General features: G+C 45.6%; 46 protein-coding genes (1 of these 46 running past the window's edge). 21 read left to right on the top strand and 25 right to left on the bottom strand.

Going from position 1 to position 57671, the window contains the following annotated elements:
* Positions 1 to 447 carry the 3' end of a tetratricopeptide repeat protein gene (locus QT987_RS12110; RefSeq protein WP_333240107.1) on the top strand. 777 nt of this gene lie to the left of the window's left edge, so 447 of the gene's 1224 nt are visible here — the last part of the coding sequence; its start codon lies beyond the left edge, outside the window; the stop codon is at positions 445 to 447.
* Between the two features lie 89 nt (positions 448 to 536).
* On the opposite strand, the gene QT987_RS12105 is transcribed toward QT987_RS12110, so the two are convergent.
* A complete protein-coding gene (locus QT987_RS12105; RefSeq protein WP_333240105.1) occupies positions 537 to 1619 on the bottom strand; it encodes an HNH endonuclease in 1083 nt (360 codons plus the stop codon).
* Between the two features lie 436 nt (positions 1620 to 2055).
* Positions 2056 to 2928 (bottom strand): S-methyl-5'-thioadenosine phosphorylase, encoded by an 873-nt coding sequence (locus tag QT987_RS12100; protein ID WP_333240103.1) that lies wholly within the window; start codon positions 2926 to 2928, stop codon positions 2056 to 2058.
* Positions 2929 to 3137: 209 nt separating this feature from the next.
* Here QT987_RS12100 and QT987_RS12095 point away from each other — a divergent pair, with 209 nt between their 5' ends.
* Positions 3138 to 3344: a hypothetical protein gene (locus tag QT987_RS12095; RefSeq protein ID WP_333240101.1), complete on the top strand. Its 207-nt coding sequence runs from the start codon at positions 3138 to 3140 to the stop codon at positions 3342 to 3344.
* Between the two features lie 148 nt (positions 3345 to 3492).
* Here the strand turns inward: QT987_RS12095 and QT987_RS12090 are convergent, their stop codons facing one another.
* The 4 genes from QT987_RS12090 to QT987_RS12075 form a co-directional block, all read right to left on the bottom strand.
* Complete coding sequence (locus QT987_RS12090; protein WP_333240098.1) at positions 3493 to 4332, bottom strand: Tab2/Atab2 family RNA-binding protein; 840 nt, start codon at positions 4330 to 4332, stop codon at positions 3493 to 3495.
* Between the two features lie 353 nt (positions 4333 to 4685).
* On the bottom strand, positions 4686 to 5906 hold the full coding sequence (locus tag QT987_RS12085) for an adenylate/guanylate cyclase domain-containing protein (protein WP_333240096.1): 1221 nt from the start codon (positions 5904 to 5906) through the stop codon (positions 4686 to 4688).
* 6 nt (positions 5907 to 5912) lie between these two features.
* On the bottom strand, positions 5913 to 6455 hold the full coding sequence (locus tag QT987_RS12080; protein ID WP_333240093.1) for a peroxidase-related enzyme: 543 nt from the start codon (positions 6453 to 6455) through the stop codon (positions 5913 to 5915).
* 77 nt (positions 6456 to 6532) lie between these two features.
* The gene (locus tag QT987_RS12075; protein ID WP_333240091.1) at positions 6533 to 6778 is read right to left on the bottom strand and encodes a hypothetical protein; all 246 of its coding nucleotides are present in this window, start codon (positions 6776 to 6778) and stop codon (positions 6533 to 6535) included.
* A 387-nt stretch (positions 6779 to 7165) separates the two neighbouring features.
* On the opposite strand from QT987_RS12075, the gene QT987_RS12070 reads away from it, so the two are divergent.
* On the top strand, positions 7166 to 8542 hold the full coding sequence (locus QT987_RS12070) for a valine--pyruvate transaminase (RefSeq protein WP_333240089.1): 1377 nt from the start codon (positions 7166 to 7168) through the stop codon (positions 8540 to 8542).
* Positions 8543 to 8789: 247 nt separating this feature from the next.
* Here the strand turns inward: QT987_RS12070 and QT987_RS12065 are convergent, their stop codons facing one another.
* From QT987_RS12065 to QT987_RS12045, 5 genes are all read right to left on the bottom strand, one after another.
* The gene (locus QT987_RS12065; RefSeq protein ID WP_333240087.1) at positions 8790 to 10964 is read right to left on the bottom strand and encodes a caspase family protein; all 2175 of its coding nucleotides are present in this window, start codon (positions 10962 to 10964) and stop codon (positions 8790 to 8792) included.
* 207 nt (positions 10965 to 11171) lie between these two features.
* Positions 11172 to 12353: a sulfate adenylyltransferase gene (sat, locus tag QT987_RS12060; RefSeq protein ID WP_333240085.1), complete on the bottom strand. Its 1182-nt coding sequence runs from the start codon at positions 12351 to 12353 to the stop codon at positions 11172 to 11174.
* A gap of 510 nt (positions 12354 to 12863) precedes the next feature.
* Positions 12864 to 13904 carry a DUF6745 domain-containing protein gene (locus QT987_RS12055; protein ID WP_333240082.1) on the bottom strand — a complete coding sequence of 347 codons (1041 nt, stop codon included), beginning with the start codon at positions 13902 to 13904 and terminating at the stop codon, positions 12864 to 12866.
* 453 nt (positions 13905 to 14357) lie between these two features.
* Positions 14358 to 14957, bottom strand: coding sequence for a hypothetical protein (locus QT987_RS12050; protein WP_333240080.1), 600 nt, complete (start codon positions 14955 to 14957; stop codon positions 14358 to 14360).
* A 202-nt stretch (positions 14958 to 15159) separates the two neighbouring features.
* Positions 15160 to 16632: a site-2 protease family protein gene (locus QT987_RS12045; protein ID WP_333240078.1), complete on the bottom strand. Its 1473-nt coding sequence runs from the start codon at positions 16630 to 16632 to the stop codon at positions 15160 to 15162.
* A gap of 33 nt (positions 16633 to 16665) precedes the next feature.
* On the opposite strand from QT987_RS12045, the gene QT987_RS12040 reads away from it, so the two are divergent.
* The 4 genes from QT987_RS12040 to QT987_RS12025 all read left to right on the top strand — a co-directional run bounded on the left by QT987_RS12040 (position 16666) and on the right by QT987_RS12025 (position 21914).
* Positions 16666 to 17340, top strand: coding sequence for an MBL fold metallo-hydrolase (locus QT987_RS12040; RefSeq protein ID WP_333240076.1), 675 nt, complete (start codon positions 16666 to 16668; stop codon positions 17338 to 17340).
* A 257-nt stretch (positions 17341 to 17597) separates the two neighbouring features.
* A complete protein-coding gene (locus QT987_RS12035) occupies positions 17598 to 18158 on the top strand; it encodes a sugar O-acetyltransferase (protein ID WP_333240075.1) in 561 nt (186 codons plus the stop codon).
* Positions 18159 to 18347: 189 nt separating this feature from the next.
* Positions 18348 to 18812, top strand: coding sequence for a hypothetical protein (locus QT987_RS12030; protein WP_333053853.1), 465 nt, complete (start codon positions 18348 to 18350; stop codon positions 18810 to 18812).
* A gap of 837 nt (positions 18813 to 19649) precedes the next feature.
* Positions 19650 to 21914 carry a cache domain-containing protein gene (locus QT987_RS12025; protein WP_333240073.1) on the top strand — a complete coding sequence of 755 codons (2265 nt, stop codon included), beginning with the start codon at positions 19650 to 19652 and terminating at the stop codon, positions 21912 to 21914.
* A gap of 406 nt (positions 21915 to 22320) precedes the next feature.
* On the opposite strand, the gene QT987_RS12020 is transcribed toward QT987_RS12025, so the two are convergent.
* Positions 22321 to 22920, bottom strand: coding sequence for a cytochrome b/b6 domain-containing protein (locus tag QT987_RS12020; protein ID WP_333053851.1), 600 nt, complete (start codon positions 22918 to 22920; stop codon positions 22321 to 22323).
* 197 nt (positions 22921 to 23117) lie between these two features.
* Between QT987_RS12020 and QT987_RS12015 the strand changes: the two genes are divergently transcribed.
* Positions 23118 to 23699 carry a manganese efflux pump MntP family protein gene (locus QT987_RS12015; RefSeq protein WP_333240070.1) on the top strand — a complete coding sequence of 194 codons (582 nt, stop codon included), beginning with the start codon at positions 23118 to 23120 and terminating at the stop codon, positions 23697 to 23699.
* A 120-nt stretch (positions 23700 to 23819) separates the two neighbouring features.
* Positions 23820 to 24374, top strand: a complete 555-nt coding sequence (locus tag QT987_RS12010; RefSeq protein ID WP_333240148.1) for a glutathione S-transferase family protein — start codon at positions 23820 to 23822, stop codon at positions 24372 to 24374.
* Positions 24375 to 24547: 173 nt separating this feature from the next.
* On the opposite strand, the gene QT987_RS12005 is transcribed toward QT987_RS12010, so the two are convergent.
* The 3 genes from QT987_RS12005 to QT987_RS11995 form a co-directional block, all read right to left on the bottom strand.
* Positions 24548 to 24685, bottom strand: a complete 138-nt coding sequence (locus QT987_RS12005) for a photosystem II reaction center protein K (protein WP_006634808.1) — start codon at positions 24683 to 24685, stop codon at positions 24548 to 24550.
* 635 nt (positions 24686 to 25320) lie between these two features.
* Positions 25321 to 26451: a tRNA guanosine(34) transglycosylase Tgt gene (gene tgt, locus QT987_RS12000; RefSeq protein ID WP_333240068.1), complete on the bottom strand. Its 1131-nt coding sequence runs from the start codon at positions 26449 to 26451 to the stop codon at positions 25321 to 25323.
* Between the two features lie 360 nt (positions 26452 to 26811).
* Positions 26812 to 27261: a hypothetical protein gene (locus QT987_RS11995; RefSeq protein ID WP_333053847.1), complete on the bottom strand. Its 450-nt coding sequence runs from the start codon at positions 27259 to 27261 to the stop codon at positions 26812 to 26814.
* A 259-nt stretch (positions 27262 to 27520) separates the two neighbouring features.
* On the opposite strand from QT987_RS11995, the gene cobS reads away from it, so the two are divergent.
* Complete coding sequence (gene cobS / locus QT987_RS11990) at positions 27521 to 28318, top strand: adenosylcobinamide-GDP ribazoletransferase (RefSeq protein WP_333240066.1); 798 nt, start codon at positions 27521 to 27523, stop codon at positions 28316 to 28318.
* Here the strand turns inward: cobS and QT987_RS11985 are convergent.
* Together QT987_RS11985 and QT987_RS11980 are read right to left on the bottom strand one after the other, a co-directional pair.
* A complete protein-coding gene (locus QT987_RS11985) occupies positions 28315 to 28941 on the bottom strand; it encodes a hypothetical protein (protein ID WP_333240064.1) in 627 nt (208 codons plus the stop codon). The genes cobS and QT987_RS11985 overlap by 4 nt on opposite strands.
* A gap of 590 nt (positions 28942 to 29531) precedes the next feature.
* On the bottom strand, positions 29532 to 31283 hold the full coding sequence (locus QT987_RS11980; RefSeq protein WP_333240062.1) for a hypothetical protein: 1752 nt from the start codon (positions 31281 to 31283) through the stop codon (positions 29532 to 29534).
* A 642-nt stretch (positions 31284 to 31925) separates the two neighbouring features.
* On the opposite strand from QT987_RS11980, the gene QT987_RS11975 reads away from it, so the two are divergent.
* Together QT987_RS11975 and QT987_RS11970 are read left to right on the top strand one after the other, a co-directional pair.
* Complete coding sequence (locus QT987_RS11975; RefSeq protein WP_242723336.1) at positions 31926 to 32156, top strand: hypothetical protein; 231 nt, start codon at positions 31926 to 31928, stop codon at positions 32154 to 32156.
* 50 nt (positions 32157 to 32206) lie between these two features.
* Complete coding sequence (locus QT987_RS11970; protein ID WP_333240060.1) at positions 32207 to 32419, top strand: hypothetical protein; 213 nt, start codon at positions 32207 to 32209, stop codon at positions 32417 to 32419.
* Between the two features lie 1041 nt (positions 32420 to 33460).
* On the opposite strand, the gene QT987_RS11965 is transcribed toward QT987_RS11970, so the two are convergent.
* From QT987_RS11965 to QT987_RS11950, 4 genes are all read right to left on the bottom strand, one after another.
* Positions 33461 to 33862 carry an MgtC/SapB family protein gene (locus tag QT987_RS11965; protein ID WP_333240058.1) on the bottom strand — a complete coding sequence of 134 codons (402 nt, stop codon included), beginning with the start codon at positions 33860 to 33862 and terminating at the stop codon, positions 33461 to 33463.
* Between the two features lie 104 nt (positions 33863 to 33966).
* Positions 33967 to 34623 carry a hypothetical protein gene (locus tag QT987_RS11960; protein ID WP_333053838.1) on the bottom strand — a complete coding sequence of 219 codons (657 nt, stop codon included), beginning with the start codon at positions 34621 to 34623 and terminating at the stop codon, positions 33967 to 33969.
* 397 nt (positions 34624 to 35020) lie between these two features.
* Entirely contained in the window at positions 35021 to 35986 is a 966-nt protein-coding gene (locus QT987_RS11955; protein WP_333240056.1) for a BadF/BadG/BcrA/BcrD ATPase family protein, read from the bottom strand.
* Positions 35987 to 36189: 203 nt separating this feature from the next.
* Positions 36190 to 36546: a zinc ribbon domain-containing protein gene (locus QT987_RS11950; RefSeq protein ID WP_333240054.1), complete on the bottom strand. Its 357-nt coding sequence runs from the start codon at positions 36544 to 36546 to the stop codon at positions 36190 to 36192.
* A 216-nt stretch (positions 36547 to 36762) separates the two neighbouring features.
* On the opposite strand from QT987_RS11950, the gene QT987_RS11945 reads away from it, so the two are divergent.
* Together QT987_RS11945 and QT987_RS11940 are read left to right on the top strand one after the other, a co-directional pair.
* Positions 36763 to 37089 carry a phasin family protein gene (locus QT987_RS11945; RefSeq protein WP_333053835.1) on the top strand — a complete coding sequence of 109 codons (327 nt, stop codon included), beginning with the start codon at positions 36763 to 36765 and terminating at the stop codon, positions 37087 to 37089.
* Between the two features lie 279 nt (positions 37090 to 37368).
* A complete protein-coding gene (locus QT987_RS11940) occupies positions 37369 to 37974 on the top strand; it encodes an FKBP-type peptidyl-prolyl cis-trans isomerase (RefSeq protein ID WP_333053834.1) in 606 nt (201 codons plus the stop codon).
* 92 nt (positions 37975 to 38066) lie between these two features.
* Here the strand turns inward: QT987_RS11940 and dnaB are convergent, their stop codons facing one another.
* The 3 genes from dnaB to QT987_RS11925 form a co-directional block, all read right to left on the bottom strand.
* A complete protein-coding gene (gene dnaB / locus QT987_RS11935) occupies positions 38067 to 40877 on the bottom strand; it encodes a replicative DNA helicase (protein WP_333240052.1) in 2811 nt (936 codons plus the stop codon).
* A 137-nt stretch (positions 40878 to 41014) separates the two neighbouring features.
* A complete protein-coding gene (gene rplI / locus QT987_RS11930; RefSeq protein ID WP_333053831.1) occupies positions 41015 to 41473 on the bottom strand; it encodes a 50S ribosomal protein L9 in 459 nt (152 codons plus the stop codon).
* 269 nt (positions 41474 to 41742) lie between these two features.
* Positions 41743 to 46911, bottom strand: a complete 5169-nt coding sequence (locus QT987_RS11925) for a PAS domain-containing protein (RefSeq protein WP_333240050.1) — start codon at positions 46909 to 46911, stop codon at positions 41743 to 41745.
* 641 nt (positions 46912 to 47552) lie between these two features.
* Here QT987_RS11925 and QT987_RS11920 point away from each other — a divergent pair.
* On the top strand, positions 47553 to 48392 hold the full coding sequence (locus QT987_RS11920) for a glycosyltransferase (protein WP_333240048.1): 840 nt from the start codon (positions 47553 to 47555) through the stop codon (positions 48390 to 48392).
* A gap of 97 nt (positions 48393 to 48489) precedes the next feature.
* Here the strand turns inward: QT987_RS11920 and gloB are convergent, their stop codons facing one another.
* Positions 48490 to 49263, bottom strand: a complete 774-nt coding sequence (gene gloB / locus QT987_RS11915; RefSeq protein WP_333240046.1) for a hydroxyacylglutathione hydrolase — start codon at positions 49261 to 49263, stop codon at positions 48490 to 48492.
* 640 nt (positions 49264 to 49903) lie between these two features.
* On the opposite strand from gloB, the gene galE reads away from it, so the two are divergent.
* The 6 genes from galE (at position 49904) to QT987_RS11885 (ending at position 57636) form a co-directional block, all read left to right on the top strand.
* Positions 49904 to 50905: a UDP-glucose 4-epimerase GalE gene (gene galE, locus QT987_RS11910; protein ID WP_333240044.1), complete on the top strand. Its 1002-nt coding sequence runs from the start codon at positions 49904 to 49906 to the stop codon at positions 50903 to 50905.
* A 101-nt stretch (positions 50906 to 51006) separates the two neighbouring features.
* The gene (locus QT987_RS11905; protein WP_333240042.1) at positions 51007 to 51930 is read left to right on the top strand and encodes an alpha-1,2-fucosyltransferase; all 924 of its coding nucleotides are present in this window, start codon (positions 51007 to 51009) and stop codon (positions 51928 to 51930) included.
* A 29-nt stretch (positions 51931 to 51959) separates the two neighbouring features.
* On the top strand, positions 51960 to 52796 hold the full coding sequence (locus tag QT987_RS11900) for a hypothetical protein (RefSeq protein WP_333240040.1): 837 nt from the start codon (positions 51960 to 51962) through the stop codon (positions 52794 to 52796).
* Between the two features lie 279 nt (positions 52797 to 53075).
* On the top strand, positions 53076 to 54227 hold the full coding sequence (locus QT987_RS11895) for a glycosyltransferase family 4 protein (RefSeq protein WP_333240038.1): 1152 nt from the start codon (positions 53076 to 53078) through the stop codon (positions 54225 to 54227).
* Between the two features lie 92 nt (positions 54228 to 54319).
* Positions 54320 to 56323 (top strand): ABC transporter ATP-binding protein, encoded by a 2004-nt coding sequence (locus QT987_RS11890; protein ID WP_333240036.1) that lies wholly within the window; start codon positions 54320 to 54322, stop codon positions 56321 to 56323.
* Positions 56324 to 56391: 68 nt separating this feature from the next.
* On the top strand, positions 56392 to 57636 hold the full coding sequence (locus tag QT987_RS11885; protein WP_333240034.1) for a glycosyltransferase family 4 protein: 1245 nt from the start codon (positions 56392 to 56394) through the stop codon (positions 57634 to 57636).
* Positions 57637 to 57671: the final 35 nt, after the last annotated feature.

Here is a 57671-nt window from a genome sequence, read left to right as displayed (position 1 = left end):
TTGCAGAAGTACCAGGAGGCGATCGGCTGTTACGAACAAGCAATTCAAGCCAAACCCGATTACGCCGATGCTTGGAACAACCGAGGCGTTGCTTTTTCCAAAATGCAGGAGTACGAACAAGCAGTAATTTCTTACAATCAAGCCCTACAAATTAAAAATGATTATACTGACGCTTGGAACAATCGAGGCGTTGCACTCTCCAAATTGCAACAATACGAAGCGGCGATCGCTTCCTACGACAATGCTGCTAAAATCCGACCTGATTTTTACAGAATTTGGTACAACAAAGCCCGATGTTATGCGCTACAAGGTAAAATTGAATTAGCAATTGAAAATTTAAAGCGGGCCCTCAATCTCAATCCGAATGTGTGTAAAGAGTTGGCAAAAAGTGAAGCTGATTTGGAGAAGATTCGCGAACACGACGCATTCAAGCAGTTGATAAGTTAATAGCTGTAATTCTAGGCTGCGTGACCACAAATTATTTCAAATTTATCACTGATGACTAATAAAAGTCACGCGCCGAAAAATTACGCTATCTACATTCGATCTATCAATTCATCAGAAGTCACACAAAGTCTTGTGCTGTCTCGATTACTTTTGCCAATATTACACTTTTTGCAAAGAGTTTGTAGATTACTCATATCGTTAGAACCACCTTTTGAGCGGGGGATAATGTGGTCAACTTCCAATAAAACTCCATCTTCCCGTGCCGATCTACCACAGCTAAGACATTTCCATTTATCTCTAGCAAGTACAGCCCACCATTTACCTGCTCTCACAAAAGAATAACTGTCTAGTTCAGGCATTTTTGAAGAATCGAAATCTTCTTCCTCGCTTTCTTCTGTTTCTATGTCATTTTCGGTATTTTTAAAAGCGAGATAAAATTCTTTGAATTGCTCAAGCCTATTTTCAAGCTGAGGTGCTCGTCCTTCACCAATACAAATAAATGATTCTGCTAAAGCATATAAGAGGATGAATGCAATAATTAGTTCAGACAATCCTCGCCCTGGACTAACAGGAAAGTAGTATTTTGGTGATATCAACCTTATAGCTTCTGACCCTACTTCTTCAGGCACAATTGCCTGATGAAGAGGCAGAACTTCAAATTCAGGATTATACGTCGTATGTGAAATACGTGCTACCGATAATAGTGGCATTAAAACCTCGCTATACTTAGCGACGAGTTGGGAAATTCTTGCCACGTAAGCATCATCTACGCCTTGACGAAATGGCATTAGCTCAGCATGAATTGTTCCACTAGGAAATACCTTAAACGTCAGATAAGTGGGATGAAGAAAGAATGGCTGTCCATTTCTCTTGAGAATTTTGAGCGGTTTGTCACCCCGTTTTGCAATAATTCCAATATGAACAAAGCCATAGTCTTTGTTCTCCTTTGCTTTATCTCGATGACTTGGAGAGTAGGCAAAAGTCATTCTCTCGTATGGATTCACATCGTAGACTTGCGCCACAACATCAAGGGTATAACGCAGTAACTTTTCTAGCCGAGGGAAAAAATAATTTTGCAGTGTTGAAAGCCTGGTTTTAGTGTCAGGGATATTGAAAATTTGAGTATCCCTCTCTACAAAAATTACTTCATTAATATTGTGACTATCTGGCACGTTTTTGACTCCATGTATTTCACGAGCTATTCAATCACACCGATCGATATCTGGCTAGTTTGCTGTATTCCTAACTTGTGGTGTGAAATCCAATGTGACTTTTCCTTCGTACCTAAAATTGATAGAGATTGCTGTTTTCTTAGACTAAGCAAGCCAAATATTTATTATAGCGAAATTTTTCGTATAGTCAACTCCTAAGTCACAAAAAGCCGAAACTTAGAATTAGATTTACAAGTTGATACAGTACGGCCCAAAAGAAGTCGTTCTATGCCAACTGTTCTCACACGAGAGGAAGTTATAGCAATTATTCATCATTTATCGGGGTCATTAACTGCTCGTAAAATTACTTTCACGATTAGATAGTTGACATGACCCCGACGGATAGTATGCGCTAGCTCAAGATTGTGGCATTTACTGGCGCGAAACGGATGACTAACTACAAATACTTCTGCAACAACAAACCCATTTTCTCCTTAGTTGCGGCCGGCACTTGATCCAGCCGAGTCAGAATTGCATATTTCAAAGCAGAATGTGCATCAGAAACAGGTGGATTTTCTGTTAGTCTACGGACTGTTTCTTGAATGACTTTTTGAGCATTCTCTGCATTTCGGTGCAAATTGGCTATTACCATTTCTACTGTTACGCTGTCGTGTTCGGTATGCCAGCAGTCGTAGTCTGTGACTAATGCTAAAGTTGCGTAGGCAATCTCAGCTTCTCTGGCTAATTTTGCTTCCGGCAAATTGGTCATCCCAATGACTGTGGCATCCCAACTGCGGTAAAGGTTTGATTCTGCTTTTGTGGAAAATGCGGGGCCTTCCATGCAGACGTAAGTGCCGCCCCGGTGGAGGTTAACGTCGGGGAGGTTCAAGGATTCGATCGCACTTGCTAACACTTTAGCCAATTCGCCGCAAACCGGATCGCCGAAAGTGATGTGACCGACTATTCCTTCTCCAAAAAAGGTAGAAACTCGATTTTTTGTACGATCGATAAACTGATCGGGCACTACCATATCTAAAGGTTTAGCCTCAGCTTTCAGAGAACCAACCGCCGACGCTGAGATTAAATACTCAACTCCCAAACTCTTCATTGCATAAATATTTGCGCGATATGGCACTTCTGAGGGCAAAAAAGTGTGGTTGCGGCCGTGTCTAGCCAGAAATGCTACCGGCGTACCGTCCAATGTTCCCACAATTGCGGCATCCGATGGCGCTCCAAAAGGTGTATCAATTTTCACCTCTTCAATATCCTTGAGGGCCTCCATTTTATACAAACCGCTGCCGCCGATAATTCCGATTTTTGCTTGTGCCATTTTTACCCTCTGCTTGAGTTTTACCACAGTGATTCTATCGGGCCATCGTTAAGTTGGCGTAAAGATAATTGAAGATTTCGTGACAACAGTCACCCTGCATACACTATTTTGTCACTAAATATATGTGATTATAATCACAAAGTAGCTTCACAAAATCTTTAAAAATAAAGGTACATAGTTCTGTTACTTATTTTTAGCGTGTTAAGGCCATGACAGTCAGCTCTGCTAACCTCCCCAAAATCTCGATCGAGGCGATCGTCCAGCGCATCTTTGCTTTTCGTCAAATTACTCCCCTTGACAGACGGCTGCTGAAATCAGCCATGCTAGCCCAGAAAGGTTTGAACGAAAAAGACCAGTGTCAAATCAACCGAGTGTGTCAGGGCATCCAAAACGGCTTGATTTTAGTTGTAGAATAACTTGGCAGCACAATCTCTTGCTAACTCAAGAAGCTGTTTTAAAATTTATGCTTGAGTCTGTATCGGCGGGAACTGAGTTCCGGCGGTGTTTTACTATTTTTAGGTGCGCGAACCCTTGACATCACAAATAATATTATTTACATCTTAATTATCGCTCAAAATTCAACAGCCAAAAGCCTGTATAAGTCATGCCACTATCATCGGGCTGCACTAAAAAAAAATGTAATCCTTTACTTAATTGCTTGCGCTGTTGGTAAATTTGGGCCGCGGCTTTCACCTCGCTATCTTCAAAAGTAGCCACAACCCACCTATCTACTAACCCAGCTTCCAATATCAATCCGTCTGGTTCTCCAGCAATATAATTCAAAGCAAAAGGTTTGGCATCCTGAAGCCATCTAGCCAACCGCATAGACTGGCGTCCGCCGTCAATTACAACTCCCGGTACGGGTACTGTTGAGGCCAAGCCTAAATTCAGCGGTAACAGCAATTCTGGCATTTCCAAGATGGGCACGGGACGCCCTTGGAAAGCCTCTTCAATGTCGCCGGCGGGTAGGGAAGCAAAACGCCAGCCATCGCCCCAGAGGTTTTCGGGTAAGGGTACGGGCGGCGGCGAGTCGAGGGCGATCGCGCTGTAAGTTTCACCTGTATAATTAGGCATACTCAAATATTCTTTGGCGCGTTGTTGCAGCAGCAATTTCAGAGCCGCAGTGCGCCGAGTCGCTTCTACCCTGACACCCAACACTTTGCCCGCAGCTTCGATTAAGCCGAGAGACTGAGGTCTAAATACTTGAATCAAGTCGGGCAAATTCTGAGTTTGAGCTTGCTGCTGCAACTGCGAGGCTAGCCAATTAGAATTTGCGGCCTCCTGGCGGCAAACAGCGCTAAATTGAAAACTGCCTTCCGAGTCGCAAATTAAGAGTTCCCACAGTAGTTTGCCAGTTTCGTCTTGGAGAGGGCGGCGGTAAAAATCTGCTTGCCAAATACGCATAAATAATTAAAAAATAAAATCTACAACTCGATAATTTTAATATAGCTTGGTGACAATCCGATACAATACCGAACTTTGAAAAAAACTTCGAGCGATATAGCCATCCTCGCATCATTTGTGAATTTCTTACTCCCTCCCCTTTATAAGGGGAGGGTTGGGGTGGGGTAAAAAATTTACGACTCCTGCAAGGATTGCAATATCTAACACCCGTTAAAAAAACGGCAACTGTAGACCAGCGTTCCAAACCGTGATAGTAATCAGTAATTCCCAATTCTAAAATCTAAAATCTAAAATCTAAAATGGTATAAAGGCTCGCTTAGCCATTTTCCCTTAGCAATTAGCCAGTCCCAAATTTATTTAAGATAGCGAACCAAATACATATCCAACTCGCCCTTATTTTTAGCATAAATTTTTCCTCGGTATTCGCATTCAAAAAAATCTCTAACTAATTCAAACGTGTCGTGAGAGATATTGATATTTCCAGGTACGCCGGAAGATTCCATGCGAGATGCAGTATTAACTGTATCTCCCCAGACATCATAGGAAAACTTTTTATGGCCAATTACCCCAGCCAGTATTGGGCCTGAATGAATGCCAATGCGGATATCCCAATAAGGGATATTTTCTTGAGCTTTCTGTATTTTTCGCAAATCCATGAACTGTCGAATTTCTATGGCAGCAAGTACAGCGTCAAAAGCGTGTGTTGCGCGAGGCGTAGGAATTCCTGCGGCGCACATATAGCTGTCGCCAATAGTCTTCAATTTTTCCATAGAGTATTTATCCATCACGCGATCGAAATAAGAAAAACAATAGTCTAGTTCGTCAACTAACTCTCGCGGCGTCATTTTTTCAGATAACTGAGTAAAGCCTTTAAAGTCAGTAAATAAAACCGATACGTTATCATAATAAAGTGGTTCCACTTTGCCGTTATTTTTGAGTTCCTCGGCAATTTCAACCGGGAGCACATTCAACAGTAGCCGATCGGATTTGTGCTTTTCGGCATCGAGTTCGGAATACAGCCTATTTATTTCTTTAAAACGTTCAGCATTGCGGATGGCTGAGGATAGTTGCAAAGCCAAAAGATAGCCAATCCGCAAGTCTTCTTGAGTGTAAGCTCGCGGCTTGGTTGTGGCAAAATTAATGGTTCCTAAAACCTTACCTTCGCTTTCCAAAGGAAGGATTATTTGCGAAGCGTAGGGGGATAAAATAGCAGTAGCCTCTGCTTCTTGAATTAATTGAGGTTGACGTGTGTTGAAGGCCTTGTGAATAGGGCCGCCCTCTGGGAGGGCTGCAATATCTACAGGAATATGTGGGCCAAATAAAGTCATGCAAGCATTAGTGCTGTGCAGGCAAACGCTACAGTGTTCAAAGTCGAGCAACCATTTGGCTTGCTTGCCTACTACCCGCAAAATCTGGCCCAGATCGAGGGTGCGGTTAATGGCTGTGGCAACTTCGTTAACGGCGGAAATGCGGATGGAAAGCGCTTGAGCTTCTGCTAACAAACGGCGGGCTGTCAACAGAAGTTCTTCTCGATCTTGATCTTCTAGCCGATCGCCCATAATAGGGGTATACAATATAGATTACAAAGCATCTATTTCCAGGGCTATTGCATCCGTATATCGGTTGACAAAGCTAAACAAGTCTGCTGTCGCAATAATCTCAAATATTTCAGAATCATCTAGCCCTAAATCCCGCAGGTTTTGGTAATCATTTTCTGTCACTTCCAGGGGTTTTGTAGCAGCCAGCAAGCCAAAGGTAATTACGGCTTTATCACGTTTTGGCAAAGGGCAGTTGGCAAAGTCAGAAACTAGGGTTCGCAGTAGTTCTTCGCTCATCCCCAAGGCTGACAATCCGTGTAGGTGAACTTGGAGAGCGTACTCGCTATTATTTGATTGGGAAATAGCGACGCCGACCATTTCTTTAAGCGTGCGGGGTAAGTCTCCTTGCAGGATTGTTCCCCGGAATTTTTTCCAATTTGCTTCTAATATGTCAGGGTTGATTGCCATTGACTTGAACAGGTTGGGGACGATGCCAAACCCCAAGTCTGTCAAGATTTCTTCGTACACTGCTTTGGCTTTAGGATCTGTAAGTTGCTCGTATTCTATAAGTGGAAAGTGTGTCATTGTTTTATTGAATTTTACGGCAATTAATTGGGTGAAAATTTACGTTTTTGTTATGTAATGCCACTCAAAGGTCGATCTTACGACAGATATTGGCTTGAGTCGGATTGATAATAAAATGCACCGCTGTCAAAAAACCGCGAATCATGAAAATGAGCTAGCAACAAATCGGATTTTTGAGGCTGGATTAAACCTGTAATTATAGCAGTAACAGGCTCCCATAAAATTCTGTTGCGATCGGGTTTTACGACTAATTTTAGATTCTCCCAATGGTTGTTGTCAAGGAGCGGCAATTCATCGGGCGCGACGGCGTGAAATCTTACCACAACTCTTGAATTAGAGATGGCTGTTCGGTTCGCTAATTTTTAGGTAAAAAACACTGTTCGATCTCACATCTTGCACCATTGTCAAGAACAGGCTTTTCGGCCTGTTCCACAAAGAGTGAATTTTCTTGTGGAACAGGCCGAAAAGCCTGTTCCTAAAAAGCTTATTGAGAATGGTGCAACATCTCAGTTCGATCGAACTCCACAAATGGCCACAATCTTATACTCCGGCGGGCGCACAGGGGAAGAAATAAAACGCTGTGCATCGAGTTTATTGAATTAATCAGATGCTCGATCGACAACCCATGCCCCAGATCAGCTAGGCTAACGCCGGCGACTGGAGTTATCATGGGTAAACTGTAAACTTCTATCATTGTCGCTGCATTTGCTATGAACCCTGCCCTGACTCAATTTGGCGCTCAGATGTCCCACCTCACGGGAGTTCGGGCAATTATGAAAGATATTATTGAAACTCTCAGAGCCGGCAGCGGGCAGGAGTTTATCAATTTGAGCGCCGGAAACCCGGTGATTTTGCCGGAAGTCGAGCAGTTGTGGCGCGACTGCACTGCGGAACTTTTGGCGGGCCCGGAATACGGCGAGGTGGTTTGTCGCTACGGTTCCAGTCAAGGTTATCAGCCGTTTATCAATGCGGTTTTGGCGGATTTTAATCAGCGTTACGGACTGAATTTGACCGATCGCAATATTCTAATTACTCCCGGAAGTCAATCAATTTACTTCTACGCAGCCAACGCTTTCGGCGGCTACACCGCACCCCCCCCATCCCCCCCTTACCAAGGGGGGGCAACGGCCAATCAATCGCCCCCTTACCAAGGGGGGGCAACGGCCAATCAATCCCCCCCTTACCAAGGGGGGGCTAGGGGGGGTAGCCTTAAAAATATCGTGCTACCGCTGAGCCCAGACTACACCGGTTACGGCGGCGTGAGCTTGATTCCCGAAGCGGTAGTCGCCTGCAAACCTACCCTCGATATTGATGCGGCCGCCCACAGGTTCAAATATCGCCCGGATTTCAGCCAATTGTCGATCGACCAAACCACCGGTTGCGTCATTTTTTCCCGTCCCTGCAACCCCACCGGCAACGTTCTCAGCGACGACGAAGTGAAGAAAATTGCCGATTTAGCGGCCGCTTTTGACGCACCGGTGTTCGTGGATTCTGCCTACGGCCCTCCGTTCCCGTCCTTGAATTTTACCGAAATGACGCCGATTTTTGGTGGCAATATCGTGCACTGTATGAGTTTGTCGAAAGCCGGATTGCCGGGTGAAAGAATCGGAATTGCGATCGGCGATGAAAAAATCATTCAAATATTAGAATGTTTTCAGACCAATATGTGCATTCATTCGCCAAGATACGGACAGGCGATCGCAACTCGTGCCATTGCTTCCGGCGCTCTTGCCGATATCTCCATCAACGTAATTCGCCCGTACTATCAAAGCAAATTTGCGATCGTAGAAAGCACTCTAGAACAAGCAATGCCGAAAGATTTGCCGTGGTTTTTGCACCGGGGCGAAGGAGCAATTTTCGCGTGGTTGTGGCTGAAAGATTTGCCAATGACTGATTGGGAACTGTATCAAGAGTTGAAAAAAGTCGGCGTAATTGTGGTGCCAGGAAGTTCTTTTTTCCCCGGTTTGCGGGAAGATTGGCAGCACAAACATGAGTGTATACGCATCAGTTTGACTGCAACAAATGATGAGATTGAAACTGCTATGAAACGCTTGGCTCAAATGGTAGAAAAGCTTTATCAGTCTTGATTTCTGATACCAAATCCGGCGAAATCCACCCCCTTTATGATGCGGCGGTTGAAACCGCTGTCGAGAGTCAAACAAAGTCCGAGTCCGATCGAGTGACCGCGATTAAAAGGGCGGGTTTTTGAGATTGTCAATTATTGACAGATATTTTTTTTTCGTGAACCCGCCCCTACCGTATTAGGGGTAATCGACCGGACATAATATCAAAAGCGATTTCAATCGCCGACTCTGATCGAGGAGTTTTTAACAATTAAACCACCCGATAAACATAACTCAGAGTTGCCCAAACATTCACATCCAAAGCCAAATCGTCCGTCGATATCCCCGCTTTCTGCACCCCCGGAATGCTAGCAGCGTGCAAATCTTCGATCACCGCCCGCGCCACATTTAAAGGATTCAACAGCACTCGAATTGGCAAGGAAGCCCTCGTTTGCTGGATCTCGGCTTCTATTGCAGCTAGAGTTTGATCGAAGCGACTCTCACTAAATATAATGAAAGTTTCCGCAAGTCCGATCGGCAAGGATACCGCCCATCCGCTCCCCCCAGCCGCCGGTACAATCAAATTCTCCCCCGGAGCGATCGGCCGCGACATCCCCCCCACACCGTCTTTGCCCTCATAGCCTAGCACTGACAGCCGTCCCGCGCTGCCCGAGTCAAACACCGCAAAGTAAACCGGGCGATCGCTGTCGTTATACAATCTGCACTGAATTCGGCTGCTGTTGCTCACACTTAATATATGAGCACTGGCGGATTTCTCACTTTCTCCGCTCAGCGGTTCCAGCCGATAATCACCGCCGGCCCGCACCGGCTCTCGCTGCGCCACAGCCCGCGCTTGCGGTGCGGTAGTTGCCAGAACCGCCCGCACCTTCAGGCGCGAAGACCCCTCATTGGCTGTCAGCCGCAGCAACTTCCCAGCGTGCAGCGCTTTCAACTGCGGAGTCAAGCGCTGCACCGCCACCTTAACTGCTTCTCCCCCGTCGCCCTCAGTATCGGGAATCAGCGTTTGAGCCAAAGAAAACAAACCGTAACGGCTGGGATACAAAGCAGGCTCGTGAGCCGAAGAAGTTTCGGCTAAAGTCGTTTCCGGGACTCTGCCGAACCGACAGTCAGCCAATTGCTCGCTGCCTACCGCCGAAACTTGCGGCACAGTCGCAAAAGCGCTGGTAGCGTCCACCCGCTCGATGCGTTCCAAACCCGAGTCCAAAGCTACTGTCAAACCGATGTTTCGCGGCAATACCCGAATTTCTTCCCTCACCAATTCGCCGACTGTTAATTGGCCGTCTGTTTGAGCAGACCCATCTAAAACTTGGGCTTTAGCAGAAAGGCCCGTGCGTCCCCGCAGCAAAAGCCTCGCGCCCTCGGAGGAATCCACAGCAAACACAGAACCCTCGGAGAACTCCAAAACCGAGGGCGACAACCCCCCCAGCCACAACTGCACAGTTTTGCCCCCCTCTTCCACCGCCGTCACAGCGCCGTCAGATGCAGGGGAATTCAACATTAAATTTGAAAAATTCACCGCCGGCGCGATTGTTAAATCGTGATTGAGAATTTGCGGTTGCTGCGATAACCCCGCCAGCTTGCTGTAAACATTGCCCGCAGCACGACTGAAACTGACGCTGAAGCTGCTAGCGGGAGTTGCCCACCACAAAGTTTGGGTGAGGGCGTAGGTAAACAAACCTGCGGTAAATCCGTCCCACTCTTGTTCGGCGGCGAGTTGGGAATCCGCACCTGCGGCAAGTACGGCGGCTGCAGGACGGAGATTTTTGCGGGTTCGGAGGCCTTGGGCAAACGTTAATTCTGCAAGGCGAGGCTCGCCGATGGTGGGGCGGGGGCGGGAGCGAATGCGAAAATTGCCGTTGGTGGGGAAACCCCGATAGTGGTAGCTGGTGTCGAGGATGGCGATCGCATTTTCTGTCGCGAGCGATCGCATCAACAGCAACAGCGTTTCCTCTAAAATATCGTTCACCGCCCGGTTGGCTAACAACGGCAAAACATCATCCGCCGGCACCAAACTGTTTTGGATTTTTCCGGGAGACTCGCCCAAACTGACTCGGCTACCGCAGCCACTAAAGTGAAAAACTACCACGTCACCGGGTTTTGCTTGTTGAGTCAAGTGAGTCACAAAAGCCGTCTCGATATTCTCCCTCGTAGCTTGAGCGTCAGTCAAAGTCAAAATGTCCGACGGCACAAACCCAAACCGATATATCAGCAGTTCCCGCTGCATTTCCACATCCGTGACGCAGCCGTGCAGGGGCGAGTCTGGATATTTGTCAACGCCCACCAACAAAGCCAATTTCCTGGCTGTCGGTTGCGCTAAGGCTTGGAGGTAGCGATCGCCCAACGGCAGCCACAGGGCCTCGCCGATTCCGATGGCGGCCAGCACCCGGCCAGCTTGCTGCAAAAATTCCCGCCGCTTGAGTCCCATTTTTAAATAGCTTTGAATTTTAAGTTGTGACTTTTTAGTTAAATTCCCCGCAATAATTTTAGGGAATTTAATTAAGTTGTGAGTGTTTAGTATTAAGATAAGTTTTAAGTTTTAAGTTTTGAGCTTTAAGTTTAAAATTATAAAATTTTAACTCAAAACTCAAAATTCAAAACTCTTCAGAATGTCGCCCCCACCAAAGTTCAAGATTTAAATCTCGTAACTAAAAATATTCATTGCCTTGGCTAATTCAGCAGCGACTTCCGGCCGGGAAAACTGGGGCGGCGGCAATTTTCCAGCGCGCAGCATTTCCCGAACTTTGGTTCCCGACAAATGCACCCGTTGTTCGGGAGTGCTGGGGCTTGTTTTAGTTGTAGCCATTTGTTCCGTCAGTGTGCAATAGAAAGCGTGCTCGAATTTCATCGGCACAATTCCCAATTCTCCCGGCTCAAATTCATCAAAAATATGTTGGGCATCGTAAGTGCCGTAATAATCGCCAACTCCAGCGTGATCGCGCCCCACGATAAAGTGAGTGCAGCCGTAGTTTTTGCGAATTAAAGCATGAAAAATTGCTTCTCGCGGCCCGGCGTAGCGCATCGCCGCCGGATTAATTGCCAAAATTACGCGATCTTTTGGATAGTATTTTTCTAGCAGAATTTCGTAGCAGCGCATCCGCACATCAGCCGGGATGTCGTCTTCTTTTGTCGTCCCGACTAGCGGGTGCAAGAACAAGCCGTCTACTGTTTCTAAGGCGCATTTTTGAATGTATTCGTGGGCCCGGTGGATGGGGTTTCGGGTTTGGAAACCGACTATGGTTTTCCATCCTTTTTCTGTGAACAGCATTCTCGATTTCGCCGGGTCAATTTGGTATTGGGGGAAGCGAACATCTAGTTCGCGTTCCAGCAGCCAAATGTCGCCTGCGAGGTTAACGGGCCCGGATTGGTCTACTACTTGGACACCTGGGTGTTTGATGTCGTCGGTGCGGTAGACGTTGATGGCTTCTTCTTCTTTACTGTAGTGATATTTTTCTGCAAGTTCCAAGATGCCGACAAACTCGCCCGCCTGGGTGTCGAGGCGCACTAAAGTTCCTGCTTTCAGGGGGGCGGCGACTTCTTCTGTTACCGAGAGGGTGATGGGAACCGACCACGGAAGGCCGTTGGAGAGGCGCATTTGTTTAACGACCGATCGATAATCAGCTTCGTTCATGAACCCTTTGAGGGGACTCAGGGCGCCGATGGCGATCATTTGCAGGTCGGAGATCGATCGATCTGAAAGCTGAACTCGCGGCAGGGACTCTGCTTTGTCGAAAAATTCTTGTCTTTGGTCTAGTGTGGCAATGCGGTTGACCAGGATGCCGCCGTGAGGGGCAATGCGGTCTGAATGCTGGCTCATCAGAAAAATGGGTAGAAACCCCGTGCTTTTAGCACGGCTTTACATTAATTTAAATCCCCTCGCGGGGTGGAGGGGTATCGTTGCCCCTCCGATGAGGTATGGTTGCCTCAAACTCCCATTTCTGGGGTAAAGTTAGCTTCGCCAAGGTTTTCTGAGCTTGTTAGGCTAGCAGCACTACTTCAGTGACCTTAAAGTTGTTTAACTACTAGCGACAGAGCAGGGGACTAGCTTCGCATCCGCCCGGTGTCGTGACTCAAAAAACGTAGTCAGTTAAGACTTAGGCCCGTCAGGATGGCTTGTTAGATTTCTCTTTCAAGCCTCATGCCGTCAGGGCTGAGGTTCCTGACGTCGATTTGAAGTTGTGGGTTTTAGCTGCCAGAGTACATAGTATCAAGCGGTGGCTGCAATTCTACATTTTTTAATTGTTCTGGACTTGTGCAGAACGCTGCTTTTGTGGCGCTGTAATTCTTTAACTGTCAACTCGCGCCCTCAAAACTCTCAACTTTCCCCTCAAGTCTGGACTTGAAATTCTTCGGGATCTATTCCCCAATTTACCCAGCTAATCGCTTCTTTAGCCGTTAGCACTTTGGGCGGCACTCGCAAAGCATGAAGGTGTCCCGTACTCGGACAAGTCATCTTTAACAAATAAATTGGCTCTATGTCAATATTATTCTCAATTTTCAACAAAGTATATTCTTGGTAGGGGTAGCCCCCCGTGGCTACCCACTTATCCAATTCGGTTGCTTGCAATTCTTGACAAATTTTCGGATAGCCGATCGCCTGAATCAAAACTCGCCGCACTTCGGCATTCTGTTCTGTTAATAGCCATGAAGCTTGCCAAGATTGGGGCGGAACTTGACCGATTATTTCCGGCAGTCGCACGCCACGATAAGAGTATACACTGAACTTGTCAGCAAATTCAACCGCTGGTTGACATAAAGCGTGGAGCAAATATTCGCTATCAAAATGAAGTTGGATCGGGCGATCGCACACAAAGCACATTTTCTCAAACGGGTAAATCCAGCCGCAGTTTTCCACCAATGATTTAAAGGCTGAGTATAAAGGGCGATCGAACTCCAAATTTAACACTGAAATGCAAAAATCAACCCAACTGCCGTTAAAAGCGGACAATTCTGAAACTATGCAGTTATGGTTGTAAAATTGGCGGTTCAGGATGCTGTCCCAATCGCTACTATCTAATTCGCCGATAAATCTGTTTAGAAGTTCATCTTTAATTTGACTGTGCAATTGATATATCGGGTCGTACAGCCGGTTGTAAAGTTGGCTGTAAAGTTGGTTTTGCAGTTCGCTGCCGAGTTGATACCTCAATTGATTGTACAATTCAATGTGAATTTTCTCGCGAATTTCCCTGCCCAACTCGCTGCCCAAATCGCCTTCTATTAGCGGTTTAAAAGCTTGCAAAGCAGCGTCATGGCTGTCACAGAAAATAATTTCCGGTTCAAGATAGCGGATGATGTTGTAGGCGGTGTTGATGGCCGCTGTCGCTTGGGGCGATCGATCGGTGCGATCGAAAGTCCAATTGCTCGCCACTGCTCGCGATAAATCGGAATTAGCGCTGTTTTTTCTGGAGTCATTGCGATTATTGGTACAGCTATATTAAATGAATTCCGGTTGTATTGGAATGATTAAACCGCAGAGGGCGCAGAGAATACAGAGAAACGGAAGAGACAGGTGAATCATTCCGATGCCAAGGGATTTGATATTACAGCATATTCGGTGGTTCATGAAGTACAGGAGCAGCTATATTATGTGGTGTTAGTCCGTAGGGTGCGTCGCTCCTTCATCTTTGATAAAGATTGCAGATTGACGGGTGGCGACGCACCTTACTCGCGTCTCTCTTCTTGTGTGTACCACATATACATGGAATATGCTGTATTTGATTTTCGGTAATTTTTTTCGCTCTTGCCTCTGGTAAAAAAAGATTATTAAGTTGGTAATAACCAGGGATTTTTCCTATAAACCTATTTTATTATAGTCGTCAAACTATTGGTATAAATTAACAATTGTTTGCAAAACACCTAAAATCATAGGAACATTATCTAGACAATAAACATCAACATCAATAATTAAATTCTTTCCTTCTAATTTAAGAAACCGCCAGACAACGCCAGTAGTTACGCAGCCATATATTGCAGGTATGGAATTGTGTTCGCGTTCGTTAAATAGCTGAGCAGCTACCATTTGTGCTGCACACTGTGGCAGACAAGATTCTATTTCTCCGCCTTTGGTTTCTCTCAATACAAAAACCGGAACTTTTATTTCAAAATCAAACGGCACGGAAGACAATAGAAAGTCGCATTCCCCATTCAATCCCAGCTCAGCATCTACATCAAATGACCAACCAGAAAAAATAGAAAATTGTCGGTTATTCCTTTCTCTAAATTCTAACAGAATAGGAGAAATAATCCGTTCCGAACGTTCTTTTACAGTTGTAACAGCAGTGTTAGAACTAATTTCGATTGCTCTCCAAAGCCATTCGGAGGGTTCTACTGGAACCACCTTGGCACTCAAAAGAGGACTGAGTGATAGCTCCAATCCAAATCGCTCTTCTAATTGTTGGAAAGTAAAGGATTTGTAAGACATATTTCTCTAATCAGTCGGTGAAAATAAAGATTACTTCGAGATAGAAAGCGAGTGGATAAATTCTAAACTCGCTTGTATAGCAACCCTTGCAGGATTTTGTCAACCTCTCTTTTCTTCCTTCCTCTCTATTACCTCGAACTTCGACATCGATCCGTTAGTTAAATCCGTCGAGCGAATCCGTTGCCGAACTTCCCTCTTCCTGCTAAACATTTAACCACTCAAGGAGTACCCTGGGCGCCGGCAACAAAATCATTAACAAAAGCCCGATCGCCATTAGCCCCAAAAAATCCCGCCGATCGTCCAATTCACTGACATCATTCAACGCCGGTTCGTCGTTTAGCGGCGTGAAAAACAAAATAATCGCCCACAGCAGCAAACCCTGTTCCAAAAAAGAAAGCAGCAGCATACAAAGTCTAGCAACTTGCCCGATCGCCATACTCGCTCGCTGGCCGAACATCGCGTGTACAATGTGCCCGCCGTCGAGTTGTCCCACCGGCATCAAATTAAACGCCGTCACGATCAAACCCAAATAACCCGCCACCGCTACCGGATGCAAATCGATCGCAGTTTCCGCATTGAAAGCACCACCCAAGGTTAACTTGCTCAACAAAGTCATCAGCAGCGAAAAACTGGGTTTGAAAGAGTCAAAATTTAACATTCCCGACTTTTCAGACAGCGGTACAATAGTCGAATGATTCAAACCCCAAATCAATAATGGCACTGCCGCAACTAAACCGGCAAGGGGCCCGGCAATACTAACATCAAATAAAGCTCGGCGGTTGGGAATGGGACTCCGTATTTGAATGAAGGCGCCAAAAGTTCCCAAGAAAAAAGGAATCGGAATAAAATAAGGCAAAGTCGTGCGAATTTTGTAAAATCGGGCCGCTAAATAGTGGCCGGATTCGTGAATTCCCAAAAATGTAATTAGAGCCAGCGAGTAAGCCAAACCCTGCAGCAACATTGATGGGTTAGACTGCAAAGCTTGTTCACTAACTCCGGCAAGTCGCGTCCCGACAAGTGTAGTCGTAAACACCGTGATCAGCAGCAAAGCTAATGCAAAAAATGGCCTGGTTACAGATTCGGTTTTGACAGGAGTTTCGCCTGATTGGTGGCTGGGATTGGGAACTATAGCAAAAAAAGGTTGACCGCTCAAGCTGTTTTGAAATACTACTAAAAAGCGATCGCCAAAAAGCCTCTCCACATTCTCCCGAATTGCCTGATAAGCCGCCTCCGGGTTGGTTCGCAACTGTCCGCGACAAATTACAGCCTGTGGTCGAAATTCCAAATCTCGCAAAAAGTAAATTGACCAAGGAAAACAATCGCGCAAACTCGCTTCTTCTGCTGCATTGATCGGGCGCACGGGCGGTTTTGGCTTTGCAGGTTCTGTCTCCGAGTCTGGTAACTGCTGTGCAGTTTCGGCGGTAATTTTCTTGCGCCCCAACTGTACCAAAAACCAATATAAAAAAGGGCAAACCAGAAAAGGTATAATTACCAACTCCGGCGGTACAGTTTTGCTCGTGCCGTAAACTAAAATCCAACCACCCCAAATCAGCGCGGGCGCCATCATTACCAGCCACAGCAGCCATATCGGAGTCCTAGTGATGCGGCTGGTGCCGTTTTGCAACAAGTAGTACGAGATCAGCCCCAATACGAACAACCATAGTAAAAAGAACATAATATTTATCCCATTCCCTTCTGAAATACTTCCTTGAAACAACAGAGTTCAGTCTCCAAACAACCCAGGCCCGTGCTCGACAATATCCTGGCTTTCCCCCCTAACCGGGATACCCTGGGTGCAACAGCCTATTTCATTGTAGAAAACCAAACTAACATCCTGGTGGATTGTCCCGCTTGGGATGAGATTAACCAAACATTTTTGCGGGAACACGGCGGCGTGCGACTGCTGTTTCTCACCCACCGTGGCGCTATCGCCAAGGCGCGGGAGATTCAGGAAGCCACGGGGTGCGAGATCCTGATTCAAGAGCAGGAAGCTTATTTACTGCCGGGTTTGAAGGTGACGGTTTTTGAGCGAGAATTTGTTGTGAGCGATCGAATCAAAGCATTTTGGACTCCTGGCCATTCTCCTGGTTCCTCTTGCCTTTATCATAGTGGCAGCGGTGGAGTGCTGTTTTCGGGTAGGCACTTGCTCCCCAACCGAGAAGCCGCCCCAGTACCGCTGTGGACGCCAAAAACTTTTCACTGGCCCCGGCAAATTAACAGCGTGAAGTCAATTATCGATCGATTTTCGCCAGAAACTTTACAGTATATTTGTCCCGGTGCAAATACTGGTTTTTTGCGGGGAAAAGGCTCGATCGATCGAGCTTTTGAGCAATTAGCCAATCTGGATTTAGCTGCTTGTTTGCAGGCCAAACCTGAACCCTAAATGTATGCTACAAAATCAAAAAATGATCTGACGCGCTAATTAAGCTGTCGCGCATTTAAATTGTATATTCAGGGCGGGCGGGACGCCCAACCCCTACACCCCACAAGATTTTTTTTTGACAGACAATTTAAATGCCGCAACAGCTTATAGCGGTAAGGTGCGCCCTTCGCACCCTACATTATTTTTCAATCTCTTAGAGATGAATTTCGTTGGTGAAGTAGCCGTTTCAACCGCCGATTCTTACCGTGGAAAAAACTGTGGAAAAAACCGAAAAACAAAAAATGCTCGCCGGTGAATTATATTTAGCTGCTGATGAGCAATTAATTTTAGAGCGCCAGCGAGCCCGCCGCCTCGCCAGAACCTACAATTCTACCCGCGAAGACGAACCAGACAAACGGTTAGAAATTCTCGCAGAATGGTTTGGTGCAGTTGGGCCAAAAGTTGAAATCGAGCCACCTTTCTACTGCGACTACGGCAGCAATATTTATGCGGGAAACGGATTGTACATGAATTTTGGCTGCGTGATTCTCGACTGCAATCGAGTTAACATTGGCGAGAATTTGCTGTGTGGGCCCAACGTACAAATTTACACCGCTCTTCACCCCACAGACCCGGAAATTAGACTTTCTGGCCGAGAACTCGCCGCTGAAATTAATATTGGCAATAATGTTTGGATTGGTGGCGGCAGTATTATTTGTCCAGGAGTCACTATTGGCGACAATAGCACGATCGGCGCAGGCAGTGTTGTTGTCAAAGATATTCCCGCAAACGTCGTGGCGGCGGGGAATCCTTGCCGAATCATCCGGCATCTACCTTGATGTGGTACGATCGACACAATCGTGCGATCGGCTCCTTGGAGCTTAACCAAAAAATTTTAGCTATTAGAACAGCCGGTTTGAGATTTTTAACGTAAAATCCCCGAAAAAAATCGTGGAATAAATCTCAAATCTCAAATCTAAAATCGCTTAATTTCTCGTTTCCGGTTTCCACACTACCAAGCTTTTCTTATGACGACTGCAACAGTTTATCCCAACGCTCCCGATCTCTGCACCGACGACTACATAGCAGTCGGTGTAGCTACCTGCTTCATCAAAGAAGAAGGCGAAGTTTTTGAAGTGCAAGTAATAGAAGCTATTCCCTCAGCAGCTTTAGAAGCAATTTTGAAGGGAATTCCCACATCCTATTTAATGATTTGCGGGACGACTTTGGGAGCAGTGCTCGACGGCGAAACACCCAAAATGTTGCCAGAATTCCCGACATCATCTCAGTTTAGTGAAGAATTTGGCTTTCGGGCGATCGCTGCTGCCCGCACTTACAAAATCCGCCCCCAAGCTCAACTTCACATTCCCTTGGGAACAGTTCGCAACGACTTTACTTATTCCTTAGAACGCAAAAGGGTGCTCAACTCCGAGCGCGTCATTCGCACTGAAGATAATGTGAAACAGCACGAACACACTCACAAGGTTCTTTAAACAAATCCCGCAACTGGGGCAATTTAACAGTGCCTCAGCCAGCGGATGCACCGCAAAAAGTTTTGATTTTTGAGATGTAAATAAAATATTTAACAAGTTTTTCCTTCATTAATAATGAACGAAAAATTTTCAATATTTCGTTATCAAGCAATACTGCTGACAGTTTTTGATGACAACCGTAGAATAAGGGTTTTAAGGCGATTCAGCAATCGAACTATCAACTGAAAATCTAGGGTTTCAGACTACGAAGTAAAAACAGTCAGGACTTTTGATTAAGACACACACCAAGCATCTCAACCTAAAAAGTCTACTTCTCACATCACCTAAATAACATCAATTATTAACGCCTGTCAAAAAGAATTAAGTAGTTGATAATTTTTTTTAATTTGTCAAAAAAGTGGTATAATATTATTCCTGTTTAACAAAGTGATATCAAATCGAGTAGCATCAGAATTAATATTACCCACCGCTTTCGACACGGCAGTGCCGTGTCCTTACAATTAATCTGGGTAGGAAAACGGCACGGCCGTGTCCTTTATATCATAAGGAGTGTAACCGCAAACGATAGGAGCCGCTCGGCGGGAAAAATTAAAAAATCCCCGCAATTATTGAATGCTAGTAGTTTAAGACTACTGGCAGGCGGGCGAGTATATCGTAGGTGAGCTAAAGATTTCAATCTCACAAATTGGTCAAACCATGCGAAGCTTTGCGAGAGTAAAGTGGTGGAAATTAACTAGACTATTGCCAGCGGGATTAAAGGGCGAATACCTTATTGGGTACCAAACTGCGCTCTTAATTTTGGGCGTAACAATTCTGGCAGCTAGCATCACTGGTTGTATGAGCTATCAAAGCGTTCGTCGCTTGATTATCACAAATTTAGAGCGAAATGCTTTGTTAGAAGTTAGGGAGCGGGCCAACAAGATCGATCGCTGGCTCGGCACTAGAAAGGCTGAGATCGAAGTCCTCGCCAATACTGCTCCCGTTCGTTCGATGAATTGGTCAGTGGCAGAGCCTTATTTAAAATCGGAAGTAAATCGACTACAAAAATTCCAATACTTCACATTAATTGATCCTGACGGTTCTTATTTCACCACAAAAGTCGGCAGAGCGTTGATTAATGTCAGCGACCGCGCACACTTCAAAAAGGCAATGGCTGGGGAAGTCTATGTTTCCGATCCTACCATTTCTCGCACGCTCAAAGGACAAAGTATTGTTCCCATTTCGGCTCCGGTGTGGTCAAATTCGGCAAATAATCTTGATAAAACAACCGAAAAGCCGATCGGCGTAATGAACGGCGTCATTAGCATGGATCGAATTGCCCAAGTAGTAAGAAAGCTGGAATATGGCCCCGGAACTTACGCTTTTGTTCTCAATTCTCAAGGAGTGCCGATTGTGCATCCCGACGCTCGATTAATCGGAAATATCGACAATTCGGCTCCCAGTCTTTTAGAGTCTGCAGATGCTAATTTGGCAAATGTAGCGCGGGAGATGGTTTATCAAAAAACTGGCATTGTGCTGACTCAAATCAACGACGCCAGAGTTTATGTTGCCTATCTTCCTTTAGAACAAGCTGAATGGTCGATCGCCCTCGTAATTCCCCGCGACAATCTCGAAAAAGAACTCCTTCCTTTCAAGATACTAGCAGTAGCCGCCGGCGTACTTGCTGCAGCAGCTATTTTCTGTGCAATTGTGGCGCTCAAGCTGTTTGCCCTAAATGGCATTCGCAGTCGCACAGAAGCCCTTCTCCACCGCTTGACTGGCCGCATTCGCGCTTGCTTGGAGCTCGATCGCATCCTCCAAACTACAGTAGACGAACTCGGTACTTTACTGAAGCTCGATCGAGCAATTTTCGCATGGTACGATCCCCGACAAGATACTTTAGAATTTGGCTGGGAATATTGCCGGGAAGGTTTGCCGGGGCGCTTGGGAATCTTTGGTGTTGCAGGAGGGCCCTCTGGAGATTTAGCTGCACGGCTTCACCGCTGCGAAACGATACTGCTACATAAAACCGCCGCCCCTGATGCCACAGCGTCTGAGGAACACGCCCATATCGAACTTACAAATAGTCACTACGCAGCAGTACCCGTACTAACCAAGAATCATCGGCTTGGATATCTGTTCGCCTGTGCAAACCGCCGATTTGCGAGTCCCGACGAGGTGCAAGTTTTGGAAGCAATTGCCGACTCGCTGGCGATCGCAATTTCCCAATCCCAACTCCACGGGCAAATTCAAGAAGAACTCAAACTTTTGGAAGAAGTATTAGCCAAACTCAGAATCACCGAAGAGCATTTAGTACAAAGCGAAAAAATTACAATGGTGGGTCAACTAGCCGCCGAAGTTGCCCAGGAAATCAATAACCCGATTAACTTTATTTACGGTCGCCTGATTCACCTCAACGATTATATCAAAGATTTGCTTCATATAATTCGCCTCTATCGAGAACAATATCCCGAACCTGTGCCACGAATTGCAAAAAAAATAGAGATTTGCGACCTAGATTTTATCAGCCAAGAGTTGCCACAAATCCTCACTTTTTTGAAAATAGGAGCCGATGGCATTCGCCAGATAGTCCTGGCTTTGAGGAAATTTTCACTTCCTGATGAAGCCAACAAAGAACACGCCAACGTTAATGAGAGCATCGACAATCTTTTGCTGTTGCTGGCTCACAGACTGGAGCAAAAAATATTAGTAGTCAAGGAGTACAACAACCTGCCGCCAATTTTGTGTTATCCAGGTCAACTGAGCCAGGTATTCGCGAGTCTCATCATCAATGCTATAGATGCAGTTAAAAGTATTGAAAAATCGGCTCAAATTATTACTATCAAAACCGATATTTTCGAGGATGATACAGGTAGGTTTATTGTTGTATCTATCGCCCACAATGGTTCAACAATTCCGCCGGAAATTCAACAAATAATATTTGAGGAGTTTGGCCCTACTAAATCCTTTAAAAAATTTACAGGATTGGATCTGTCGGTGTGCTATAAAATTATTGTAGAATTGCACGGTGGCAGGCTGAAAGTTGAATCTCCGGTGCAACCTCAAATTAAATCTCAAACTGGGGGCGGTGCTGAGTTTATGGTAAAATTGCCGATCGTTTGATATCGCATTTTGCCGCCAGGAAAACCCGTCGCAAATCTTGCTAGTAAGCGGCGCGAAAAGCTTAATTTGGCTTCATAGGATCGTCAATTAAATAATTTCCCTTTTTTCTTGTAGGATGGGCGTCCCGCCCGCCCAGAAAGGACGGGCGGGACGCCCATCCCACAACAGTCATGAAAAGTGGATTTTATTTAATTCTCATCCCATAGTCAAGACTTTAGTCGTCATAAAACGGAGGGCTGAAGTCCTCAGTATAGAGCTAACTATCATTTGTTAAGAAAAATTGATAGCCTAGGATTAGGGAAATAATAAAGGTGCAACCACAGCAAACAACCAGCCTCCCATTACCAAGACTTCCGCAACAATTAATAAATTATTTCTGTTCATTTTCACATTAAGCATTTTCACATTAAGAGCGATCGACAAAAGAGCGAATTTTCTTCCACCAAGCAGCCGGCGAATCTTCCGGGCGATAGGCGGCATCAAACATCGACAAAATTAGCGGCAAACCCCCCACCTTCGCACTCATCAACAAGTGCATTGCCAGACAAAATACCAATACCACCCAACCAGAAGCGTGTAAATAATACCAAACCCGCGTCAATTCCCCAGCCGGCAGCCATTCTTCCTTAACCATACTGCCAGAAGCGATCGCCCAAGTCAGTGCTAGCAACATCAATGTATTCACAATCCGGTGCAAACTGTACCACCAAATCGGTTTTCCCAACTGCGTTAGTTTCCCAAAAGAATCCGGCTGCACCAAGCGTTTTTGGCCTGCGTGGAAACTGTACAATGCAAAAGCCGGCATTATTCCTAACAGCAACATCTTGCCAAAAGTGCCGTGAATCCCGATAATATCTGCAATCTGAGGCACGGGGACTTTGCCAAACCGCCCATCGTAGGTGTTGTAAACCAGAAATGCGCTCAAAATTGCTAAAAGGGCGATCGCAGCGTTAACCCCGTGCAGTAACCTGAGCAGCAATGGCTGGTAGGGTCTAGATTGCGGCATAGTCAATTCTGCTACTTGATAAATAATCTTTTACAGAATATAGCTAAGCGCTGATTTTTTCAACCCTCGCCAATTGTGAAATAAATGTGAGTCAAAAATGAATAGATTATGATAAAAACGCAATTATATCAAAACTTAGTGTAAAATAAAACAGTCAAGAGGAAGACTTTATTTATAACACCTAACATTTTACAAAAATGGATGCAGCCACTACCATTTTACTTTCCTTTGGACTAGCAGCAGATGCTTTTGCTGTCGCTGTTTCGAGCGGTTTAGCAATCAAGCACATGAAGGTAAATAAAGCTTTAAAAATTGCCTTATTCTTCGGATTTTTTCAAGCTTTAATGCCCGTAATAGGATGGTTAATCGGTCTTAGTTTTAGTTTTTTGATAAGACCGATCGACCATTGGATAGCTTTTGGGCTTTTGAGTTTCATTGGCGGGAGAATGATTTACGAATCGCTGCAAGGCGAAGAATGCGAGAAAAAGTTCAATCCCTTAGATACGGGGACTTTGATAACACTGTCGGTGGCGACGAGTATCGATGCCCTCGCAGTTGGCCTCGGATTTGCTGTGCTAAAAACTTCGATCGGCCCTGTCGTTAGTGCGATCGGATTTATTACTTTCTTTTTAGCCTTTGCAGGCGTGTTTATCGGACACAAGTGCGGCAACTTATTTGCAAATAAAATTGAGATATTGGGCGGAGCAATTTTGATTTTCATTGGCAGCAGAATCTTGTTTATGCACTTGACAGAAGTGCCATTAGTTATCGGCAATTAGTCATTAGTCAGTAGTTATTAGTCGAAGAGTGACATCAAAGTCTCTGTGGGCTGCAATTTCCAATTCCCAATTCCCAAAAAATGCTATAACAGCAATATTGTGTTAAAGGATAAAAATTTCGTGCTGAAACTTTACGGCCCAGGTCGCAGCAGGGCCTCAATTGTCAAGTGGTATCTAGAAGAAATAGCGGTTCCCTACGAATTTGTCACCCTGGATATGCAAGCAGGGGAACACTTGCAGCCAGAGTATCTCGAAATTAACCCGATCGGCAAAGTACCCGCGATCGCCGACGGAGATTTTAAACTTTGGGAATCCGGCGCAATTCTGCTGTATTTAGCTCAAAAACATGGTAAAATGCCAGACACTTTGGAGCAGCAAGCTCAAATCGTGCAGTGGGTAACGTTTGCTAACGCTACGTTGGGGCCGGGAATATTTACAGAAGCAACTCGCGATCGCGAAACTCCCAAGTTGTTAAAACCGTTAAATGAAATCTTCGAGAAACAGCCGTTTTTAATGGGTGATGAATTCGGCGTCGCCGACGCAGCAGTCGGGTCAATGTTGGCCTACATTCCGATGATGCTAAAACTCGACCTCAGTGCTTATCCGGCCGTTGTAGATTACATCAAGCGGATCACAGAAAGACCGGCATTCAAAAGTGCGATCGGCGGTAGCTGAAGGAAGGCACTACACGGATTAATTATTCATCTCTCTCTTCTCTTCCTCTGCGGTCTCTGCGGTCTCTGCGGTTAAATCATTCCGAAACAACCGTAAACGAGATCAGCCCAAAAACTCAACACGTAAAATCAGGGGCAATTCCAGAATTGCCCCTGCTTTTATTAAAATCAAACTTATCTAAATCCGACAGCCGCCTGCCAAACAAAAGCCAGCAGCAAGAAAAATACGGGAATGACTGGCAAAACATTAACCAAAGGCTCAAAAATCGAATAAGCTTCGGGCAGTTTTGCTAAGAGTAATGCAGCTTCCATGAATCAACCTACCTATCCAACAGAATTTTCTTGACACTCCTCAGCCTAAAGGCGTGAGGATTTTTAAGACTTTTGAGTCGTGAACAAACCTGACGGTCAACTGAGTACAGTTAGACCGGAGGCTTCTTTTTCCTTTTTTTCAAAGGCTTTTTATAGTGAGGTAGTTCCACCCCCACTTGCTAATATAGTATCAGAGTATTTCCAGATCATCTTGGGGTGTACAAGAATAATTGTCGGTTTCCGTACCTACACCCAACACGCCTTTCATCACGCGGGCGTAATTTATTCGGGGTACTTCGCGCAGCGCTCTGATTAATCCCCTCTAAATATACCGAGGGACTTCCCGGCTGGTAGTTAATATCCCTATTGCTAGGGTTCCCAGGCTGACCACGTATGCACGTTACGTGCGTAGTCATGTCTCCTCAAGAATGTTTTGGGCGTAGACTTTCCCCCAGTCCGGGGGTAGGTTTTTAAATCTTGTCTGATCTCGATAGCATACCACACAAAGCGCGTGGATATGTTTACCCAAATACCTAGGATTTCTGACTTCGCACGGTGTGGAAAAAGCCGTCCTACAACGACTGGGTTTTAAACCCAATTTTCAGATAATTGTCGCATATCTTCACCCAAGGCAATCACGATCGATCGACTGTCGGTGCAAGCCAGTAGGCAAACTCTTCAGTAAATCGATCTGCCAAAATCGCCTCCCGCATCCTCCCAGTAAAGCGAATCAACTCCGTCACATTGTGAATCGCCAGCAAAGTATAGCCCAGCACTTCGTTAGCCCGCGCCAAATGAGCCAAATAAGCCCGACTGAATTTTTGGCAGGTATAACAAGGACAAGACTCATCCAGCGGAGCAAAATCCTCCCGGAACCGAGCATTTTTCAAATTCCAGCGTTCCCCACCAACAAAAGCCGTCCCGTGGCGGGCCAGCCGAGTCGGAATCACGCAGTCAAACATATCTACGCCACTCGCCACCGCCAGCGCCATTTCCCGATAAGTCCCAATCCCCATCAAATAACGCGGTTTATTTGCCGGCAACAGAGGCGCAGTCACCTTCACAATCTCTGCGATCAAATCCCCCGATTCCCCCACACTAACCCCGCCGATGGCATAGCCTGGTAAATCCAAATCTACCAACTGGTTCGCCGCGCGCGATCGCAAATCGGGGAAAACGCCCCCCTGGACGATGCCGAACAAAGCTTGATCCGGGCGCGAGTGAGCTTGAATGCAGCGTTGCAGCCAGCGGTAAGTGCGATTTGTGGCAGCCTCCACCTCCTCCCGTGTAGCGGGGTAAGGGGGACACTCGTCAAAGGCCATAATCACATCGGCGCCCAACTGATTCTGAATTTCGATCGATCGTTCCGGCGTCAAATTAATCATGCGGCCATCGCGGGGAGAGCGAAAAGTCACCCCATTCTCAGAAATAGTCCGCATTTGGCTCAAGCTAAACACCTGAAAGCCACCCGAATCCGTCAGCATCGGGCCCGGCCAAGCCATAAATTTATGCAATCCACCTGCGCCTGCGACAATCGCTTCCCCCGGCTGCAAATGCAAGTGATAAGTATTTGCCAAAACCATTTGAGAACCCGCCGCCTCAAGATGTGCCGGTGTCAAAGTTTTGACATTAGCTAGCGTCCCCACTGGCATAAATTTAGGCGTTTCCACCACACCGTGGGGAGTCGCAAAAACCCCTGCACGCGCTTGGGTATGGCTGCAATTAGCCTGACATTTAAAAGAAAATTTCGCCTTGTCCTCAGTCATTAGTCCTCGATGCTCGTTAACCGCTACTCGGCCGTCCGTGTTATTTGAGATGTTGCACCATTCTCAATTACTTGTTTAGGAACAGGCTTTTCGGCCTGTTCCACAAGAAAATTCACTCTTTGTGGAACAGGCCGAAAAGCCTGTTAAGCGAGAATGGTGCAAGATGTGAGTGTTATTTAATCTATTGTTGATGACATCGCGACAAAAAAAACCATGACCCCGCCCAAAAACGGAGACAAGTTTCCGACAATCGTCGTGGAGGGCAAAAAATTTTAGACCTTAGTTCTATCTCCCAGATTCACGGCGCTGCGAGTAAATCTAAAATCTAAAATCTAAAATCTAAAATCGAGTGACTGACCATTAAAAGGGGGAATCATCTTCGTCCAATTGCAGATCCCAGTTGCCTGAGAGTACCTGATCGACAACCGCATCCAAAGCCGCAGCATTTAAATTCCGGGCGAATTGCTCTTGCAAAGGATTGGAGAGGGGAATTAACCGCAACAGCCGTCCGTCTTGAACCAGGTCAAAATAAGCACCATCTTCAGGAGACTGTTTCAGTTCCAGGTAATCAAAACTATACACGTTCAAATAAAGCGCATGGTTGGCAATCAGGGTAGAACGCTGGGGGTTGGCGAAGACTTCGAGTACATAACCTTCCCCTTCGCTATAAATCTGGCCATCTTGTATGTGAAGGTAGCGGACACGTCCTAAATCAAACAGCAATCTTTTGATATCGCGTTTGTTGACGACGATCCCTGTATCGATGATGCAAGGAGCAACTACCCTGTTATTCAATTGATCGTGACTCATGGAGTAAAAGCCTCTGTTGTAGTATTTTCCCGTCTTGAAAATCAGGGAGTTAGCTAGAATTCTTGGTACGGGAAACGCGGATCTTGAGTTTAGTCTTTTTAGATAGGGAGCTTGGGGATCGCTGCCGACAGAGGTTTTCCGGGGAAAAGAGCGGGCGACAGGAGGAATGCTCGATCCAAAAAACTAGGGTGTTACAGTCCAATTCTGGCACACGCTAATCGATTGACAACTGCATACCAGATGAAAAATTTTCTATCTTATGGTGCATGATAAATGGGTTCGCTCTACGATCGACTTTTTCCGGAATCAAGGCGCTGCCATCGCAGCCGCAGTCGCTTTTTATACTTGTTTGCCGGTACCGGTGTCTTGGACTTTGGAGTTTCGGGGCATTGCCCGCTTGGCACCGGCGATCGGGCTTTTGATTGGGGGGATGGTGGGACTGGCGGATGTTGGGTTGCAGTTGTTGGGAATGCCTGCTCTGACTCGATCGGCCTTGGTGGTAGTTTTGGGCATCGCCGTGACTGGCGGGCTGCACCTAGACGGGGCAATGGACGCGGCGGACGGACTGGCTGTACCCGACCCCGTGCGTCGGCTGGAAGTCATGCGGGACAGCGTTACAGGAGCCTTTGGGGCGATGGCTGCGATCGCGATCGTGCTGCTGAAAACTGCCGCTCTCTCGGACTTGAATAGCTATCGGTGGCTGGCTTTGATGGGTGTCGCGGGTTGGGGGAGGTGGGCCCAACTGGTGGCGATCGCCCGCTATCCCTATCTCCGGGCCGAGGGTAAGGGAGCTTTTCACAAGGAATCGATTTATTCTCCTTTTGATTTTATACCGGGAGTGCTGTTGCTGCTGAGTTTGAGCGTGGTGCAAGTTGTCTTGGATGGCGATCGGTGGCTGTTGGCGGTGGGGATGGCTTTGGGGGGAAGTGCGATCGGAATTTTTGCCGGAGCCTGGTTTAACCACCGTTTGGGCGGCCACACGGGCGATACTTACGGTGCCGTAGTCGAGTGGACGGAGGCTTTATTGCTGTGTCTTTTGGCAGCTTTGGAAGGTTAAATTGTTTCTGAGTTAACGGCACCATTCTGCATCATCCAAACGAAAAAGCTGAGGATTTGCTCGACAGGGGGCAGAGGATAGACGGATAAGTCGATCGTCACAGTTTGATTTTCGAGTTTGATAAATTGCCATTGAATGCCATTACTCACGCTCCCATAGATGATGGGGATGTTTTTTTCTTTGGCTTGATTGAAGCGTTGAGCGGCAACCATTTCGGCAATACACTGACCCAATCCGCTTTTGAGGTCGGTCTTTTTTGCTTCGACAATTACAACGGCGGGGGCTTCAATTTCTAGGACTTCGGACGATCGCGTCAGCAGAAAATCAAACACTCCATTCAGTCCGACAGCTTCGTCGATGGTGAAGTCTTCGCCGGAGAAAAGGCTAATTTGGCGATCGAGAATCCGCCTCACTTCCAGCAGTACGGGATAGATAATTCCTTCCGATCGCGCTTTTTCACTTCCCGATGTAGCGACGATGGGGAGGCTATCTTTGAGGGTGCCGCTGAGGATGTCTGAGGGTGCGATCGGGTTTAGCGGAGGTATAAAGCGAGAGCCTTCTTGGACTGTGAGACCGAAAGCTTGTTTCGCTTTGGCGATCGTAGTAAATTGACTGTATGGCATAATTTTTTCTAGTTGACCATTATAGGTTTTGTTTCGCTATTAATTACTGTAAATGATATTAATCGCGGCTACAATTCTCCTCGAACGGTACGGTGTTGCAAGGGAAATAAGTCATCGAGTTGAGTGACGGATTATTGGTCGGGTTGTCGAGTTTTGTCGAGTACATTGCGAATCGAAACTCTACCCAACCAAAACTGGCGTTGCTGATTTACGGTATGAAGGGCTAAATATGCAAGTCATAGAAACCACTATCTACAAAATTTAATTAAACTTAACTATTGTTTTTGAAGCTTTTACCTAGGGTTCAAGCATTATTTTCAACCAATTTAACAAATAGTAGTGAGATTAGCGTGCGCCAAGACTTTGCAGGTGACGAGAAACCGGGTTTCTGCGACAAATTTCGGTTGAGTACGAAAAATACACTCAGAAACCAGGTTTCTGAGATCCTGCGCTATAATTCCTGTCGTTGGGTGGCGATAAACCGGATTTTTTCACCTAATACCCTGACTGTCATGGCATATTTTGGTTGAAAAACCCGGTGCTAAATGAATGGAAAATGCAACTGCAAATTTTCCATTCATTCTCAATTTTTACGCTTTCGGCTCAACCCAAACCGTCATCCCCTCAACCCTCAAACCTTTGCCGCGAGTGCCGCAATATTGACCGTTAGCAGTAACAGGAGTATCGCCCACATTCTGGATGTGAGCCGTATAAAATACGTCGTATTTATCAGCTTGCGGCCCTGTCAGTCGCGTGGCAAATCCCTCAATCCGCTTAGCTTTGCCCCGGAAACCGGCTAACTCTCCTTCCGAGATCCAAGCAGTATCGCCAACTCCTTCAACGTGAGCCATGTACTGCAAATTTAAACCGGCAACGGGAGGCTCTATTTTAATTTGAAATCCTTCGACGCGGCGGCCTTGAGCTTTAGTACCCGCATATTCTCGATCGCTAAAAGTTCGATCGCCAATTCCTTGAATGTGCGCCAACACTTTTAAACCCACAGGCGCCACTGTTTGGGAACTCGCAGACGGCGCGAGCCAAACTTTGATACCCTCTATTCTCAAAGCTTTGCCGCGAGTACCGCAATATTCGCCGTTGGAGGACACGTCGGTGTCGCCGATATTCTGAATGTGAGCGCTATAAAATACGTCGTATTTATCAGCTTGCGGCCCGCTCAACCGCACCGCAAATCCTTCAATTCGTTTCGCTTGACCCCGAAAACCGGCCAATTCTCCTTCGCTAAGCCAAGGAGTGTCGCCAACACCTTCGACGTGAGCCATGTACTCGACATTTAAGCCGGGAATTAGCGGGTCGATCTTAATCGCAAATCCTTCGACACGACGCCCTTGAGCTTTAGTACCCGCGTATTCTTGAGAACCGAAAGTTCGATCGCCAATTCCCTGAATGTGCACCAAAACTTTGATTCCCAAACCGCCCTCTACTGCCACCGGTTGTTGAATGTCCCGAGGTGCCCCAAAAACAATGTTCCCGGAACCGGTTGTCTGAAGAGACTTAGGTACTTCCACGCTGGGAACAATAATTACCTCGTGCATGGGGACAGAAGGCGCGGGGGATTCCAAAATCTGGATCTGTGGCGCAACTGTAACTTGTTTCGGTGCCACATTTCCTGACGGGATGACAATCACTTCTGGCAAAGGTTCGGCGCTGATTTTTTGTTCTGGCGCTGGTTTAAATGCGGGTTCGACTTTTGCAGGTGCTGCTTTTACCATCTCAGCAATGGTTAATTTGCCTCTGGAAATGGCTACGGCTATTTGTTTGCCAAAAGCGGCGCTGACTGTTTCTTCGAGGATTACCCACTGTTCGTCATCTAATTTGTCTTGCTGTTCCACCAGGGCGAGCACTGCTGAAACTGGGTGTTTGCCGCTGACTAAGGATTCTGCGTCGGAATGCAGTTGAGTTGGGGTGGATTCGGAAATCGCGCGCTGCAGTTCGCGGGCTCTGGCATGAACTGATTGTAAGGGCGCGAAGTCGCTTTGTTCGCGGTGGGCGATCGCCAATACTCGATCGATCACTTTCAATGCTGCATCGCGAATTTCTGCTTTTCCTTCAGAAGCGGAGGCAGTCTCGACTAAGTTTTGAATCTCTTTGAGGGAAGTAATTTCCCCTGGTGCGATACCGGATTTGTTGAGATCGAGAGCTTGTTTTTGGACTGCGGCAAAGTTGCGGCTGTAGGCGGCTACTTCTTGCAGCAAGCTGTCAGAGGGAGGAAGCCCGGACTCTTGCAGTTGTTTTGCTGCCATTGATAGGCGATCGGCCAAATTAGCATAAGTTTCCGATAGTCGGGCTATTTGTTGTAGCAAATCTTTATGTGGTGCTTCCATATGTCTTGCAGTAAATATTTAACTTGCTGATTATAGACGTTGAGCGTCTTCTGAAGGTAGAAGGCAGTAGTCAATGGATTTTAGATTTTAGATTTGAGATTTTAGATTGAAGCCTTGACCGCACGGATAAATTCGGGGGCTCCTTTATCGGATACAGGTTTTTTATTTCTGGACGGATGAACCCGGGGGCTTGTATCCTAGATGCTTTCGGTCATTAGGATCGTCAATTAAATAATTTCCCTTTTTTCTTGTGGGATGGGCGTGCCCCCCCACCAGTATGGACGGGCGGGGCGCCCATCCCACAACAGTCATGAAAAGTGGATTTTATTTAATTCTCACCCTTAGTCATTAGTCCCAGGGAAGAAGAAAAATGCTCCCCCTCTCCGACTCCTCCACTCGGATACTCTCCGACTCCCCCACCCAGACACCCGGACACTCTCCGACTCCCCACTCTCCGACTCCTCCTCTGGTATCCCCCGCGTGATCTCCGTCACAACAGTGCAAATACTTAGTCACACTCTGCGACTCCGGCTGTCACGAGTGGCCCGTCACAATGTCACACCTATTGAGCAATAGCCGTCACTGCTGATTCTGTGAAAACATTCGATACTTAGGCTTGAACCAATAAAATCCCGAAGTGTTATGGTACTAATTCGCGACCTCGCCCAGCAAGCTCTGGCTCTGGGCTATCTAACCCTTGAAGCCGAAAATCAACTGCGGCGGATGTTAACTACCACCCAGTATGACTTGGAAGACTTAAATGCTTTTATGGCTTTGCAACTAGCAGCTATGTCTGGAGGAGTGAAACAAGAGTCTCGCGAGCTAAAAAAGTTTGAAATCTTTGGCGAGACGGCTTCCGAAACTTCCTGTTAGTAATTAGTTGGCTTTTGATTAGTTAAAATTTAGTAAGGGACATTTTTACCGTGCAGGTTCGTGAAGTTGTAAAACAAGCTATTGCCGCTGGATATCTGAGTTTGGAAGCAGAAAATGAAATGCAGAAGATTTTTTCCTCAGCCAAGTGTGATTTGGAAGATTTGAATGCTTTTATGAGCTTGCAGTTAGCTGCGATGGCGGGTCGGGTGAGGCAAGAGTCTTTGGAATTGATAAAAATGCCAAATTTCCATGATAGGAATTAATTTGTTATTCAATCATCTGGGGATATAAATATTAAGCTTTATTTAAAATTACGGGTGAAAGCATATAATTATTGGCTGATTTATATACTAATTAATTTAAAAAATATTGGTATTTTGCTTCAATGGGTGTTAAGCAAATTCACTAAAATTGAAATAAATATTAAAATGAAGATTTAAGTGGATAGTGAGGACTTCACTCATCAAAGGTCAGGCTGGATGACCAGACCTGTCAAGGCGTAGTCACAGTGTTTGTTTCGTACAAGTTTATCATTATTATTATTGAGATGTTATTTATGATTAATTATCTATCAAATCGAGAAGATTTATCGATCGCCCCAAGCAGAGATTTCCAGCTTTTTAGCCACTTTTTAGCCGTTGCATAATTGCGGGATGATTTTGATTGTTTTTTTGTGGAATGGACTCTCGTAAGCTGTTGCGGCATTTAAATTGTATGTCAAAAAAAATCAAAGTCTTGTGAGGTGGGCGTCCCGCCCGCCCTGAATATACAATTTAAATGCGCGACAGCTTAGCCCGAAAGCGTGTATTTTCACCGCAGGCGGAACACCCCACAATATATTAGTCTCAACTTAAGCTTTTAGTCCGCCAGTCCTCCCGCTCACCCGTCAGTCCGCCAGGGAATGAATTCCCTGTCGAGAGAGCAAAAGTCCTCTCAAAGAGGACTGAAGAACTCATTAGTCCTCATAGCGAGGACTTTCGCTTTGATGGAGACTCTTGTTGAAACCCGTGCTGGAATAAGGGTTTAACGTTAAGTTAACACCAATGCCCACAATAATCATCCTCAAATTGTGTAACGCTCCTTTTTCACCTTATTGACAGATATGGCTGGGATAATGGCAAACAATTTACGATCAATGATTAACTGGGGTTGGTATGAAACAGCTAATATTATTTTCCCTCCATCGACCGTAATAAAGTTAGTTCGTAGTGAGTAATTTAACCGTCATAAAACTAGCTCGTACTTCCTTCGTCACTACAAACGTTATAACGGTTATAATACCCGATTTTATATCATCACTGAGACTATTTCCTACGACTTCGACGCTCTAACTCTTTAATTACTCTCAGAACAAACAGCGACATTAAAGCGCCAATTAAGGCCAGTTGCCACAACCCGCATCCTGCAGCAGTTCCTAAAGCTGCTGACACCCAAATAGCGGCGGCAGATGTGAGCCCGTGAACTTCAACTTTGCCTATTTCATGTCGATTTTGCCGCAGGATTTCTCCGCCTCCCAAAAACCCAATCCCGGCAGCAACGCCTTGAATTACGCGCGCTACAGCATCTCCTCCGTTTTCATTTTTCCCCATTGCCAGCGGCATTAAAACAAACAGCGCACAACCCATACTAACTAGCATATGAGTTCTCAATCCCGCTGGTTTATTTCTGAGTTGGCGCTCCCATCCAATAATTCCGCCAACAAACATGGCTAGGCACAACCTTAAAAGTATGCCTAGCCAATTATCGGGAGACCACAAGTTAGCGATCGACAATGTTTTACTGCAAATAATTGATTCGGAAGATACCAATATTAGCGGAGCACGATGTCCGATCGCAATCTCACTGCCAAATCTTGTTCCGGGCGAATCACCAGCACGTCAACGCTGCGCCGCCCCAACAATACTCCAGCTAAAGCGCCGATCCCAACGCCTCCCAATACTTCTTCAGTCGCGATCGCTTTGTCGCCGGTAATGCCTGCGAGTGCAGCCGCAGCAGCAGCACCCAAGGCTGCACCTTGCGCTACTGAACCTGTGCCAGCACCTTTTTGGACTCTTTCGGTTCGGGTAATAATTCCCGAATAGCCATCAATCCGATAGCGTTGGCGGCGGCTGATAATTAACTCTCTGGCAACAAATTGAGTACCGATTTGATTGCCTCTTCTGACAGGTTGCAGTGCCCCGACTATCTGGCTGCCTCCGGGGATTAATACTCTGCCTTGAGGTGTGCGGATGTCTTGCGCTACTGTTAAAGTTAAAGGTGAAGTTTCTTCGCGGGTGACAACTATTTTGTCTTTTTCATACCTAACTGGAATTACACTGCCCGACGGAATTCGGATGCTATCAAATTGGGAAATTCTTTGTTGGGCTTCTGCGGGAGTAGCTACCACCAGCGGCGCGCTGGTTCCCACTGTAATGCCCAGTGCGAGGATTGCTGCTGTTGCTGAACGCCATTTTTGAGAAGTAATCATATAAATTGTCTCCTTGCTTCGGTTTTTGTTTACTTAGGAACGCACTACTGCTAAATTTGTTTCTGGTTTCGCATTCATCTGATGTTTTGATTATGGCAGGCTGGAATTCTACCAGTTGGGAAGATAAGGTTGATAATCAAGAAGTTGAAAATTTGGAAAAATCGAGAAAATCCCCAATACAGGGGCGATCGGGAAGATAAGGAAGATAGTCAACAGTCAATCGATTTTAGATTTTAGATTTTAGATTTTAGATTAAAGAATTGAAGCATTGACCCCACCGATAAATACGTTCGGCAAGTTTCATCGGATACAGGTTTTTTATTTCTGGACGGATGAATCACGTGGCGGGTATCCTGGATGCGGGAATTGTCAACAGTCAACAGTCAACAGTCAACAATTAATTGTTGAGAGCGTTTAAGGCTAGCAATCCAGCACCGAAAGCTGGTTCGTATCGGGGCGAAATAACCTTAGCTTTTGGGGCGATCGCACTTATGGCTGCTTCAAACCGACCTCGGCAATTTGCCTCTCCACCCCACACACCTCCTACGATCACAATTTCAAATTCTTCTGTTTGGTTAAATAGCGCTGAAATGGCTATTTTGGTTGAATAGGTTAATTCTGCTACAGCATTATTGATAATGCAGTCAGCGACGCGATCGCCCTCTGCTGCGGCTTGTTGGACAATCGGCGCTAAAGCTGCAATTTCTTTGACTCCCCAACCGCGCCCGTAAACAACTTCTACCAATTCTTCTAGGTTATTGAGGCCTAAATGCTTTTGAAATTTTTCCGCAAGCACGGTAAAATCTTCGCGTCCGTCATAGAACTTCAAAGCAGCTTGCAAACCCTGAAGGGCTATGTTATACCCGCTGCCTTCATCGCCTAAAATATATCCCCAACCGCCGACTCGTTTAGTTTTCCCGTGACGGTTTTGCCCAAAAACAATCGAACCTGTTCCTGAAATAACGGCGATACCTACTGGATAACCTGTACCGCCAGCAAGTGCGATCGCGCAGTCGCTGCAAATTACTATATTCCTGGGCAGGAACGATCGGGTTACTGGTAAAGTATTCGTCAACTGCAAGTTCTGCACTACAAATTGCACTATTTCACGATCTTTTGGACGCCCGACGCCTGCTAGTCCCAGACCAATTGCTTCTATGTTGAGATTGCTATTCATCTCGATTTTAGCGGACAGAACTGCTCGTTCGATCGCCAATTGGATGGATTGTTTTGCTGTCTCAATTCCCAGGGTTTGATAATTGGACGGCCCTGCTTCACCCCGTCCTAAAACAAGGTGGTTGTCATCCATTAAAAGGCAGATTGTTTTAGTGCCGCCGCCGTCGATGCCGAATACGTAGCTCATGAATAATTTAGAGAATAATAGAGCAACCCAGATTAACAGATATCTCTCTATTCTACGCTTTGTACAATCAGATTAAACTGAGATGTTGTACCATTGTCAATAAGCCTTTTATGAACAGGCTTTCCGGCCTGTTCCACAAGAAAATTAATCTCCTGTGGAACAGACCGGAAAGCCTGTTCTTCAGAATGGTGCAAGATGTGAGATTAAATCGACAGAGCAATGCTAATAATAATTAAACCTAATAATGCTAACCAAACCAGATGGCGCTGACACCAATTTTTGATTGATTGCAGCCCGTCGCCGCTGCTGTAAGGAATCGTCTGTGGCACAAGTGGCTCAGCTTGATTGTGATAAAGCGTGCATTCTTTGGCAAAAGGACGCTGCGGGTAGTTGCAAGTATCGTCTGCGTGATAAATACAGGTAGTACACAGAAATTCTTCGGGTTTCGATCGATAAAGGGGGATACCCGGATGACCGAAAGCTTTGAGGGGGATTTTGCAGTGTGGACAGGCCAGGGCTTGGGCGTCTACAGGTTGGTGACAGCGGGGGCAATCAGGCATAGACAGCAGGGTGATGGGGTAATGTGGTGGGTAGGCTCATTAGCGGGTTTTCCGAACGCCGAGAATGGGCGATCGCCTCGCCATCAGGCGGCTGGATGCTCCAAAATAGAAAGGTAGGTGTGCGCTGATGTAACTTTAAGTTTACAGATGGTTTCGCAGCGACTGCAGGCGACCTGAGCCGATCGGGTATGAAAGGGCAAACATTAGGAAAAATCTATGGATAACAATAGCAACTTACTCAAACAACTGGTAATGCTGGGCATTGGTACTACCTCTCTGGTGGCAGAGAAATTGCAGGAAGTCAGCGAGCAATGGGTCAAAGATGGCAAAATCAATCCTGAGCAAGCCAAAACCTTTGTCGATGACATGACGGAGCACATCAAGTCTGAACAGGGGAATTGGGAGACGCAGTTGCAGCGGCAACTACGGAATATGCTGCAAGATATGGGAGTCCCCCGACAGTCCGAAATGGATGAGTTGCGGGGAAGGCTCGATCGTTTGGAACGTCAGATGCGGGATTTAGAAAACCGTAACTGGCGCTGAGTTCGCTCCTCTTCTGCAAGCTTCGCTAACGCCCGCGAGAAGTTGGCTGCTATCTTGTGATAAGATTGTCACCCGAAGGCAGAAGGCTAAAAAAGGCACTTATGTAGAAGCCATTTATGTAGAATAACAAACATTTTGACTTCATACTTTTGCCTTTAAAATTATCTGATACCTGCCGTTTTTTGGTGGAAAAGTTCAGATAAAATTTGGTAGTTCTTGTTGTACTAGATGTCTTAGATATCTGAGATATCGCGGTTAAAAGTATTAGGAGGATTAATTTTGCGAGGAGTTCTAGTCAGCTTGGGAGTAATGCTGGTTTGCTTTTTGTTTTTGATAGTCGCTCAAATGGGCGGTTCTGGGTCCCAAGCAGTTGCAGCCGAATTGAACAATCTTTTACCAGAGACTGCTATTGAGAAGTTGTCAGCGCAGTCTTTGAATGAAAATAGCTTGCTAGTAGCTGATGCTACTTTACCGAAGGTACCAGCTACTATCGCTGGCAATAACATGACTGATAATACTGAGAAAACTGTTAATACTGAGAAAACTGTCACCACAGATTCAGGTCTGAAATATGTTGAATTGACAGAGGGTAAGGGGGCGACTCCAAAAACCGGGCAGACGGTTGTCGTACACTACACTGGAACTTTGGAGGATGGCACGAAGTTTGACAGTTCGCGCGATCGCAATTCACCTTTTCAGTTCAAAATTGGCGTGGGTCAAGTAATTAAGGGTTGGGATGAAGGTGTCGGTACGATGAAAGTTGGAGACCGGCGCAAGTTGATTATTCCCCCTGAACTCGGTTACGGCGCTCGCGGTGCGGGCGGGGTGATTCCTCCTAATGCTACGCTGATTTTTGATGTGGAATTGTTGAGAATCGGTGGCTAGGTAGCTCAATCTAATTCAACGTAAAACTTTTACGGTATTTAGAAACCCGGTTTTTTTTGAGAAACCGGGTTTTTGTGTATGTTCTGGTTGATTTACGATCGCTTCGGAGATGCCAGATTGCGAAAGCAGGTATATTGGGCGTCAAATAATAGTTTGATGATTCCTGTGGGCCCGTTTCTGTGTTTGGTAATAATTACTTCTGCAATTCCGCGATCGGGCGAATCAGGATTGTAATATTCATCGCGGTAGAGCATAATTACTAAATCTGCGTCTTGCTCAATGCTTCCACTTTCTCTCAAATCTGACATCATGGGCCGCTTGTTTGTCCTCGCTTCTACACCCCGACTCAACTGAGATAAGGCAATAATCGGCACGTTGAGTTCGCGGGCTAAACCTTTAAGACTTCTGGTAATTCGAGATAGTTCTTGCACACGGTTGTCGCTGGTACCTTCCATTAATTGCAGGTAATCTAGCAAGACTAATCCTAGGGTTCCGCCTTGTTCTGCTTGGAGGCGGCGGACTTTCGATCGTATTTCTGTGACGGTAATATTGGGAGTATCGTCAATAAATAGTGGTAGTTCTGATAAATTGCCAATGGCTGTACTGATTGGTTCCCATTCGTTTTGACTGATTCTACCCGATCGCAATCGGTTACTTTCTATTTTGGCTTCGCTGGACAGGATGCGCTGCACTAGCTGTTCTTTCGACATTTCTAAGCTGAAAACGGCAACCGGCAATTTCTGCTGTCCGGCGGCGATGTGGTGGGCGATGTTGGTACAGAAAGCAGTATTGTGAACGCAGATATCGTTAGCCACAAAATTGTGCGTCTCCGGGATAGTTAAGTCGTAAACTTGCTTGTTTCCCATCGGTTCGATGGAAACTATTTCATCCCAGTAAACCTCGCTATCTGCCAGTTGTTTCAGCCACAAATTATCTAAAGCCGTTGCTAAAACTAAAAATCTTTCCCTGGACAGCGCACGTCTACCAACGTGGATATTTGAATGACCTTTGATACCTGCGCGTTTTGCTAAGGATGCCCAAGATTCGTTGCCTTTTGCTAATGCTAGATATTCCCAAGCTTCCACTGGAATCAAATCGCGGTTATTGTGAGATTCTTTATTTTCTAATGCTTCTTTTACTTTGAATAAGGCTACCTCTTTGCCAAAAATGCCAATTTCTGATATGAAGGTTTTGATTGATTTTGCGTCAGTAATATCAATTTGCCAAGCTGGTCTGCGAGTATTTTTGTATTTGACAGAACGCTTTTTGAGGGCGGCAATGATGCCAAATCTCAGCAGTAGATGCTGGACGTGTCTGGCTAGTCCTTCGCTGACAGAACAGTAGCCTAGTTGAGATTGACCGCTGGTAAGCACGGTTGCCCAGCCGTCTGTTGAAAAGAGGCGGTTGAGAAAAAGGGCAACTTGCGATCGCTCCAATTTAAAAACTATTTCTGGTACTGTTTTCTGGTGAGCATTTTTGCCCATCAGACCTAATTCTTCTAACCAATGTCTCAGAGGATTTTTATGTTTTGTATTAATAGCATCCATTCCGGGCCCGGTTAGCTGTTTTGGTTCTACTTCTAAAATTTCACAGATCCGACTAAATAATTCTTGATTTGGGAAGGCAATTCCTTGTACCCAAGACCAGGCTAAAACAGGTGGAACTTCCAATTTTTGAGCGAATTCTGGAACAGACAAATTTCGTTTTTCAAGGAGTTTTTGTAGATTCCCACCAAAGAGCTCTATTTTCTCTGTGTAACCTTCTCGATCGCCCATGACATAATATTCTGGTGCGCGTTTCCCTTGCTCGCGGAATCGCAGCTTAAGACCTCCGAAGCTAGTAGCAGCTTCAGCAAAATCTTGTAGTATAGCAGTATTTCCATTTGTGAACTTCGGGGCGCTGCGTGTCAAACACCCATCCCCAATTAGATAAGCCAATAACTTAACTTCACAGGATCGGATGGTTTCTTTACCAAAAACATTCATCCTGCGGGGGACAGCAATTTTATCGCCTGCTTGTATTTGGGCCAACTGCCGCCATCCCTTAATTGTTAAAAATGGGTGTGTAATTGTAGTTTCTATAAAGCGTCCCAGTCTTGTTGTGACCCGAAATACAGGCTTAATTCCATCATCTATAAAAGCTGATGGTCTAGTTAGGTGAAATTGCCAATCTTCTCCTAATGTTAGGAATTCAGCTTGACGTTTTTGATAGATTTCTTCAAGGGTAACAAGGCTTCCATCGCTTTGTAGAATAACGGACTCATCTGTACAGCACTTTCCCATCGCCGGCCTAGCCGCAACGATGATTAAATCCGATCGCTGAAAGCCTCCTGTCATAGCATCTAAGTCATAGAAACCGCACGGAATACCGGGAAGTGTGAGGCCTTCATTGCGATTTTCTAGGTCTTGAAATGTTTGGTTTAGTGTTTCGCCGATCGATACTAAATCCTGTTGCGGGCGTTCTTGAGTTATGCTGAAAATTTCTTGTTCGGCGCGGTCTAAGACTGTTTCTAGTGGTGTTGCTGTCTCGTAACCTAATTGTACTATGTTGTTGCCAGCTTCGATTAATTTGCGGCGCTGATATTTGTCTTCAACTAAAACTGCATATTGGTCGATGTTGACTGCGGAAACTGTGCGATCGACTAATTGTGCTAATTTAGTTAGTCCTCCTACTTGCTCTAACTGGTTGCGGTCGGTTAGCGCAGTTGTTACCGTCATTAAATCGGTAGGTTGACCCTGTAAAAATAGCCCTAATGCCGATCGATAAATGACTTGATGAGCGCTGATGGCAAAAAACTCCGGTCGCAGAAGTTCGGCAATTCGGGAAATAGCTTCAGGGTCAATTAAAATTCCCCCCAAAATTGCTTCTTCTGCCTCTATATTTGTCGGCATCAAATCGCTCATTAGTCAATAGTTATTGGTTATTGGTTATTGGTTATTGGTTATTGGTTATTGGTTATTGGTTATGGGTTATTAGAAAAACAAATGACAATGCCCCATGCCCAATGCCCAATTCCCAATTCCCAATTCCCAATACCAAATTACATCGGAACAACTTGAATATCAACTTCGGCGGTAACTTCGGCGTGAAGTTTGATTTCAGCTTTGTATGTACCAGTTTGGCGAATTTCGGGTAGGGTGATGCCCCGCCGATCGACTTCTTGACTGGTAGAGTTGAAAATTAGTTCTGCTACTTCTTGGTTGGTAACAGTACCAAAAATCGCGTCAGCTTCGCCAACTTGCTTGGAAATGATGAAAGGCCCAGCCGATTCGAGGGCGGTTTTGCGGACTTCAGCTTGCTGCTTGAGCTCTAGCTGGCGCAGTCTTTCTTCTTCACGGCGGCGCTCTGCTTGCTTGAGAATGCCTGGAGTGGCTTTAAATCCCATGCCTTGGGGTACTAGGTAGTTGCGGGCGTAGCCTGGGGCTACTTCTACTACGTCGCCAGCTTTGCCGAGTTTGCTGACATCTTTATTTAAAACTAATTGAACGCGCTTGGCCATGATCGTGGGTTGTGGGGTTTTAACTGCAACTTTTTATAATAGCGAAGTTTTAGGGGCGATCGCAAGGGAGTTCGGCAACGGATTATGTAGCGGATGTAACGGATGTAACGGATTTAATGGATGGATGTTGAGATTCGAGGTTCGAGATTCGACGTTCGAGGGAAGAAACAGGGATAATATTTTTAAGGGGCAAATTCAGTTTGAAATTACGCAACACGGGGGTGCTGTAATGAGCCAAATCAACTACAGTGCAATGTCTTACCGAACACTCAGGCTTGATTTTCAAGGCGCTGGGCGACGATCGATCGCGCTACAGTAGCAACTAACTGGGTCGGATTGATCGGCTTGGCTAAGTGTTTGTCAAATCCGGCTTGCAAAATTTGGCGCTCGTTGGCTTCTCCAGCATAGGCCGTTAAGGCGATCGCCAACAACTGCCGATACTCAGGCGCAAGCTGAGTGCGGATGCGATGGATCAACATATATCCGTCCATCTGGGGCATTCCGATGTCGCTGACGAGCAAATCCGGTGCAGTTTGTTCGATCGACTCTAGCGCCTCAGCAGCAGATGACAGGGAAATCACCTCTGCACCCGCTTCCTCAAGCACGAAAGCAACAAAATCTCGCGAGTCGAGTTCATCATCTACCACCAAAATTCTCAATCCAGCTAGTGGCAAGGATGAGAGATCGGGACAAGCAGACCAATTGAGGGCTTCATCGTCCTGCCTTCTAGAATCATCATTTAATAGCGGTAATCTCACCGTAAACGTCGCTCCTTGACCTTCTCCTGCGCTTTCTGCAAACACCGTTCCGCCGTGAAGTTCGATCAGTTGGCGAACGATCGCCAATCCCAATCCCAAGCCGCCAAATTTGCGAGTTGTTGCGCCATCTTCTTGTCGGAAATGGTCAAAAACATAAGGCAAGAAATCGGGAAGAATACCTTTACCCGTGTCCGTAACTTTAATTTGAGCTTGGTGTTCGATTTGCCCTAATCGAACTTCTACTCGACCGCCTTCTGGCGTGAATTTCACAGCATTTGATAACAAATTCCACACAATTTGTTGCAAGCGACTTGTATCGCCGAGAACTTGCCCGACATCGGGATTTAAGATTGTTTGGATTTGAATTTTTTTAGCTTCCGCTGCTAATTGCACGGTTTCCACAGCAGATGGAATAATGGTTGCCAGATTCATCGGAGCAACATTCAATCTGAGTTTTCCTTGCAGAATCCGAGATACGTCAAGCAAGTCTTCGATTAATTGAGATTGCAGTCTGGCGTTGCGCTCAATTGTCTCAAAAGCTTTGGCACTTTGACTGGCGTTCAGCTTGCCGCCGACGAGCAGTTGCGACCAGCCTAAAATCGGATTCAGGGGCGATCGCAACTCGTGAGAAAGCACAGCCAGAAACTCATCTTTAATGCGGTTAGCTCGCTCGGCTTCCGTGCGGGCAGTTTGTTCTAATTGGAGAACTATATCACGGTCGGTTTCCACTTGTTTGCGTTCTGTAATGTCGATTACAGAGCCGATATAACCCTCAAATTGTCCGCTTTCGGAAAATCGGGGAGCCGCCGCATCGATCGCCCAAGAATATCCGCCATCCTTGCGCCCGACGCGATATTCAACGCTGTACCGTTCCTGGCGTTCCTTGGCGGTAAAAAATGCGTTCTTGACCTGTTCGCGGTCTTCTGGATGCAGCGCGTTTATCCAACCCAATCCTAAACCTGTTTCCTCAGTTTGACCTGTGAATTCATACCAGGTTTCGCTCAAGAAAGTGCAATAGCCTGTGGAGTCTGTTACCCATACCATAAAAGGAGCATTGTTAGCCATAGTGCGGAATCGTTCTTCGCTTTCTTGCAGCGCTGCTTCTGCTTGTTTGCGTTCTGTGATATCCCGACAGACAATCACTCCGCCTTTGATTTCGTTGCTAATATCAACTACCGGATAACCGCTGATACTGATCCAGCGACCTTCGGTATCTTGGCGACGGACAAATACCTCTACATCATTGACATATTCACCTTTTATTGCTCTGGCTAGAGGTAGTTCAGCGGCGGGGAAAAGGGTTTTTTGGTCTGCCAAAAATAGTCCGTAGGTGCTCGACCATTCCTCACAAGATTTTTCATTCGATAGCTGACCGAATACCCCCACTGCGGCTTGGTTAAACAACACAAACTCCCCTTGTTGGTTTGCCAAAATTAAACCATCGCCAATGCTGTCAATGATGACTTGCAGTAACTTAGTTTGTTCTTGCATGGCGACTTCGGCTCGTTTGCGATTTGTGATTTCGCTGGAGATGCCAATCAGGCCGATGACTTCTCCCGCCTGATTGCGGTATGGAGCTTTCATTACCAGAAATGTGCGAATGCCATCGTGAGATTCTTCGAGGACTTCTGTTTGTCCCGACTCCATAATCCGCCGATCGTTTTCCGTGACTGTGACTGCAAGTTCTGTTACTGGGTATAAATCGATATCGCGACCACCAATTACTTCAGAAGCAGATTTGCCCATTATTTCCAGCGTGGCTGGATTGGCATAAATAATCCGTCCTTCTCGATCTTTGACAAAAATGGGCGTGGGTGCTGACTCGTTAATTACGTTCAAAATCGCATTTTTTTGCCGCAGTTCTTCTTCCGTGCGTTTGCGATCGCTAATATCGCTCCAATAAACCGTAAGTCCTGCGGCCGCAGGATAGGCGCTCACTTCTATATACATCTGGATCGACGGGGAGAACTCTTCAAACTTGACAGAAACTTGTTCGGAAACAACTCGATGAAATTCTTGATATGCCCTTGAATTGGATTCTTTCTCGGCGGGGAATACCTCCCAGATCGATCGACCTAGCAAGTCGTTTCTCGATCGAGAAAGCAGTTTTTCTGCTGTGGCATTAACGTAGGTATAGCGCCATTGTGAATCGATCACCATAAAGGCATCAGTAATACTTTCTAGAATATTGCTGACTTGCTGGGAGGCCGCTTGTACCGCGAGTTCAGCGTTTTTGCGCTCGGTGATGATTTCGCAAAAAATCATGATGCCGCCAATCTCATTGGTGTTGGTTCGCCAAGGGTGAATTTCCCAGCGCACCCAGTCGATGGAGCCATCAGGGCGGGTAAACCGATCTTCAGGGCAGGTTTCGACTGCTCCCGCCAGACAGCGCTCGTGGATTTGTTTCCAACGATCGGGCAAATTGGGAAAGATGTCGTAGTGCGATCGGCCGACAATGTTTTGAGTACCGATCCCGTAACTTGATAGCCAGCGGTCGCTCACCAGCATATACCGCATCTGGCGGTCAAACATCGCCACCCCCGCAGGCGAATGTTTGACGAACAGTCGCAGTTGCTCGGACTGTTGCTGCAGCAGATTCTCCGATTGTTTGCGATCGCTAATGTCTTTGAAAAGTACGGCGACTTTGCGGCTGTGCGGCTCAGGAGTGCGGAAAGCCGAAACCTCAAACCAGCGGTTCATGGCTTCCGAGCCGTGTTCAAAGCGCAATGGTTCCCCCGTGAGCGCGACTTTGCCGTACATCTCAAACCAATAATTTTCGTGATTTGGAAGGAGCTGTCGCACCGTTTTACCTGTAGCTTGTTCGAGTCCGGTTTGTTTCACAAAGGCAGGATTGACTTCCAAAAAGCGGTAATCGATCGGCTTTTCGTCGGCGTCAAACAGCATTTCGATGATGCAAAAACCTTCGTCTAGGGACTCAAACAAAGTGCGATAGCGTTCTTCAGAGCGGTGCAAAGCAGCAAGAGCTTGTTTGCGATCGCTAATATCCATGAAGGCCGCCACACAGCCGCGAACTGCGCCCTCTTCGTCAAATAACGGCACCGCATTCACCAACCAATCAAAGGCTACCCCGTCCTCGCGCACCATTTGAATTTCCACATCTCGCACTTCGACGCCGGAAGCCACAGCTAGTTGCATTGGGAGTTGTTCTCCTGGAATTTCTTCTCCGTTGCGGAATCGTCTAAACGGAAGGGTTGCGGCTTGCTCTCCGGTTCCAGAAACATTGGTATCCGGCGGCACTATCAACATCGACTGGGCAAATCGGTTAGCGCGAATTACTTTACACTGTGGGTCGCGGGCGATCGTAATGCCAACGGGTACAGCATCAAGTATCGATTCCAGTTCATTGACTCGTCGCTCTAGTTCTTGGTTGAGCCGTTGAATTTCTTTTTTGGTAGCTTTGCGATCGGTAATTTCTAGCACCGTCACATTCACGCCCAAAACGCGATCGTCCTCGGCCCTGAGTGGATAGACACTCAACAGCCAATCGCGATCGACTCCCGGCTGTGCTGAGTTCGTCCTGCTAAGTTCGAGCTGTTGAAGTGGAACTTTAGTTTCAATAACTTGTCGGTAAAGTGGCTCTAAATCATCTGCCATTTCTGGCAAGATTTCGCGCAATGTTTTGCCGATGTGGGCGGCGGCTGGAACTCCGTTTATTTCTGCTAGCCGATCGTTGATGCGGACAAACCGCAACTCGGTATCGAGGAAGCAAAGTCCGATCGGCGCACTAGCATAAATCGCCTCGATTTCTGTTAGTTGTTGCTGCGAAGTTTGTGCTTGTTTAATTGAATCAGCCCGATCCGCTTTCTGCTCGGTGACATCTTGAAAATAAACGGCAAGTCCCGATGGGATGAGATAAGCTCGTACCGCATACCAAGCATTGAGTGGCGGATCAAAAAATTCAAAACTCACCGTAATTTGTTCCCGAACAGGCAAGATGCCTGTTCCACAAGAAGAAAATTCATCTTTTGTGAAACGGGCATCTTGCCCGTTCTTGAGAATGGTGCAAGATGCGATCTCAAACAAACTGCCCACTGATTCGGGAAACTCTTCCCAAATGCTGTTGCCAATCAAATCTTTCGAGGGTCGATTCAGCCACCGCGCCGCTTGCGAATTGAGGTAGGTAAATCGCCAGTCTCGATCCAAAGCAAAGAACCCGTCCGAAATACTTTCGAGGGTGTCTGACAGTTGGGCCGCGGGCGCGTTACAGACTGGTTCGGGTTGAGGCTGAGCGATAGGAGTGAAGGTTGTTACTACCGCATAGGGAGTCGATCGATCTCCCTGAAATAAAGGTTGAGAATTGAGCGTCAACCAAATCAATTCTCCCTGTGGCCGATAAAAGCCCATGATGACATTTAAACATGGTTGCCCGGTTTGCAGCGCCACCATCGCCGGATGTGTCTCGCCGGGAAAATCCGAGCCATCTTCACGCAGAGTCTGCCAGCGACTGTTGATTGAAGTGCATAAGAGCATCTGTTCTGCTGTCATCCCCAACAGCTCCTGGGCGTGACAATTGCACCCCTGAATGCTACCATCTGCCAATTGCAGAACCATCCCTACATCAGTTGGCAAAGGCGCGGCTGGGTAGAACGCTTTGTTAGAATCCGTTGAAACAGAGGGGTCGATTTTTGCTTGGGGTTCAGTATTGCGTGGGTTTTGCATCGGTTTCTAACAACGCTTATTTTACTTTGGGCAAAGCAAATCGCGAGCAATAATAGGGAAATAACCAGAGGAACTTTTGACTTGAGCAGGGTGACACTTCAAACCTAAGATGGATGTCGATCGTTCTGCGGTAATAATATCGATATCTAGACAATTTATTTTATCGTAGAGTCCCACGTCTGAACCATTTGCGGGATTCGGCAGAGGCGACGGGGAATTTTCTGGCTGTTTCAAATGCCAGGTTAGTCCGTCTCATCAGTTTTCCGTGTTGCTGCATATTACCCATTGCTGTTGCTGGTTTTCGCGCGAACAGATGGCACTTGCACACAGATAAATAAGTAGATTAAGCTGGAAAATAAATAAGCCCTCTCTTGCAGCGAGTGAAACGAAGCAATCGCTCTGGTTACGCCCGCGTTACCTTCTGTTACATTGTGGTAAACTTTATTTGCGCCTACCTACTTAAAAACCCGGTTTCTTTGCGTAAACCAGATGGTAAATTTAGGCAAGGTTCTGTTCGTCTCAACGGTAAACGGGCGATCGTATTTACCCAATACAGGGCAGCCTGCTTCCTCCCGTGCCGACGTTTGTGTCAAGTTTGACCGCGCGCCTTTTACCTTTGTTAATTTCACAAACTTAATCCTATGCACATATTCACCGCCGGCGATCGCAACTATATTCTGGGGTTGGCAGCACTTCTTAAGTCTATAGATTTGAATGTTAGTAAATCGGGACAGGAGCAGGTAAAAATTAGCATTGTATCTACCGGCATAGCTCCACAGCAAAAGGAACAGTTACAGAATTGCTGCAAATACCAGATTGAATGGCAAGAATTGCAATCTAGTTACGACCAACTTCTTTCTCTGTCAGGTTCTAAACTTGCTTACGTTAAATTGCAGCCTGAAAAATATACCAAGGAAACAGAAAGGCTGATTTGGCTCGACAGCGACACGATCGTTCTGGGAAGTTTAGAGCCACTGTGGAACCTCGATCTTCAAACAATGCCGATAGCAGCCGCACCCAATGTCTGGGGAAATACGAACAATTCTCAAGATCGAAACCCTTATTTCAATACGGGTGTTTTAGTTTACAACATGAAGCTTTGGGAGGAAGAGCAACTGTCCGAAAAGTTGATGGAAAACGCTCGATTAAACCTTTGGGGGGATCACGATCAGGGTGCATTAAATTCTGTTTTAGCGGGAAGGTGGAAGCAATTAGACCAAATCTGGAACAACCACAAGACTGATGATATGTCAAGTAAAGTGATGCACTTTATGTCAAGACCGAAACCGTGGGAAAGCTCAACCCCCAATCAATTATGGCTCGATATGTTGTCTCAGACACCGTTTAAGGACGAAGTGGAAAAAATTCCCAAGAATTTTAATTGGCTGTCGAGATTTAAGATAAAATACAGAGCATTTGGCCAGTGGTTGAGGGAACCGACAACCAAGTTTAAGAGTTACCTGAAGAAACAAAAACGTTAAGGTCAATCAATTTTAGATTTTAGATTTTAGATTTTAGAATTGAAGCATTGACTTGCGCGAGATGAATCACGTGGCGGGTATCCTGGATGCGAGGGGGTCAAAATTGGTCTTTCATGCCGCGCAATCGAGCGAAGGTTTGCACTGGATCGGAGGTGTTGGTGGCTGATTGGAGGTTGGGAAAATCCCAGCGCAAAAATGGGTTTGTGCTTTTTTCGATGCCGATCGATGATGGTATTGTAGGTTGCGATCGACTGCGCGCTTCCTTGACTTGGGCGAAGCGCTGCTGTAAATCGGGATTGTCGCCATCCACACTCAAGGCAAATTGCAGGTTGTTCAGCGTGTATTCGTGGGCGCACCAGACTCTCGTACTATCGGGCAAGTTTCGCAGTTGCCGCAGAGAGGCTAACATTTGGGCGGGAGTGCCTTCTTTGAGCCTGCCGCAGCCGCCGGCAAATAAGGTGTCGCCGCAAAACAATTCGCCGGTTTCGCTGGGGTTGCTGGGGGGGAAATAGTAGGCGATGTGAGCTTTTGTGTGGCCGGGTAGGAAGAAGACTTCGGCGGTTCTGTTGGCGAAAGAAACTCGATCGCCCGCTTGTAAAAACACTTGCTGTCCGGGTATTCTGCCTCTATCTTCTGCGCCACCATAAACTTTAATTTGGGGAAAGCGATCGATCAGTTCCTGATTGCCGCCTACGTGGTCGCTGTGGTGGTGGGTAATGAAAATTGCGGTTAATTCGGCTCCGAGCGATCGCAGTTGCTCTAATACTGGCTGCGATCGTGCTGGATCGACGACTGCTGCGGTGTGGCGATCGGGGTCGTGCAGCAAGAAAATGTAATTGTCGGACAGTACCGGAAGCCGATAAACCTGCATAGAAAAGTGCCTCTCTCGGAAAAATATTATATAATTAAGTTACTCTGAACGCTATCCGAAGGCTGATTGCAGATTTATTAAGTCCGCATATCTATCTTGGGAAGTAAACCTGGAAGTAAAACTCTAATACGTTATTTATGCTGTTGAGCAAATTGATTTGCGGTCGAGTACGCACCATTTTTGGGTCATGAACTGCAATCGGCTTTAACTATTTTAGCATACAAGCGATCGAATAAATGCGAACATCTCACAACAAATCAAACTTAACAATTTCTCAAAAAGTCGATCGGATTGTAGCCTCTGGGAAGATCACTCGCAGGGAACACTTAGTTTTGACTTCGGCTATCCTGTCAGATGATAAAATTTCAGAAGAGGATCGACATCAAATCAATCGGATATTTGATTATATCCAAATTGGTCGCCTCAAGTTTATCGATTGAAAACAAAGACTTGCACAGTCAGCATCTATCTGGAGTATAAAAAGCGTTTTTTAGGAGTGCGATCGTCCCGTCGGGCACAGCAAAGCCTATATATTTCGCTTGAATTCTCCGGCTCACGCGGAGTGTGAAAGCGTCAGATGTGGAAGTCTCAAATTAACAAGGCTCTTGGCAATCCCAGCTACAAAAACAGGCAGAATAAAATGAGTGCAGAAAAACCAACTATTTTGGTGACGGGCGGAGCTGGATATATTGGCTCTCACGCAGTATTAGCGCTGAAAAACGCCGGTTATGGTGTGGTGATTTTGGATAATTTAGTTTACGGTCACAGAGATTTAGTAGATCAGGCTTTGCAGGTGGAGTTAGTAGTTGGCGATACGAACGATCGCACTCTTCTCGATAACTTGTTTGCTACGCACAAGATTGATGCGGTAATGCACTTTTCGGCTTACGCTTACGTGGGCGAATCTGTTACCGACCCAGCTAAATATTATCGCAACAATGTCATCGGCACTATTACGCTTTTGGAAGCAATGATCGCTGCTGACGTGAAGAAATTTGTGTTTTCTTCTACTTGCGCGACTTACGGTGTACCGCAGAAAATCCCGCTCACAGAAGACCACCCACAAAACCCGATCAATCCCTACGGTGCTACTAAGTTAATGGTAGAACGGATTTTGTCGGATTTTGACGCTGCGTATGATTTCAAGTCTGTTTGTTTCCGCTATTTTAACGCGGCTGGGGCTGACCCGAACGGGTTGTTAGGAGAGGATCACAATCCAGAAACTCACCTGATCCCGCTGGTGTTGTTCGCGGCTTTGGGTAAACGAGATTCGATCGCGATTTTTGGCACGGATTACGATACTCCTGACGGTACTTGCATCCGGGATTACATTCACGTTAACGATTTGGCATCTGCTCACATTTTAGGATTAGAATATTTGCTAAATGGTGGCAAATCTGATTTCTTTAATTTGGGCAATGGGGGCGGGTTTTCGGTGAAAGAGGTGATAGAAACGGCTCGCCAAGTGACGGGAAAAGAGATTAAGGCTGTTGAGTGCGATCGGCGTCCAGGAGACCCGCCTGCTTTAGTTGGTAGCAGCAAAAAGGCGATCGAAACATTGGGTTGGTCTCCAGAGTATCCCGACATTAAGAACATTATCTCCCATGCTTGGCAGTGGCACCAAAAACGCCACAACTCTTAGTCTGTAGCGTGCTTATGTCGCACCTTACCATTACAGCAAAGTTTGATTGAATTCTTGTGGGGAGTAGGGGTTGGGCGTCCCGCCCGCCCCAAAAATACAATATGCTAATAATATCTGCTAAATCGGGACAACTCGGCAACCGACTGCTGCTTTTTGCTAATTTCATTGCTTGGGCGATCGAGCATAATTTGACTGTTCTCAATCCGGCTTTTGACGAATATGCAGGATTCTTTGTGGGAACCGCAGGGGATTTTTTGTGTTGTTATCCTCCTCCATATTTTACCGCACCAGGCAACAAGTTTGTCAGAAGTAAATATTATAATTTTATTAAGTATTTAAGCAACAAAAAAATATTAAAAACGCAAGAAATAACCCGAAAAGAACCTTTTAGTTGGCTAAAATATCAGGATATCGAACAAATCAAGCACGGTTCAATTGTTTGTTTTCAAGGCTGGCTGTTTCGAGATGGCTGGTTTGTAGAAGATATCCCCAAGTTACACAAGTACGCCGACCCGATTAGAGCATACTTTGCACCATTAGAGCGATATAGAATCAATGTAGAGCGTTTGATATTGAATTTAAAAAATAACTCGGATCTGCTCGTTGGAATTCACATCCGTCAAGGAGATTATGCTCAGCATCAACAGGGGAGATACTTTTACAAAAATGAGCAATATTTAGAAGTCATGAATTCTGTGGTAAGGCTATTTGAAGGAAAAAAAATCAAGTTTTTGATTTGTTCTAATCTTTCGCAAAATCCGAGTTTATTTGAGAGTTTTAACTGTGGATTTGGCAGCAGTCATTTAATTGAAGATATGTATGCTTTGGCTGAATGCGACTATGTTGTCGGGCCGCCTAGCAGTTATACTATGTGGGCTTCTTTTTATGGAGATAAACCTCTTTATATGATCCGCAATGTCAATAAAACAATTAACCTGAAAGATTTTGTACATTTTTATGAATGGCAAGGAATTTTTCACGAACGAGATGACTGGAGTGAGAGCTTTTGGGAGTGGACACACTGAGGGGAATAAGTAAATCAATAAGTAAATTAATGAATTCAAATAAATTAGCAGTTAAGGGATTTATCACTATTTTAACCGGTCTTTACTCTTTCCAGGATTGCGTTCATTTTCTGGCGTCTGTTAGGAAGTTTCACCGGGAACCAATTATTATTTTAATAGATAGAGTTCCTCAATTTTTATATCCTTTACTTCAGGTGTTTGGAAATGTCATATTGAAACCTGCACCCTCTAATGAAAATCCTGTTTTGGCGTCGCGGCTAGCTAAGCTGGCTTTGTACGGGGAATCTCTGTTTGAGAAAACTATTTATATGGATTGTGATATTTGTTTGCTGTCGCCAATAGATGAGGTGTTTGATTTTCTTGATGGGGTGGATTTGTTGGTGACGGAAGATGTGCAGCCTGCGATTGCTAAAGCGGCAAATTTATTAAGAGTTAAGCAGGATATTCTGTCAACTTTGCAGTCTGTCGGGTTGCCGCTAAATGAAAATAGCATTCAATACAATGGCGGATTTATCGCTTTTACGAAAAGTAGTAAAACTCACGAATTGTTCACAAACTTTAAGAAATATTTCGATATGGTAGTTGCCCATCAAAATGTGCTACTGTTGAAAGACCAGGGCGCTTTTGCGGCGGCTGTTGAATCGGTGAAACCGAAAATGACAACTTTGTCCCCGGTTTACAACTACTTGGATAAGTGGAAAGATGTTTATACGATCGACAAACCGATTAAAGTAATGCACTGCACTTATCCTTACCGCCCTCAGTACGCAAAGAACGTGACGCGATCGCTCTTTACTAGAATAGTCGATCGCACAGCTAAAATATTTTTACCAAATCAACTTAACAATCCCTGGCGTTTAAAATAATTAAAGTTTGTTGGCAAACTGCATCAAAAGCAACAAAGTTTTGCCCAAACAAAAAAAATTAGCCTCAACATATCCGAAAATTTACCTAGAAGAATTATTGCTGGCTTGAATAACAGTCTTGGGTTCATTATTGTGTTTTTTTTACCAAAAGACGCGTTGCTGCCCTTTGCCCTGGTTAAAAACCCGGTTGCTTTGGTCGGGAGTGCGTGAGTCCCCATCGCCTTGACAAAAGCTCGGTTAAGCAGGAAAATTAAACAAATGTTTTAAACAAAATACTCAGTGAAAGTTTCATTAGTAGTGAGCGATTTGTCAGGAGGAGGTGCAATTCGTGCTTTTTTATTAGCTCAAGTCTTGATAGAGCTTAAATGTGATGTAGAAGTTGTGGGATTTCAGTTTGGCACGGAATTGTATGCTACTCCTCCCAGAGATATCCCGGTATGTGCGATACCGGGGAAAAATTATCCGGGGTTTTTAAGGGATGCTCAAAAACTTTGGAAAAAAATAGATGGGGATATTATTTATGCAGTTAAACCTAAACCTACAAGCTTTGGATTATCACTGCTAAAAAAACTGGCGACTCGCCACTCTATAATTTTAGATATAGACGACTGGGAAATGAGCTGGTACGGCGGAGATGAATGGAAATACCGTCCATCTTTCAAACAACTTTATCGAGATATTTTTAAACATAACGGTCAATTGAGAGAACCAGATCATCCCCTCTATCTCAAGTGGATGGAAGGTCTCATTCACCGTGCGGATGCAGTCACCGTTGATACTGAGTTTTTACAAGAGCGTTTTGGTGGTGTATATTTGCCTAATGGTAAGGATACTGCAATGTTCGACCCTGCTAAATACAATCCTGAATTGAGCAGACAGCGTTACGGCTTGTCCGGGTATAGAGTTCTGATGTTTCCGGGGGCACCGCGACCTCACAAAGGTGTTGAGGATGTTTTGATGGCCCTCGAACAGTTAAATGAGCCCGATTTAAAATTAGCGATCGTCGGTGGGAGTCCTTATGATGATTATGATGATAAACTTGTGAAACAATGGGGGCGTTGGATTATTAAACTGCCAAGGTTTCCGGTGGAGACAATGCCGTCGGTTGTAGCGGCGGCTCATGTTGTCGTTGTTCCTCAGCGAGAAACTCTCACAGCCGTGGCTCAGTTTCCGCTCAAGCTGACAGATGGTATGGCAATGGCTAAGCCTGTTTTATCTACGCGAGTGGGGGATATTCCAGCAATTTTAGGAGGAACGGGTTATTTAGTCGATCCGAGTTCTCCCGCTCAAATTTCACAAAAAATTCAATGGATATTTCAACATTTGACAGCGGCTAATTTACAAGGAATGAAAGCTCGGGAAAGATGTGTGAAAAAATATAGTATTCAAGCAATGAAACCGATACTTTCAGATATAATCGCAGGTATGTAAATGTTATTTTAAACCGACTCACGGGAGGAAGAAAAACTGGCTGTTATTAAAGAATATTTTGAGATGCCGTACTGTTTAGCTGGGAATGCTTCATGTCTGCCAATAAGCTACTCCTAAAATTTGCCAGACGATATCCCGGCAGGATTCTCTTAACTGTGATGCTGGGCTTTTCTGGCGCTTTATTCAACGGTATCAGCACTACTCTGATTGTACCAGTGCTTTTAAGTTTTTTAGATCACGCTATCGAGCTGCGCGGCGCTCCATCTCTAATTAAAACTTTGATGTATCCCTTTGAGGGAATGCCCGAAAATCAGCGTTTAATGTTGATGACCGGGGCGGTTGTGCTGGCAATTTTTTTTAAAAATGTTGCGAGTTATATCAATACTTTAGTAGCTACTTCTTTGACGCGATCTTTGACTTTTGATTTACGAGAAGCAGGTTTGCGGTTGTTGTTAGAAGTAGATTTAGATTTTTACTCTAAAACTAAAGTCGGCGATTTAATTAATAGATTGGGCGGAGAGATTGGTCGGACTGCTAGTGCAGTTGGTACGGCCATCGGAATGTTTACTACGTCAATCACGGTTTTGGTGTTTGTGGGCCTGCTACTTTCTATTTCGTGGAAACTGACGGTGACAGCTACAGTTTTGCTGGCGTTAGTTGCTTGGGCAAATCAATATATTATTAACCGTTCCAAGCATTTTGGCCACCTGCTTTCTGAAATGTCGAAAGATTATTCGGTTAGGGTGCTGGAAACCATTACGGGGATTCGGCTGGTCAAGTCAACTGGGAACGAGGAAAGGGAGTATCAGCGGATCAAGTATTTAATTCAAAGGCGAGAACAAGCGGATTTTCAGGCTCAGGTAAATTATGCGGCGATCGCCCCAATTAACGAAGTTGTTAATTTGATAGTTATAATTTTGATTGTATTTATAGGTCGCACCATATTTGCGAATGAGATAGAGTCTATTGCTACAATTTTATTAACCTACTTATTGGTACTTTTTAGGTTAATTCCTTTAATTTCACAGTTGAATAGCGGGCGCAGTCAATTTGCTAATACGTCGGCTAGTGTAGAGGTGGTTAATGATTTTTTGAGCTGCGAGGACAAGCCATTTATGCTGAACGGTTCTGTGCCTTACACTCATTTGCGATCGGGAATTCATTTTAATAAAATATCTTTTAGTTATCCTAACCACAAAAATTTAGTTTTGCAAGGAATTGATTTATTTCTACCTCACGGCACTACTTTGGCTTTGGTAGGAACTTCGGGTTCTGGCAAGTCAACTTTGGCAGATTTACTGCCGAGATTTTACGATCCTACTGAAGGTCATATCTCGATCGATGGCAGGGATTTGCGCGAATTTGAGCTGAAAAGTCTCAGACAAGCGATGGGTATTGTTAGCCAAGATACGTTTTTGTTTAATGCTTCAGTGCGCGAAAATATTGCTTACGCTAGGCCTCAAGCGACTGAGGAAGAAATTGTGGAAGCGGCGAAGGGAGCGAATGCTTATGAGTTTATCCAACTGTTGCCGGAGGGGTTGGATACTCAAATTGGCGATCGGGGCGTGATTTTATCGGGAGGGCAGCGTCAGAGAATTTCAATTGCTAGAGCCCTGCTGCAAAACCCGGAAATCTTAATTTTAGATGAGGCAACGAGTTCGCTGGATACGGTTTCGGAAAGGTACGTGCAAGCGGCGATCGAGAAATTGAGTTGCGATCGCACAACGTTGGTAATCGCCCACCGCCTCTCCACAGTCCAAAAAGCCAACAAAATCGCCGTGATCGATCGCGGACAAGTAGTAGAAATGGGCTCCCACGAAGAATTGCTAGCAAAAGGAGGATACTACACTCGCTTGTATTCAGTGCAATTTGCCGAAGAAACCGCTCGCGATGAAGCTCTAATTAGAGGTTCTTACGAAATTCGCACTCGCCTGACTCCCATGATAGCTTACCTCAAAATGCTAGTAGATGAAATGGTAGACTCTCCCGAAGAAAGAGACGAGTTAATCAGAGAATCATTTCACTCTGCTGCCAATATTTTCACTACTTTAGAATTTATAGAAAATACTATTAAGCGTCAGGCTGTTAAAAAGTAGTCATTAGTCATTAGTCATTAGTCAACAGTCAACAATTACTAATTACCACTTACTAACTACCAATTACCATGTCCAAATATTATGTATTTTTTACCAGAAATACCTTGCCACAACCCAATGTAGCGAGCTTAGTTCAAGTTGCCCACTCTGCCAATGCCGCAGCAAACCTCGGTTATCCAGCAGTTTTGGTATACCTCCGCAAAGGCTGGAGTGCTTTGAATCCGGTTGATTTGCTTTTTCCTTTTCAACCCAGGAAACCAGATAACAAACTTGCCAAAATCTACAATATTCAAGATAAATTAAAAGTAGCAGATTTACCGATGCCGTGGCCGATCGACCTTTGGGACAGCAAGTGGACGAGTTCCAGTACAATAGTATCAAAATACTACTTACCGATTCACCTGCTTAAATCCACTAAAATTGTCCACACCCGCGACTGGAACTTTGTCAAAGCAGCAATTAAAAACGGAATTCCCGCTATCTATGAACAGCATCACCATGAAAACAAGCAATTTGAATCAGAAATTGTCCGCAATCCTCTGTTTCAAATTTCCGTAACTGTTGCCCATACTGTCCGAGACAGCATGATTAAGAATGGAATGCCGCCGGAAAAAGTAATTACACTGCACAACGGTTTTAACCATTTGTTTCTCGCGAGACAAACAGAAGCAGCCCAGAATTGGCGACACCAATTATTAGAAGATGACAGACAGCATTTAGCAGTTTATGCAGGGGGACTTTACCCGTTTAAAGGTGTTGATATGTTGGTGGATGTGGCTAAGGAATTGCCACTGGTTCAATTTGCGATCGCGGGCGGTGATTCATCCCAAGTAACAGCCTACCAGCAATTAGCCAAATCCAAGCAAGTTAACAACATTAAATTTCTCGGCTACCTGCCGCAAAATCAACTAGCTAGCTTGCTGCAAGCAGCCGATGTTTTGACTCACCCGCACTGTTTGACAGAGGCCGCGACGTTCACATCTCCTTTAAAATTCTTTGATTACATGGCATCGGGAACCCCGATTGTAGCGACGGAGATTGCATCTTTAATGGAATTTAAATCGGGAAATATAGCAGCAACTTGGTGCGAACCGGATAACCCGCACCAGTTCGCGCAAAGCATTCGAGATTGTTTAACCAAATATCCGAGGAAAACCGAAGGTTATGCAGAAACGATGGATTTTGTCAAGCAATTCTCGTGGGAAAATAGGATACAGAAAATTATGGGTTATGTAGATGAGCAAGTGCGATATCCGATAATTCAAAATTCCGTAGATACTGTCTTGAACTGTCAAGGGGTAGCGAGTAAATAATTGGGGTCGAAAGGCTTTTGGGACTTTAAAATTCC

This window comes from Microcoleus sp. SVA1B4, from assembly GCF_036700545.1.
GTDB lineage: Bacteria > Cyanobacteriota > Cyanobacteriia > Cyanobacteriales > Microcoleaceae > Microcoleus.
This window is presented reverse-complemented; position numbering and strand designations above follow the sequence as displayed.

Excerpts from the sequence above, each read along its gene's own strand:
- QT987_RS12100 (WP_333240103.1), bottom strand. The coding sequence starts at position 2,928 with ATGGCACAAGCAAAAATCGGAATTATCGGCGGCAGCGGTTTGTATAAA.
- QT987_RS12095 (WP_333240101.1), top strand. The coding sequence starts at position 3,138 with ATGACAGTCAGCTCTGCTAACCTCCCCAAAATCTCGATCGAGGCGATC.
- QT987_RS12090 (WP_333240098.1), bottom strand. The coding sequence starts at position 4,332 with ATGCGTATTTGGCAAGCAGATTTTTACCGCCGCCCTCTCCAAGACGAA.
- QT987_RS12080 (WP_333240093.1), bottom strand. The coding sequence starts at position 6,455 with ATGACACACTTTCCACTTATAGAATACGAGCAACTTACAGATCCTAAA.
- QT987_RS12070 (WP_333240089.1), top strand. The coding sequence starts at position 7,166 with ATGAACCCTGCCCTGACTCAATTTGGCGCTCAGATGTCCCACCTCACG.
- QT987_RS12065 (WP_333240087.1), bottom strand. The coding sequence starts at position 10,964 with ATGGGACTCAAGCGGCGGGAATTTTTGCAGCAAGCTGGCCGGGTGCTG.
- sat (WP_333240085.1), bottom strand. The coding sequence starts at position 12,353 with ATGAGCCAGCATTCAGACCGCATTGCCCCTCACGGCGGCATCCTGGTC.
- QT987_RS12050 (WP_333240080.1), bottom strand. The coding sequence starts at position 14,957 with ATGTCTTACAAATCCTTTACTTTCCAACAATTAGAAGAGCGATTTGGA.
- QT987_RS12045 (WP_333240078.1), bottom strand. The coding sequence starts at position 16,632 with ATGTTCTTTTTACTATGGTTGTTCGTATTGGGGCTGATCTCGTACTAC.
- QT987_RS12030 (WP_333053853.1), top strand. The coding sequence starts at position 18,348 with ATGACGACTGCAACAGTTTATCCCAACGCTCCCGATCTCTGCACCGAC.
- QT987_RS12025 (WP_333240073.1), top strand. The coding sequence starts at position 19,650 with ATGAGCTATCAAAGCGTTCGTCGCTTGATTATCACAAATTTAGAGCGA.
- QT987_RS12020 (WP_333053851.1), bottom strand. The coding sequence starts at position 22,920 with ATGCCGCAATCTAGACCCTACCAGCCATTGCTGCTCAGGTTACTGCAC.
- QT987_RS12015 (WP_333240070.1), top strand. The coding sequence starts at position 23,118 with ATGGATGCAGCCACTACCATTTTACTTTCCTTTGGACTAGCAGCAGAT.
- QT987_RS12005 (WP_006634808.1), bottom strand. The coding sequence starts at position 24,685 with ATGGAAGCTGCATTACTCTTAGCAAAACTGCCCGAAGCTTATTCGATT.
- tgt (WP_333240068.1), bottom strand. The coding sequence starts at position 26,451 with ATGACTGAGGACAAGGCGAAATTTTCTTTTAAATGTCAGGCTAATTGC.
- QT987_RS11995 (WP_333053847.1), bottom strand. The coding sequence starts at position 27,261 with ATGAGTCACGATCAATTGAATAACAGGGTAGTTGCTCCTTGCATCATC.
- cobS (WP_333240066.1), top strand. The coding sequence starts at position 27,521 with ATGGTGCATGATAAATGGGTTCGCTCTACGATCGACTTTTTCCGGAAT.
- QT987_RS11985 (WP_333240064.1), bottom strand. The coding sequence starts at position 28,941 with ATGCCATACAGTCAATTTACTACGATCGCCAAAGCGAAACAAGCTTTC.
- QT987_RS11980 (WP_333240062.1), bottom strand. The coding sequence starts at position 31,283 with ATGGAAGCACCACATAAAGATTTGCTACAACAAATAGCCCGACTATCG.
- QT987_RS11975 (WP_242723336.1), top strand. The coding sequence starts at position 31,926 with ATGGTACTAATTCGCGACCTCGCCCAGCAAGCTCTGGCTCTGGGCTAT.
- QT987_RS11965 (WP_333240058.1), bottom strand. The coding sequence starts at position 33,862 with ATGTTTGTTGGCGGAATTATTGGATGGGAGCGCCAACTCAGAAATAAA.
- QT987_RS11960 (WP_333053838.1), bottom strand. The coding sequence starts at position 34,623 with ATGATTACTTCTCAAAAATGGCGTTCAGCAACAGCAGCAATCCTCGCA.
- QT987_RS11955 (WP_333240056.1), bottom strand. The coding sequence starts at position 35,986 with ATGAGCTACGTATTCGGCATCGACGGCGGCGGCACTAAAACAATCTGC.
- QT987_RS11950 (WP_333240054.1), bottom strand. The coding sequence starts at position 36,546 with ATGCCTGATTGCCCCCGCTGTCACCAACCTGTAGACGCCCAAGCCCTG.
- QT987_RS11945 (WP_333053835.1), top strand. The coding sequence starts at position 36,763 with ATGGATAACAATAGCAACTTACTCAAACAACTGGTAATGCTGGGCATT.
- dnaB (WP_333240052.1), bottom strand. The coding sequence starts at position 40,877 with ATGAGCGATTTGATGCCGACAAATATAGAGGCAGAAGAAGCAATTTTG.
- rplI (WP_333053831.1), bottom strand. The coding sequence starts at position 41,473 with ATGGCCAAGCGCGTTCAATTAGTTTTAAATAAAGATGTCAGCAAACTC.
- QT987_RS11925 (WP_333240050.1), bottom strand. The coding sequence starts at position 46,911 with ATGCAAAACCCACGCAATACTGAACCCCAAGCAAAAATCGACCCCTCT.
- QT987_RS11920 (WP_333240048.1), top strand. The coding sequence starts at position 47,553 with ATGCACATATTCACCGCCGGCGATCGCAACTATATTCTGGGGTTGGCA.
- gloB (WP_333240046.1), bottom strand. The coding sequence starts at position 49,263 with ATGCAGGTTTATCGGCTTCCGGTACTGTCCGACAATTACATTTTCTTG.
- galE (WP_333240044.1), top strand. The coding sequence starts at position 49,904 with ATGAGTGCAGAAAAACCAACTATTTTGGTGACGGGCGGAGCTGGATAT.
- QT987_RS11905 (WP_333240042.1), top strand. The coding sequence starts at position 51,007 with ATGCTAATAATATCTGCTAAATCGGGACAACTCGGCAACCGACTGCTG.
- QT987_RS11900 (WP_333240040.1), top strand. The coding sequence starts at position 51,960 with ATGAATTCAAATAAATTAGCAGTTAAGGGATTTATCACTATTTTAACC.
- QT987_RS11890 (WP_333240036.1), top strand. The coding sequence starts at position 54,320 with ATGTCTGCCAATAAGCTACTCCTAAAATTTGCCAGACGATATCCCGGC.
- QT987_RS11885 (WP_333240034.1), top strand. The coding sequence starts at position 56,392 with ATGTCCAAATATTATGTATTTTTTACCAGAAATACCTTGCCACAACCC.